Here is a 54,634-nt window from a genome sequence, read left to right as displayed (position 1 = left end):
CCAGTTGCTCTATGCGGTGAGCCACCACGTCCATGGCGTCCTGCACGCCCTGGGAGCTGGCCTTGGTGTCGATGAGCTGGCGCGCTGCGGTCAGCGCCTGGTCCACGTCCTGCACGGCCTGGCGCAGGCGCAGCACGTCGTCTTCCAGGCGGTTGTCGGGGTGGGGCAGGGGCCAGCCCTGCGCTGTCTTGTCGTCGTGCAATGTCATATCACGATGGCTCGCAGGTTGGTGACCTGGGGACGGGCGCCGTGGCTGCCCGTGAGGACCAGGCGGACACGCAGGCGCTCAGCGCTGATGCCGGTGAGGCGGTAGCTCAACTCCAGCACGCCTGCGGTCTGGGGGCTGGTGCTCAGGTAGGGCACGTTGGTCCAGGCGCTGCTGCCTTCGGCCTGCATCTGCACGGCCAGAGCGCTGCCGGCGGGCAGTACGGCCTCGGCCACGACGTTGAGCGTGACGTTGGTGCCGGCGTTGATGGCGGGGCTGATGTAGTCGCCCGTGGCCTGCAGGCTGCCGGCTACCAGCTGCATGCCCGGCAGCAGGTGGGCTGCGTGGTTGGTGTTGCCAGAGAGCTTGGCGCGCACGGCCACGTTGCCGCTGTAGCGGCTGGCCAATTGCACGGGCTGGCCTGCGGCGGCCTCGAGCGTGGTGCCGTCCTCCAACTGCATGGCGAAGACCAGTTGCGCGTCGGCCGCGGGCAGCATGGCGCCGGCCTGGACCATGAGGTCGGTGGCGTCCTGCACGGCGATGCTGCCCAGCTCGATGGTGCGCGTGTTGGCCGTGTGTTCGGTCGCCAGCAGCTCGAATGCCATGTCGCGTGTCTGGTGCGGTGTCCAGGTGCTGGCGTTGCTGCTGGACAGCAGCACGCCCACGCTGTAGGGCTGGCTGGTGACCCACTGGGCACGTGCGGCGTCCCAGCCGCCCAGCTCGGCCACAGCCAGGGCCGTGGTGTTGTCGTTGGTCAGCACGACGATGGCGTATTCGACACCGGACTCCAGCAACGCAGGTGCCCATTGCGCCTGGGTGGGCTTGGCGCCAGCGATGTCGGCCTGGATCTGTGCGGGCTTGAGCACGCATTCCGCCAGGATGCTGCGCGATGGCACACCGCCGGTGACTTCGCGCAGCTGTACCTGCACATCCTTGTCACCCACGGTAGAGAACCACAGGCGCGTGCCGCAGATCTCCCGGGTGGAGCTCAGCGTGAACGTCTGGGCCAGCGGGTCGTAGATCTGGACAGTGATCTTGGACACGCTGCGTTCGAGCAGTTGGCCCTGGCCGGTGAAGACGGCTTCGGCGTGGCTGCCGGCGCGGCCTGTGAAGCGCACGCTCTTGGTGCCCGAGGGCACGCCCGCCGGGATCTTGAACTTGCCCTTCAGGCCCTGGGCCGTGGCCACGAGCGTGCCGCCTGCCAGCGGCTGGGGCGTGACGGCAATACCACCGAAAATCAACTCGGTGAGGGTTTCGCCCAGCGGGAAATCCAGCCAGAACTGCACCTCGATCTGCCGCAGATGCTCCAGTGCCGAAGTGGACTCGGACAGCAGCTTCTGGGTCTCCGTGGGACGCGCCTGGCTGGGTGTGAGCCAGACCAGGATGGGGTTGGCCCACTGGGTCTGCACGTCGGTCCAGTAGTCCACGGCGGGTGTCAGGGTGGCGGCGCTGGGCAGAACGTCGAAGGCGCCGTATGGGTTGACCAGCATGGTGCCGGTGCGCCCCAGCTGGCCCAGCACGGACACGGCCTGGTAGGGCGTGGTCTGGGGCGTGGTGATGTCGGTGCCGATCTGGTACAGCTTGGCGTTCATGGGCAGTTGCAACTGGCCGCCCAGGATATGGGCGCTCTGGCTGCGCCCCGCATCGCGCAGGCCGTTGTCCAGCATCGGATCCGCAAACAACCCCTTCTTGACCCCGCTGTGCCGCCCCGACACGTCCACCGACAGCCGCAGCTCGGCCAGGTCGGCGTAGATGGTCTGGATGTGGTCCTGGTAGGCCTTGAGGGTCTGCATGGGCACGACGCGCACGGCGTCCTGGTCCACGCGGCGGTTGTTGTCCCAGCTTTGGTAGACCGAGGCCAGGGCCAGGGTGCCGCTGGGGGCGGACGGGACCTTGGGCGACCAGGCGGCGGGCACGCCGGGCACCCATTGCAGCTGGCCTTCGCTGTTGAGCACCAGGCGGTCGTAGCGGCGCAGCGCGTAGTGGTAGCTGACCAGCACCAGGGTGTCCTTGAGCGCGCCTTCCACGGTGAAGCCCGTGGAGTCCACGGCCGTGGGCGTGGCGTTGAGCATGTACTGGTAGGTGACCTGGTAGGTGCTGCCGGGCACGGGCTCGGCGCCCGAGGGGCTCCAGTCGATCTGGCCGCCCACCAGCTTCCAGTCAGTGCCCTGCACGTAGGTGGTGCCGGCCTGGACCACGCTGTCCACGGCCAGCACGGCGTTGTCGGGCAGCGGGTCGGCCGCGCCCGTGAAGCCGCCATGCGTGAGCGTGACGGTCTTGCGGGCCTGCACGCGCACCTGGGGCGTGCCGACGGCGGGCTGGCGGTCGAAGCGGATGCGCTGGGCGGCCGTGCCGGCCGAGGTGTGGGGTTCGCTGTCCACGAAGAACAGGTCGGGCTTGGCCTCGTAGACCAGGCGGCGGCTGGCACCCAGTTCCAGCGGATGGCCGTTGACGCGGGCGGCGCCCTCGCGCACGGTGTAGACCTGCTGGCCGGTGGCCAGGTCCTCGCCCATGATCACGTCCAGGCCGCGCACGACGTAGGTGCCGCCCGCGCTGTCGCGGTCATAGCGGGCCAGGGCCTGGGTGACGGCGTCGATGTTGGGCGGCGGCTCCTTGGGCATGACGGAGCCGTCGATGATGGTCCACACGGGATAGAAGGTGCCGGCCGTGCCGTCACCCTGCGCACCCCAGACCAGGGTCACGCGCTCGCGCAGCGCCCCGGGCTCGCCATAGCCGCGCGTGCCGGCGGCGGGGTTGAGCAGTTCGGGGTCCTGCAGCTCGGTGACGGTGTCGGTCTGCAGGTAGGCGCCCACGTAGACCGTGCCCACGGTGGCCACGGTGAGCGTACCCGGCGTGATGCCGCGCACGGCACCGGCCACGTAGAGCGCGCCGGCCTCGATGGTGGTGGCACCCGTGTCGGCGGAGGTGATGCACTGGCAGCCGCGGACGATGTCGCCCTCCTTGAACAGCACATCGGTGATGCCGCGCAGGCGGTGCTGCTGCATGCTCTGCAGCTCGTTGAGTTCGGCCGATTGCAGCACGCGGTCGGCCGCGAACTGCAGCCTGTCGTAGCGCTTGCCGGCGTCGAAGCGGTCGTAGATCTTGGTCTGGCTCATGGGGTGCCGTTCAGAAGGGGAGGATGATTTCTTCGACCTGGCGCACGCTGCCGCTGCGCAGGATCCGGGGGCGGCGCTCCAGCGTGTACAGCTCGCCCTTGCCGGTCAGCTGGCTGGCCAGCACCCAGCGCTGGCCGGGCGGCACGTCGGTGGCGACCTGGGTGCCGAAGAACACGCCCATCTCGCGCACGTCCTCGCCCTTGGCGTCGTCGAAGCCGAAGGCCGCGCGCAGGTAGACGAAGGTGGTGGGTGTGTCGCTGACGCTGTAGCGCGCGCCGCTGGGCAGCTCGATCTCGCCGTTGTCGTCGGGCCGCGCAAAGCGCACCTCGGTGACCAGGCGGCGGCCGATTTCGTCGACCAGGGCGTTGGCGGTGATGGGTTCGGGCTCGGGCGCGGCGTCCCAGGCGGGCAGGCCGCGGCCCCAGGCGATGTGGATGGTCTGGGCGGCGACGGCCTTGGCGAGGGCGATGCGGCCCGCTTGCTGCAGAACTGCCATGTTCAGGGTTCCTCGGGTTCTTCGGTGGTGGTGGTGCGGGTTTCGAAGGATCGGCGCCAGGGCGTGCTGTCCCAGCGTCCGGTCCAGGTACGGGTGTTGTCGTGCGGGCGCTCGGTGCTGGCCCAGGGGTGCAGGCTGGCCAGGGCCAGCGGTGCGGGCGCCGTCCAGGCGCTGTGGGTGGCCATGGCCTGGGCGGGAATGGGCCGCAGCGGCGCGTAGTAGGCGGGCTCGCCCGTGGTGGTGGCGTTGACTTCGGTGATGCCCAGGCTGGCGTCGATCAGGATCTCGCTGTCCAGCGTCCAGGCATCGAGCAGCATGCGGTCGGCATAGGTGGCGATGGTGGTGACGCGGAACAGCTGGGCCGTGAGCACTCCCTCCGAAGGCGGTGCCTCGGTGCCGGTGCGGCGGGGCAGGCCCTGGCTGAGCTTGACGGGTTCGCCATACGGCGACACATCGATCCAGGTGCCGCTGTCGTTGTCCAGCATGCCGGCGTCCAGGCCCGGGCCGTGGTCCAGCCGCAGCGGGCGCAGGTCGTGGCCGTGGAAGACGCGGTAAAAGCGCACGTGCGCCGGCAGGCTGGCGCGCACCACATGGGCCACGCTGGCCAGCTCTGCGTCGCCGATGATGCGGCCCAGGTCCAGGTGCAGCCAGGCACCATCCTCGTCGAGCTGCGCGCCGTCATAGCCCAGCCAGCCCAGCGCACGTTGCATGGACGCGGCCGTGCCGCGCTCGCGCAGCCAGGGCAGGCCGTTGGCGATGAGGGCGGGTACGTCGTCAAAGTAGCGGTCGAACTGGGCGATGCCCCATTCGGCCGCCAGCCAGGGCAGAAAGGCCGCAGGCTCGCCCTGGGCCGGCGCGGGAAAGGCGCCGGCCAGGCCATCCCAATTCGGGACGACCTGGTCCACGGCCTTCTCCAGCGCCGTGGCGTTGGGCGGCAGCACGTGGCGGCGGGGCGCCGTCGGGATGATGGCGGCGGTGCTCATGCCTGCAGGCCCTCGTCCACCAGCTGTACTCGGCCCAGCACCGGGTATTCGTCGGCGGCCAGCGGCGTGAGCTCGGCCGGGGCCTGGGCGTCGGGGTAGGTGACGCGGGCAATGCCGTCCACATGCAGGCGCGTGGTGATCCACGAGCGCGGCACATCGCGGCCCAGCAGCGCGTAGGCGGCGATCTGGGCGGCCAGGCCGGCCTGCAGGCGCGCCACGATGTCCACGGGCGCACCGGGCTCGCGCAGCAGGTGCGCCGTGATGTCGATGGGGTGCGGGCGCGCCAGCGATACCGACACGGGCACGCCCAGCGGCCGCGCGCCTGGCGCATTGAGGGCCGACAGCACGATGGCCAGGGTCTCTTCGGCCTGTGCGGGCTCGACCAGCCACAGCTGCACGCTCACGCGGCCGGGCTGGGGCTGCGTGGCGATGGCGCTGTGCACATTGGCGCTGGCCGTCATGGCCAGGTGCTCGTAGTGCTCTGCCGTGCCGCTGCCGGCCAGCGCGCGCACGCGCAGCAGGATGCGCTGGCGGTAGCGGTCGTCGCTTTCCCCGGGCAGTCGGGCCACGTCATAGAAGGCGCCCTTGTGGTCCAGGTCCGAGCCCTGGGCGAACGCAATCAGGTGCGCACGCGCGGCATCATTGACGCGCGCCCGGTACAGCAGCTCGCGATAGGCGTGCGCCTCCAGCAGCTTGTTGAGCGGCTCGCTCTCCAGCGCCAGGACTTCGGCGGCCTCCGGGTGGCGCGCCAGCAGATCGGCGCGGTGGGCGTCGAGGATGCGCTCGAAATCCAGCGTCTCGACGACGCCGGGCGGCGGCAGGGCGTCCAGTGCAGGGGTCATGTCTTGCTTCATGAAAGGGTGCGGGCGATGGGCATCTGCAGGCTCAGCGGGGCCGGGCGGCGCGTGTTGTTGAAGGTGCCGATCAGCGTCAGGTCGGCGCGCCCGGGTGCGGCCGGATCGCGCTCGATCACGATGCGCGTCAGCCGGATGCGCGGCTCCCAGCGCATCAGCGCGCTGGCCACGGCGGCGCGCAGGCGCGCCTGGGTGGCGTTGTTGTCGGGCTGGTCCAGCAGCGCCGGGACCAGCGATCCATAGTCGCGGCGCATCACGCGTGAGCCGATGGGCGTGGACAGGATGTCGGCCACGCTCTGGCGCAGATGCTCCATGCCCTCGATGCGGCGGCCTGTATGGCGGTTCATAGCGGCCCCTGCGTGACGGCGTCGCCCGCCCTGACGCCACCATGTCGGTGGCGCAGCAGGCTGATGGGGCCGGTGGTCACATCGGGCGCGCCGGCCAGGCCCTGCGCATTGACGGTGGCCGAACCGCCACCGGCCTGCAGGCTGATGCCTTGCTCGTCGATGCTGATCACCGAGTTGCCCACGCGCAGCGTGATGCCATGGGCCACGTTGATGTTGAGACGGCCCGTGGTGCTGTCGTGTTCCATGAAATCGGTGGGGCTCCACTGCGTGTGGCACACCCCTTCGCGGTCGCTGGGCTGGGCTGCGGCGCTGCTGTAGATGCCGGTCAGCGCCACGGCGCCCAGCAGGTCGCCGCCGGGCGACAGCAGCACGCACTGCTCGCCCACCGCAGGCGGCCACCAGACGCTGGCGTTCTCGCCCGCGGCGCGCATGGCCAGCCAGGGAATCCAGTTGGTGGTCAGGTTGCCGGTCTTGACGCGGCAGCGCGCAGGGCGCGCATGGCGGACTGCGGCGATGGTGCCCGTGCGGATCAGCCCCTCCAGGCGGCGGATGATCTCGTACGGGCTCTCGGTTTGTGCGACGGGCGAATCCATGGCGTTCATGGTGCCGGCCAGGCCCTTGCGTGTCGCCGTGTGCCGGGCGTGGCGCACGCTGCCACATGCAGCCCGACATGCAGCCCGACATGCAGCCCGGCATGGAGCAGGGCCACGCCTCAGCGCGGGTCGTAGTTCCACTCGGCCACCTTCTCGCCGAACAGGAACAGCTCCCACAACTGGCGCTGCGCAATGTCGAGCTGGCCCGGCGGCTCGGGCTTGTAGATCAGGTCGAAGGCGCTGGGGCTGCCATCGCGCGGGCGCGCCAGCACGGCCTCCACCAGGTCGATCTCGATGGCGAGCTGCTGCGGCTGCGAGGCGGCTGCAGGGTCCGTGGAAGGAGGTGCAATATCGAAGCGGATCGCCTGCTCGCGCCTTTCTGCATGGTCGAACAGGTCGGGCTGGTGGCGCCGCGCCCAGACCAGCAGCGGCACGGTCACGGCATCGATGCTGCCGGTGAAGTCCGCAATCACCAGGCTCAGCGTATAGCGGTATTCCCAGGAAAGGGACGGCGTGCCCGTGTTGACCACGCGGCCCCTCTGGATGGTGAAACGGATGTTCCCCGGCGACTGTTGCAGCTGGGGCAGGGCAGCGACGAGCGCGTCGCGCAGGCTAGCGGGCTTGAGCATGGCGTGGGTCCTGGGTCATGGTGCTGGTCAGGGCGCTGGTCAGCGCGAGTCCGGCGTCGTAGGCGCGCTCGCAGGCGCTGCCTCGGTGGCGGGCGTCGTCAGCAATGCGCGCCAGCGCTCCCGCTCGCTCGTCAGCGCGGCGCTGCAGCTCGGCGAGCAGATCGAGGGCTGCGGTGTCTGGCGCGCACTGTCCGGCAGCGGCGCGAGCCTGGGCGGCAGCACGGTGGGCGGTGATGTAGTCGGCGAGGTCGCCGCGCAGCCGGCCAGCAGCAGCGCGGGCAGCATCGGCATCCGCCGCAGCGCGCGCCAGGGCCAGGTCCGTGTCGCGTGCAAGAAAGTCGAGGCGTTCACGGTAGGCTCCTTCCCGTTGTCGATAGCGTTCGGATGCGTGCAGGGCGGCGGTGGCAGCGGCCTGGCGGTCGTTCGCCAGATCCGTGCGTGCCTGCGCCGCATCGCGCTCGGCACCCAGCCGCGCCAGCGACTGCCAGACCAGCAGTGCCGCCAGCAGCAGGGCCAGCAGCTGCCAGGCATGGGTTTGCAGGCGGTCCATCAAGGCTGGGCCTCCATGCAGGCCGCGTGGCGTGCCTGCTGGCGTGTCCACACGCCGCGGCATACCTTGTTGCCGGGTGCAGAGCAGTCAAAGCGCCAGCGCGTGGGCCGGCCTGCGCCATCCCATCGATAGGCGCTGAAGCCCTGCAAAGGCTGGCTGCTGGTCATGAATCGCCAGGACAGGTAGGACTGGCAGGCGCCGGCGTAGTCGCCAGCCCGTGTCCTGGCCAGCATCGAGGAGCCGCGCCAGGCCCCGCAGCCGTATTGGCCTGCGAAGTCCACCGCCTGGGCGAACTCGGCCGGGTGCACCCGCGTGTCGCCCAGCGAATCACGCACGCAGGCGCCGTACTGCTGCTCCAGCAGGTTGATGGCCAGCTCGCGCGCCCGTTCGCGGGTGATGGGCGGGTCGGCCAGGGTCACGCGCGTGCCGTCCTCGTAGCGCGTGGTGCCGTGGCCGATGGTGGGTACATCGCCGCGAACCGGGATGATCGGATCTGCGCTGAAGCCTTCTGCGGCAATCCAGGCCGCGAGAATGGCCGCGCCAATGCCCAGGCCTGCCGCTGGCATGCGCGCTGTGCTCATGGCGCCGCTCCGGTGTCTGTGGCGGTCGAAGACGCCTTCCTGCGCGCGGCGTCCTCGGCCTGGCGCGCGCGCCGGTCCTCGCGTTCATTGCGCCAGCGCCACAGCAGATACGCGGCCTGCAGCAGCACGTAGACGATGGTCAGCGCGGTCGCTGTATGGGTCATGGTCCAGCCATTGGCCACGTTAGCGGCCACGACGGTGACGGGAGGCGCGGCCTTGGCGCCTTCCAGGGCGGCGGTCTTGACGATGGTTTCTCGGTCCATGTCAATCCCAGAAACTGATCAGGGGCAGGCTGGGGGCCTGGGCGGGTTCGGTCAGCTCGACGGCCAGGCCGGCGGGCAGGTGGGGACCGTGGGCCGACAGGCCCGGGTTGCGCTCCAGCGTGGCTTCCACCACGCCGCGCGTGGCGCCCAGCTGGCGCATGCACAGCTCGTCCAGCGTTTCGTATTCACGGGCAATGGCCTGCATCAGTCGCGCTCCCTGTATGCAGGGTCGGCGGGAGCAGCGGCACGGGCCGGTGGCGGTATCGCCTGATCCGGCGCGGGAAAGGGAATGGCAAGACTCACTGAAGCTCCTCGTGGGCCGGCCCGCGCGGACCTGTTCCTGGTGCACCTGCCATGCGTGTGGCTGCGGATACCGGGAACGCCTCAGGCCACCGGATCGCGGGGGCACCGGGCAGGCGGTATGCCGGGTCCGGCGCGCGGGCCGGGTATGAATGCCATGTTTGCCCAGGGGCGCCAGCCGGGCAATCGCCGAAGCCTGTGCGCAAACCGGGCACACCATCGGCGTATCCGGTGCAGGAACGACAAGGCCCCGCAGGGCGGGGCCTTGTCGAGGCGAAGGTGGGCTGGGCTAGCTGCGCTTGCTGCCAATTGCCTGGCTGCGATGCAGATGGTCGGACAGGTCGCCCGCCGCCGCGCTGAGCTTGCGTGACACCGGCAGCAGCAATGCGGTAATGGCCGAGGCGTGCACGGCCGTGCCCCGGGCTGCAGCCAGCAGCTCGCAGATGGCGGCCACTTGCTCGCTGGCGCTTTCCACATCGTCCCTGACCGTCTCAATCTGGTGCTGCATCACGTCTTCTTTCTACTGTATGCACATACAGTATAGGTCGAATGGGCAGATGTTTCAATTTGAAGTGACCCTGTTTCATCTGCTGATTGAGGACGGCAAGCGGGGTTTTGATCAGGTCGTGTACATGTCGACCTGGGGTGTGCAGAGTGCACCTCGAGGCTTTTGAACGGCCCGCGCGAATCCCGCGCTGTGAAGGCAAGTGATTGTTTTTGAATGGTTGACGACCCGCCCCCCGCGCACCACGCACCAACGCCGCTCAACTGCGGCGAACACTGCTCAAGCCCGCTTCCTGTAGAGGAGGCGCATTGGCCAGGCGGATTGCGGGATTCCCCTGCAAGAGCGCGCGTCCGGAGGTTAAAACCGCCTCGTTTATAATGTCCGGCTTCGCTTACATCACGGGTTGAGCGAACCATGTGCGGTCCCCAGCGGCCAGGCGCATGTGATGTAAGCCCTTGAAATCTGAGGTGCCGCGCGGCCGACTGGCTTTGGCTCGCGTTGCACCGTGACTTTTGCGCAATACGGTGCGGGCTGTACAGCAGCCGGCACGGTCCAATCCCTCATAGGAACAAACATGGCCGTTACTGTTGAAACCCTTGAAAAGCTCGAGCGCAAGATCACGCTGAGCCTGCCCCTGAACTCCATCCAGAGCGAAGTCGAGAACCGCCTCAAGCAAGTGGCGCGCACCGTGAAGATGGACGGCTTCCGTCCCGGCAAGGTGCCGATGAGCGTGGTGGCCCAGCGTTATGGCTACTCGGTGCAGTACGAAGTGCTCAACGACAAGGTTGGCGAGGCTTTTGCACAGGCCGTCAACGAAGCCAAGCTGCGCGTGGCTGGCCAGCCCCGCATCTCCGAAAAGGAAGGCGCTCCCGAGGGCGAGGCCCAGTTCGAAGCCATCTTCGAAGTGATGCCTGAAGTCAAGATCGGTGACCTGACCTCGGCCGAAGTCGAGAAGCTGACGGCCGAAGTGGACGACGCCGCCATCGACAAGACCGTGGACATCCTGCGCAAGCAGCGCCGCACCTTCGCGCAGCGCGCCCAGGCCGATGTGGCCGTGGACGGCGACCGCGTGACCGTGGACTTCGAAGGCAAGATCGACGGCGAGACCTTCTCCGGTGGCAAGGCCGAAGACTTCCAGTTCCTGGTCGGCGAAGGCCAGATGCTCAAGGAATTCGAAGACGCAGTGCGCGGCATGAAGGCCGGCGAGTCCAAGACCTTCCCCCTGGCTTTCCCCGCCGACTACCACGGCAAGGACGTGGCCGGCAAGACCGCCGACTTCCTGGTGACGGTCAAGAAGATCGAGGCGGCCAACCTGCCCGAAGTGGACGAGGCTTTTGCCAAGGCCCTGGGCGTGGCTGAAGGCACGGTCGAAGGCCTGCGCGCCGACATCAAGAAGAACCTGGAGCGTGAAGTCAAGTTCCGCGTCCAGGGCCGCAACAAGCAGGCCGTGATGGACGCGCTGGTGTCCAAGGCCGAGCTGGAACTGCCCAAGGCCTCGGTGCAGGCTGAAGTCGCCCGTCTGCTGGAAGGCGCTCGCGCCGAGCTGCAGCAGCGCGGCATCAAGGACGCCGACAAGGCCGAGATCCCTGAAGACGTGTTCCTGCCCCAAGCCGAGCGCCGCGTGCGCCTGGGCCTGGTGGTGGCCGAGCTGGTGCGCGCCAACGAGCTGCACGCCACGCCCGAGCAGATCAAGGCCCACGTGGAAGAGCTGGCCGCCAGCTACGAAAAGCCCGAAGACGTGGCACGCTGGTACTTCGGCGACCGCCAACGCCTGGCTGAAGTCGAAGCCGTTGTCATCGAAAACAACGTGACCGAGTTCGTGCTGGGCAAGGCCAAGGTCTCCGACAAGGCCGTGTCCTTCGACGAACTGATGGGCCAGGCCTGAGGGTTTGAGCACCGCCTGCCTGCCGCTTCGTGAGATCGGCGGGCGGGTTGGCATCTGCGGGGCTTGTGCTTTGGCGCACAAGCCCCATTTTCTTTCCGGATACGGCTAAAGTAGCCCCCTAGTACTGGAGAAAACATGAGCGCATTGGAAACTCAGGGTTTGGGCATGATCCCAATGGTCATCGAACAGTCCGGCCGCGGAGAGCGGTCGTACGACATCTACTCGCGCCTGCTCAAGGACCGGGTGATCTTCCTGGTGGGCCCTGTCAATGACCAGACGGCCAACCTCGTCGTGGCCCAGCTGCTGTTCCTTGAAAGCGAAAACCCCGACAAGGACATTTCGTTCTACATCAACAGCCCCGGCGGCTCCGTGAGCGCCGGCCTGGCCATCTTCGACACGATGAACTTCATCAAGCCCGATGTGTCCACGCTGTGCACCGGCATCGCAGCCAGCATGGGCGCCTTCCTGCTGGCCGCTGGCACCAAGGGCAAGCGCTTTGCGCTGCCCAACTCCCAGGTCATGATCCACCAGCCGCTGGGCGGCATGCAGGGCCAGGCCACCGAGATCGAAATCCACGCCCGCGAGATCCTCAAGACCCGCGAGCGCCTGAACAAGATCCTGGCCGAGCGCACGGGCCAGCCGCTGGAAAAGATCCAGCACGACACCGAGCGCGACTACTTCCTGTCCGCCGAGGAAGCCAAGGACTACGGCCTGGTCGATCAGGTGATCAACAAGCGCTCCTGAAGTCCGGAGGCTGCATGAGAATGGGCGGCGTTTTCCCCCTACGGAAAACGCCGCTTTCCATTTGGTTATCATCCTTTTCCATATTTCTGTAACAAGGCACCGACCCCATGGCCGAGAAAAAAGGCTCCTCCAGCGAAAAAAACCTTTATTGCACCTTCTGCGGCAAGAGCCAGCATGAGGTCAAGAAGCTGATCGCGGGTCCGTCAGTCTTTATCTGCGACGAGTGCATCGATCTCTGCAATGAGATCATCCGCGACGAGCAGCCCAGCACCGAGGCCAAGGACGGCCGAGGCGACCTGCCCACGCCCGCCGAAATCAAGGCCAACCTCGACAACTACGTGATCGGCCAGGACCTGCCCAAGCGCACGCTGGCCGTTGCCGTCTACAACCACTACAAGCGCCTGCGCCACAAGGACAAGGCCGGCAAGGACGAGATTGAGCTGGCCAAGAGCAACATCCTGCTCATCGGTCCCACGGGCTCCGGCAAGACGCTGCTGGCGCAGACGCTGGCGCGCATGCTCAACGTTCCCTTCGTCATGGCCGATGCCACCACGCTGACCGAGGCTGGCTACGTGGGCGAGGACGTGGAGAACATCATCCAGAAGCTGCTGCAAAGCTGCGAGTACGACGTCGAGCGTGCGCAGCGCGGCATCGTCTACATCGACGAGATCGACAAGATCTCGCGCAAGTCCGACAACCCCAGCATCACGCGTGACGTGTCGGGCGAGGGCGTGCAGCAGGCCCTGCTCAAGCTCATCGAAGGCACCATGGCCAGCGTGCCCCCGCAAGGCGGCCGCAAGCATCCGAACCAGGACTTCCTGCAGATCGACACGACCAACATCCTGTTCATCTGCGGTGGCGCGTTCGCGGGCCTGGAGAAGGTCATCGAGAACCGTACCGAGGCGTCGGGCATCGGCTTTGGCGCCACGGTCAAGAGCAAGAAGCAGCGCTCCATCTCGGAAGTGTTCCAGGAGATCGAGCCTGAAGACCTGATCAAGTTCGGCATCATCCCCGAGCTGGTCGGCCGCATGCCCGTGGTCACGGCCCTGGCCGAACTGGGTGAAGACGCCCTGGTGCAGATCCTGACCGAGCCCAAGAACGCCCTGGTCAAGCAGTACAGCAAGCTGCTGGCCATGGAAGGCGTGGAGCTGGAGATCCGGCCCGCCGCGCTCAAGGCCATCGCCCGCAAGGCGCTGGCGCGCAAGACGGGTGCGCGTGGCCTGCGCTCCATCCTGGAGCAATCGCTGATCGGCACCATGTACGAGCTGCCCAATGCCGACAATGTCGAGAAGGTGGTGGTGGACGAGTCCACCATCGAAGACGGAAAAGCACCGCTGCTGGTTTACCGCGAGGCGGCCAAGAAAGCCTGATGCGCCGCTGCCTGCAAAGGTCCGGCAGCGCAAGTCCCTGTGGCCCGAAATCCTTTCGGGCTGCGGGGTTGAAATACACCGGTGGGCGGACCATCTTCCGCTGACAAACCGAGGATTCCCATGTCAGGACATACCCCTTTGCCTTCCACCCCCCTAGACCTGGCGCTGCTGCCGCTGCGCGATGTGGTCGTGTTCCCCCACATGGTGATCCCGCTGTTCGTGGGCCGCGCCAAGAGCATCAAGGCGCTGGAGCTGGCCATGGAGGGCGACCGCCGCATCATGCTGGTGGCCCAGAAGACCGCCTCCAAGGACGAACCCACGGCGGCCGACATGTTCGACGTCGGCTGCGTCTCCACCATCTTGCAGATGCTCAAGCTGCCCGACGGCACGGTCAAGGTGCTGGTCGAAGGTCAGCAGCGCGCGCTGGTCAAGCAGGTCATGGATGAAGAGACCCACTTCGTGGGCTCCGTCGTGCCCGTGGCGCCCGAGGCCGAAACCCACAAGCCCAGCGAGATCGAAGCCCTGCGCCGCGCCGTGACGCAGCAGTTCGACCAGTACGTCAAGCTCAACAAGAAGATCCCGCCCGAGATCCTCACCTCCATCGCCAGCATCGACGATGCCGGCCGCCTGGCCGACACCATCGCCGCGCACCTGCCGCTCAAGCTCGAGAACAAGCAGGCCGTGCTCGATCTGGTGGACATCAAGGAGCGCCTGGAAAACCTGTTCGAGCAGTTGGACCGTGAAGTCGACATCCTCAATGTCGACAAGCGCATCCGTGGCCGCGTCAAGCGCCAGATGGAAAAGAACCAGCGCGACTTCTACTTGAACGAGCAGGTCAAGGCCATCCAGAAGGAGCTGGGCGAGGGCGAGGACGGCGCTGACATCGAAGAGATCGAAAAGAAGATCAAGCTCGCTCGCATGCCTGCCGAGGCGCGCAAGAAGGCCGAGGCCGAGCTCAAGAAGCTCAAGCTCATGTCGCCCATGTCGGCCGAAGCCACCGTGGTGCGCAACTACATCGATGTGCTCACGGGCCTGCCCTGGAGCAAGAAGACCAAGATCAAGCACGACCTGGCCAATGCCGAGGAGGTGCTCAATGCCGACCACTTCGGCCTTGAAAAGGTCAAGGACCGCATCCTTGAATATCTTGCCGTGCAGCAGCGCGTGGACAAGGTCAAGGCGCCCATCCTGTGCCTGGTCGGTCCTCCGGGCGTGGGCAAGACCTCGCTGGGTCAGTCCATCGCCAAGGCCACGGGCCGCAAGTACGTCCGCATGGCGCTGGGCGGCATGCGTGACGAGGCGGAAATCCGCGGCCACCGCCGCACCTACATCGGCGCCATGCCGGGCAAGGTGCTGCAAAGCCTGGACAAGGTCGGCACACGCAACCCGCTGTTCCTCCTGGACGAAATCGACAAGCTCGGCATGGACTTCCGTGGCGATCCGTCGAGCGCCCTGCTGGAAGTGCTGGACCCCGAGCAGAACCACACCTTCGGCGATCACTACGTCGAAGTGGACTTCGACCTCAGCGACGTGATGTTCGTGGCGACCTCCAACTCCATGAATATCCCGCCCGCGCTGCTGGACCGCATGGAAGTGATCCGCCTGTCGGGTTACACCGAGGACGAAAAGGTCAACATCGCCATCCGCTACCTGCTGCCCAAGCAGATCACCAACAACGGTGTGAAGGAAGGCGAGATGCGGGTGGAGGAATCCGCCATCCGCGACATCGTGCGCTACTACACGCGAGAGGCCGGCGTGCGTTCGCTGGAGCGCGAGCTGTCCAAGATCTGCCGCAAGGTCGTCAAGGGCCTGCAGCTCAAGAAGCTGGAGCCCACCGTCGTCGTCACTGCCGACAACCTGCCTGACTACCTGGGTGTTCGCAAGTACACCTATGGCCGTGCCGAACTGAACAACCAGATCGGCCAGGTCGTGGGTCTTGCCTGGACCGAGGTCGGCGGCGATCTGCTGACCATCGAGGCCGCCATCATGCCCGGCAAGGGCGTGATCTCGCGCACCGGCTCGCTGGGCGACGTGATGAAGGAATCGGTCGAAGCCGCGCGCACCGTGGTGCGCAGCCGCTCGCGCATGCTGGGCATCAAGGACGAGGCCTTCGAGAAGAAGGACATCCACGTGCACGTGCCCGATGGCGCCACCCCCAAGGACGGCCCCAGCGCGGGTGCGGCCATGACGACGGCCTTCGTCTCTGCGCTGACGGGTATCCCGGTGCGTGCCGATGTCGCCATGACTGGTGAAATCACGCTGCGCGGTGAGGTCACCGCCATCGGCGGCCTCAAGGAAAAGCTGCTGGCGGCCCTGCGTGGCGGCATCAAGACGGTGCTGATCCCCGAAGAGAACGTCAAGGATCTCCAGGAGATCCCCGACAACGTCAAGAGCGGCTTGGAAATCATCCCCGTCAAGTGGATCGACCAGGTCCTCAAGGTGGCGCTGGAACGCGTGCCAGAGCCTCTGTCCGACGAGGAGGCCGCCGCCGTGGCCCCGGCGGAAACCAAGGCTGTGGAGCCTGCAGTCAAGCACTGAAGATGAAAAAATGTAGCGTTTTTCCTGAACCCTCCAAGAACTACGCTACAATTCATCCCATCGCAGCAAACGACGTTGTAGAATGTCAGGCTTCGATAGAAATGCGGGAATAGCTCAGTTGGTAGAGCGCAACCTTGCCAAGGTTGAGGTCGACGGTTCGAACCCGTTTTCCCGCTCCAGATTTTGAACATGCCGTTTCGGGTGTGTTCGGTTCTGGTGGCGGTTGGCTGCCAGAATGGATGATTCAAGCGGGAATAGCTCAGTTGGTAGAGCGCAACCTTGCCAAGGTTGAGGTCGACGGTTCGAACCCGTTTTCCCGCTCCAGTTTTGAATGTGCCTTGTGTACGTTCGATTCAGGTGACGGGTAGTTGCTTGAATGTTTGCGGGAATAGCTCAGTTGGTAGAGCGCAACCTTGCCAAGGTTGAGGTCGACGGTTCGAACCCGTTTTCCCGCTCCAGTTTCTAAAAGCTGCAGCAATGCTGTAGTTGTTTGATAGTGATCTTGGCGCGATAGCAAAGCGGTTATGCCCCGGATTGCAAATCCGGTTAGACCAGTTCGACTCTGGTTCGCGCCTCCAAAAATTCATTGCGAAAACAGTTCAAAAGGCCCTTCGGGGCCTTTTTCTTTTTCTGCGTCAGGATCATTGCTTGTCCTTGCTGTCTGGTTCGAGCCAGCCCCGTGCCCGGTCAAGCTCCATCTCTCCCTCTCTCTAAAGTTTCGGCACTCTGCGAGTGGTTCAGGGCTTGTTCTTCTGTGACATGAAGAGAATTCCATTCTGTAATTCATTGCCAGTTCGGTGAATTATTTTGTTTCCAATTGTTCTGCCTGGATCCTCGCCGCGAGCGTGCTTATTGGAAGTTGATTGGAAAATTGCAAAAAAGTGCAAATGGCTTGCCATTGGCAGTGGATTCAATTGGCCGGTCGTGGATATGATGCGCGCTTCATTCATCGGGAGGGATTATGAAGATCAAGCTATTGACGGCGATTGTTGCCAGCGGCGTGGTGCTGGCGGGTTGTAAAACCATGGAGTCCGCTGATGTGGGCGGGCTGCTGGATTCAGGCTCCACGGCCATGAAGGCCATGACGCTCACGGATGACGATGTGGTCACGCTGTCCAACGACTCCTGCGCGGCCATGGATGCGCAGAACAAGGTGGCCGATGCCAAGAGCAAGTACACGGTGCGGCTGAACAAGGTCATTGCCAGCATGCCGCAGGCCGTCAATGGGAAAAAAGCCGTCTACAAGGTCTATATGACGCAGGACGTGAATGCCTGGGCCATGGCCAATGGCTGCATTCGCGTCTACAGCGGCCTGATGGATCTGATGAACGACGATGAATTGCGTGGCGTGATTGGCCATGAGATCGGGCATGTGGCGCTGGGTCATAGCAAGAAGCGCATGCAAACGGCCTATGCGGCATCGGCTGCGCGCTCGATTGCAGCCAATAGCGGCAATTCGGCGCTGGCCTCGCTGTCGCGCTCGCAGGCCGGAGATCTGGGTGAGAAGTTCATCAACGCCCAGTTCTCCCAGTCCCAGGAGTCGGCGGCTGATGACTATTCCTTTGACCTGCTCACGGAAAAGAAGATGAGTCGTCAGGGCCTGGTCACATCGTTCCAGAAGCTGGCCAAGCTCAGCGGTGGCAGTGGCGGCAGCTCCATCCTGAGCTCTCACCCCCCGTCTGAACAGCGCGCCAAGCGCATGCAGGACCGCATCGACGGCAAGTAAGCGACGGCATGGAGCGGGCTGCTGTGCGGGTGGGCATCGATCCGCTTCGACGTGGATTTTTTCCGGACTTGGTCCGGAGTGCCGGAAATCTGCGCTAGAATTCAAGTCTGCTCTGTGAGGCGCACAGCTTGACAGATATGCGGGAATAGCTCAGTTGGTAGAGCGCAACCTTGCCAAGGTTGAGGTCGACGGTTCGAACCCGTTTTCCCGCTCCAATTCAGAAAAAAGGGAAGCGGTAACGCTTCCCTTTTTCGTTGGTGCTGCAGTTCGCAGGCATGAGCAGCTTGCGTTGGCCTGTGACGCTGCGGCGCAGGGCCCCGATGGTGAAATTGGTAGACACTGCGGACTTAAAATCCGCCGCTTCCGAACAGGGGCGTGCCGGTTCGATCCCGGCTCGGGGCACCATGAGCTATGTGCAGCAGCGTTCTGATGCTGCAATCTTTGTAGCAATTTTGCGTTGAGGCGAATGCTGCGGTTGCGCAATGTTTCGCGGTGCTGCGCAGTGCATGTTGCTGGCTTCGTGCTCTTGCAGCACCGCATTGTGGCCATGCGCCGCCAAGTCCTTGCCGGCTGCATTACGTGCGAGAATCCCTTCATCAGGCCCCGGGCTGCTTGCCTGGATGGCGCGGCTCGGGCAGACAGTGATGGCGATGCCTGCATGCGTTCCGTTGACATTGATCGTGGCACATGGTGCGGCGTGACAGGTGTGGCCAAACTCATCCCAGACGAGAACATGTCGAATTACAACGCTCCATTTGAAATCCACGTGCACGGCCAGGTGCTGCTGCGCCCCGACACGACCTACGAGCAGTTGCAGGAAGCGCTGGGCCCGCTGTGGAAGTATGCGGGTGCCCGCTCCCTGGCCGATGGCGCTGGCAGCGTCTACGAAGAAGAGCCCGGCATCCAGTTCGATACCAAGGAGCGCCTGCTCCAGGTGTGCTGGACGGTGCGCGGTGATGAGGACTTCCGCCAGTCGCTGGACGACATGTGCATGGGCATCAACGAGCTGGCCGAGCAGGGCGCTGCCATCGAGGTGACCTTCTACGACACCGAGTTCGACGAGGAAGAGGAGTCCGAAGAGGCCGAGTCGCGCGACGACTTCGTCATGCTCTTCGTGGGCCCGACGCCCGCGGCCATCATGCAAGTGCAGCGCGACCTGCTGGTGCAGGACGTGGTCAACCTGATGGAGCGCCATTTCGACGGCTCCGAGCTGGGTGGCGTGGTGCAGGAGATCGACAAGCTGTTCTCCCAGCGCTTCGACGCCCTGGTCAGCTCGCTGGAGATCGGCAAGCCGCCGCGCGGCATGGGCGGATCGGGTTCGGGCCACGGCGGCAACCGCCGGCCCCGCCACCTGCATTGAGCGCAAGGCGCTGCCCCGCGCAGCGTACAGCCATGGCGGCACAGGCCAGCACGCCCAAGTATTCCGGAGCAGTCACCGAGACCGTGCGCCGCCAGCGCGAGCAGCGGCGCGAGGTGGCCGGTGGCGCGCTGCCGCTTCCCTACCTGTCCGCCTACCCGGCCGCGCTGCAGTCACAGGTGCGTGGCTGGCTGGCCGATGACAAGGCCGAGGCCTGGCTGCTGCGCAAGCATCCCGAGGCCCATGCCGTGCGCACGGACAAGAGCCTCTATGACTACGTGGATGCCCTCAAGGGCCGGCACCTGCGCAATGCCGGCACGCTGAACAAAGTGGCTTACGACGGCCGCATCCATGTGGTCCACAACGCCCTGGGCCTGCACACGCGCCGCGCCGTGGTGCAGGGAAGTCGCCTCAATGCACGGCATGAGATCCGCATCGGTGCACTGTTCAAGCAAGCGCCCGAGGCTTTTTTGCGCATGATCGTCGTCCACGAGCTGGCCCACCTGCGTGAGCCCGATCACGACAAGGCCTTCTACCAGCTGTGCACCCACATGGAGCCCGAATACCACCAGTTGGAGTTCGAGTTGCGGCTGTACCTGAGCTGGATGGACCACTCGGGCCGGCGCCTGTGGCAGGCGCAGCCGTGATTTAAGCGGCCGTGGGGATGGCGCTGGATTCGCCGACCTGAACGGACGAGCAGCATTGCGCGGGCAGATCCAGCCAGCGCGATGCGGCGGACTGCAGGGCCTGCAGCGATCCCGTGGTCATCAACCGGACCTGGCCCTCCGCCGCGGGCAAGGGTCCTGTTTCGCTGGCCAGGGTGCCCAGGCGGTCCAGCACGCGCCGCGTCTGGCGGGCCACCGGGGCACTGGTGTCGATGAACTGGATGTCCGGCCCCAGCAGCGTGCGCAACTGCTCGCGGGCGAATATGTAGTGGGTGCAGCCCAGCACCAGGGAATCCATCTCGCCCGTCTTCTGTCCGAAGCTGCCCAGGGCATTCACATACCTGGCGCACAGGCGCGCGACCTCGGTGGCCATGGGGTCGGCGGGAACGGGCTGCTCCGTGCTTTCCTCGATGGCCTTGGCCAGTCCGTCGCAGGGCTGGACATGAAATTGCACGCGCTGGCCATGGTCGGCCACCAACCGGGCAAAGCGCGCACTGCTCACCGTGCCGCGCGTGGCCATCACGCCCACGTGGCCGGTCTGGCTCGATAGCGAAGCGGGCTTGATGGCGGGCTCCACACCGATCAGGGGCAGTTCGGGCATTTCAGCGCGCAGCATGTCCACGGCAGCGGCCGTGGCCGTATTGCAGGCGATCACCAGTACCTTGATCTGGTGCTGCTCGCACAGGTGGCGCGCAATGGTGCGCGTGCGCTGCTGCACGAAGGCGTCGCCGCGTGCATCGCCATACGGTGCATAGCCGCTGTCGGCCAGGTATATGAAGCGCTCATGCGGCAGCTCATGGCGCAGCGCCTGCAGCACGCTGAGGCCGCCGATGCCGCTGTCGAAGACGCCGATGGGAGAGGCCGGGGAGGTCATGTGGAGATGCGGATAAAGGCTTTTGGAGGCGGCGCCCAGTATGCCCGCTCGGGCGCGTTCATGCTCGGGCCATGGCTTGCTGCTGCAGCCATTGGGCATGTGTCAGGCGGTACAGGCAATGCCTGCGCAGCGCATGGCCTGCCGGCACCTGCGGATGGTCGAAGTCATGGGCGTCGCGCTCCATGCCCAGGCGCTGCATCACGGCCTGCGAACGCAGGTTGGACAGCGCGGTGAACGAGACGATGGACTCCAGATGCAACGCGCCGAAGCCGTGCGCCAGCGCCGCCCGCGCGCCTTCGCTGGCCAGGCCCTGGCCCCAGAAAGGCCGGGCGAGCCGCCAGCCGATTTCCACGCAGGGCGAGAACGGCAAAGACGCGGCGGGAGTGTGCAGCCCGATGAAGCCCATGAACTCGCCACTGGCAAGGTGCTCTGCCGCCCAGAAGCCCCAGCCGCGTTCCTCGATCAGTGCCTGGATCCTGTCTGCCATGGCATCGCTTTGTTCACGGCTGAGCAGTGCCGGAAAGTGCTCCATGACCTGTGGGTCGGCATTCAGCGCGGCAAAGGGTTGCCGGTCGCCGGCCTGCCACTGGCGCAGTATCAGGCGCGGTGTCCGCAGGGTCGCTACAGGAGAATGTGTGGTGGTCATGGTTGGAGAGGGCGCTGCAGCACCAGCAGATAGGCGGCCGCATGGCCGTGGAAGGAGTGGGGGATGAAGCCTGCCTTGCCTGCCAGCTTTTCCACGCTGGTGCGGCGCTGGAAATGCGGGTCGAAGACCAGCTCGGCCACGGCCAGCAGGCCGCCGGGGCGCAGGCTCTGAAACACGTCGGCCAGCGCGGCCTGGCGGTCCGGAATCTCTCCCAGCACGGCGGCCATCACGGCGCGGTCGTGCTGCTCGGCTGCCAGCTGCCCCTGGCCCAGCGCCGCCGCCTGGGTGCGCACATTCTCCAGCCCCTGCGCGCGCGCCTTGGCCGCCACCTGTTCGAGCATGGCCGGCTGCAGGTCCACGGCCAGCACCTGTCCCTGCGCGCCAACGGCACGCGCCAGTGGCAGGGTGACGCGGCCCGGGCCGCAGCCCGCGTCCAGCACTTTCATGCCTGGCTGGATCTGCAGTTGCCCGACGATGAAGGCGGCCTTGTTGCTGGCCGCGAAGGGATTGTCGAGCTCGACCATCCAGCGCAGCCAGGACGGGCAGGGCAGAACATGGCGGCGGGAGGACAGGCGCCAGGCCAGGCTGGTCACGGCCAGCAGGGCGATGAGGACGAGCGCGATGGTCATGTTGAATGGGCAGTGTTGCAGGCAGCGGGCAGTCTGTCACAAATGCCCGCGCCAATGAAAAGACCGCCCGAAGGCGGCCTCTTTGCGCTTGGTGCCGGCGTCAGGCCGAGGCAATCTCAATGGTCTTGAACTCGCCGGATGCGATGCGCTTTTGCCATTCGGCAGGGCCGGTGATGTGGGCGCTGGTGCCGCCGGCATCCACGGCCACGGTCACGGGCATGTCCACCACGTCGAATTCGTAGATGGCTTCCATGCCCAGGTCCTCGAAGCCCACGACCTTGGCGTTCTTGATGGCCTTGGACACCAGGTAGGCGGCGCCGCCCACGGCCATCAGGTAGGCCGACTTGTGGTTCTTGATGGACTCGATGGCCACCGGGCCGCGCTCGGCCTTGCCGATCATGGCGATCAGGCCAGTCTGCTCCAGCATCATGTCGGTGAACTTGTCCATGCGGGTGGCCGTCGTCGGGCCTGCGGGGCCCACGGCTTCGTCCTTGACCGGGTCCACCGGGCCGACGTAGTAGATCACGCGGTTGGTGAAGTCCACGGGCAGCTTCTCGCCCTTGGCCAGCATGTCCTGGATGCGCTTGTGGGCGGCATCGCGGCCCGTGAGCATCTTGCCGTTGAGCAGCAGGGTGTCGCCGGGCTTCCAGCTGGCCACTTCTTCCTTGGTCAGGGCGTTGAGGTCCACGCGGCGCGACTTGTTGTAGTCGGGCTCCCAGTCGATCTTGGGCCACAGGTCCAGCGAGGGGGCGTCCATGTAGACCGCGCCGGAGCCGTCCATCACGAAGTGCGCGTGGCGCGTGGCCGCGCAGTTGGGGATCATGGCCACGGGCTTGGAGGCCGCATGCGTGGGGTACATCTTGATCTTGATGTCCAGCACGGTGGCCAGGCCGCCCAGGCCTTGCGCGCCAATGCCCAGGGCGTTGACCTTCTCGTACAGCTCCAGGCGCAGTTCCTCGACCTGGTCGAGCTTTTCGCCGCGCGCGGCCTTGGCCTGCAGCTCGTACATGTCCAGGTCTTCCATCAGGCTTTCCTTGGCCAGCAGCACGGCCTTCTCGGCGGTGCCGCCGATGCCGATGCCCAGCATGCCCGGCGGGCACCAGCCCGCGCCCATGGTCGGAACGGTCTTGAGAACCCAGTCCACCAGGTTGTCGCTGGGGTTCATCATGATCATCTTGGACTTGTTCTCCGAGCCGCCGCCCTTGGCGGCCACGGTCACGTCCAGCTTGTCGCCGGGCACGATCTGCACGTTGATGACGGCAGGCGTGTTGTCCTTGGTGTTCTTGCGCGCGAACAGCGGATCGGCCACGACCGAGGCACGCAGCGTGTTGTCGGGGTGGTTGTAGCCGCGGCGCACGCCTTCGTTGATGGCGTCTTCCAGGCCGCCCGTGAAGCCTTCCCAGCGCACGTCCATGCCCACCTTCAGGAACACGTTGACGATGCCGGTGTCCTGGCAGATCGGGCGGTGGCCGGTGGCCGACATCTTGGAGTTGGTCAGGATCTGGGCCATCGCGTCCTTGGCCGCCGGGCTCTGCTCGCGCTCGTAGGCGCGGGCCAGGTGGGCGATGTAGTCGGCGGGGTGGTAGTAGCTGATGTACTGCAGGGCGCCTGCGATCGAATCGATCAGGTCCTGCTGGCGGATCGTGGTGGTCATCGGTGGGGTGTCTTTTTGATCGGGGGAACAGGGGAGGGGAATCCCGGGGGCGATTATCGGCGCTGCGCGGCGGAAAGTGCACGCAAGGGGTGCAGTCTTGTACAAGAGTCGAGGGGTTTGCCTGGACAAGCCCGTCTCGGCGACACCTCAGTGGGGGATGGATGCGAGAGGTTCCCATTTGCGGAGTTACCATGGGCGGGTTTTTGCCATTGCGGCCCCGCCAGCCAGACATCCCCGAGCCACGCAGCGCGCGGCCCGCCGACCTGCCTCCAGCCAACTGCGCCGCGTTGTTTTCACCAAGGAGTCCACACCAATGACCGCGACCCGCCAGGAAAAAGACACTTTCGGACCCATAGCCGTCCCCGCAGACAAGCTTTGGGGCGCGCAGACGCAGCGTTCGCTGCAGAACTTCGACATCAGCGGCGAGCAGCAGCCGCGCGAGATCATCCACGCGCTGGCCCAGGTCAAGAAGGCCTCGGCCACCGTCAACCACAAGCTGGGCCTGCTCGACGAGAAGAAGACCCGGGCCATCCTGGCTGCCGCCGACGAGGTGATCGCCGGCAAGCACCCGGACGAGTTCCCGCTGGTGGTCTGGCAGACGGGCTCGGGCACGCAGACCAACATGAACGTCAACGAGGTGCTGGCCAACCGCGCCAGCGAAATCCTCGGTGGCGAGCGGGGCGAGTCGCGCCTGGTCCACCCCAATGACGACGTGAACAAGAGCCAGTCGAGCAACGACGTGTTCCCGACCGCCATGCACGTGGCTGCCGTCACGGCCATCGAGCAAAAGCTGCTGCCCGCCATTGCCCTGCTGCGCAATACGCTGCAGGCCAAGAGCGAGGCCTATGCCGACATCGTCAAGATCGGCCGCACCCATCTGCAGGACGCCACGCCGCTGACGCTGGGCCAGGAAATCTCGGGCTGGGTGGCCCAGCTGGCCCATGGCGAAAAGCATGTGCGCGCCGCGCTGCCGCACCTGTACGAGCTGGCGCTGGGCGGCACGGCCGTGGGCACGGGCCTGAATGCACCCAAGGGCTATGCCGAGGGCGTGGCGGCCGAGCTGTCCCAGCTCACCGGCTACCCGTTCGTGACGGCGCCCAGCAAGTTCGAGGCCCTGGCCTCGTGCGACGGCCTGGTCCACGCCCACGGCGCGCTCAAGACGCTGGCCGCCAGCATGATGAAGATCGCCAACGACGTGCGCTGGCTGGCCTCCGGCCCGCGCAGCGGCCTGGGCGAGATCTCCATCCCCGAGAACGAGCCCGGCTCGTCCATCATGCCCGGCAAGGTCAACCCCACGCAGAGCGAGGCGGTGACCATGCTGGCGGCCCAGGTCTTCGGCAACGACGTGGCCATCAACTTCGGCGGCGCCTCGGGCAACTTCGAGCTGAACGTGTTCCGCCCCATGGTTTCGCACAACTTCCTGCAGAGCGTGCGCCTGCTGGCCGATGGCATGAAGAGCTTCAACGACCACTGCGCCGTGGGCATCGAGCCCAACCGCGAGCGCATCACCGAGCTGGTGCAGCGCTCGCTGATGCTGGTGACGGCGCTGAATCCGCACATCGGCTACGACAAGGCGGCCTACATCGCCAAGAAGGCGCACAAGGAAGGCTCCAGCCTGCGCGAAGCGGCCGTGGCTTCCGGCCACCTGACTGGCGAACAGTTCGACGCCTGGGTGATCCCTGCCAAGATGGTCGGCAATCTGTAGGACCTGCTGATGCCATCAAAAAGGGGAGCCGGCCGGCTCCCCTTTTTTTGCTTCATGGCCTGGCTCAGTTGTCCGCCTGCGGGCGGCGCACGGTGCGGAACACGTACTTGAGCGCGTCGCCGATGGTGCTTTCCCAGACCGGCCATTCATGCTTGCCGTTGACGATGCGCAGCTCGGCAGGCTGCTTGTTCCTGCGCAGCTGGGCGTAGAGCTGGGCGGCGTCGGACTCGATCATGAATTCATCGTCGTCGCCCGAATTGATGTACATGGGCACGCTGATCTTGCGGGCGAGAAAGCTGTCCCACAGCACAGGGTAGTTGTAGCTCTTCCAGACCGTGGTGCTGTACTGGCCGCCGGTATTGGGTTCGGCAAAGACCTTGACCGAGCGTGCAGAGGAATCGGCGGGCGGCTCGGGGTTGTAGATGGCGGGGCTCAGCAGGGCGGCGGCCTGGAATTTCTCGGGGTACTTGAGCACGTAGCGCAGCGCGCCGTAGCCGCCCATGGACAGGCCGCCGATGACGCGGCCATCGCGGCTGGTGAGGGTGCGGTACTTCTTCTCGACATGGGGGACGAGGTCCTGGAAGAAGGCCGTCTCCATGGGCTCCTTGAGGTCCACGTACCAGGTCGTTCCCGCGTCGGGCATGACGATGATGGCGGGCGGGATCTCCCCGTTCTGGATCAGCTGGTCCACCGTGCGCAGCAGATTGCCCTTGACGGGCCAGTCGTTGCGCTGGCCGTCGTTGCCGTGCAGCAGGTACATGACGGGGTAGCGCAGCCTGGACTGGGCGTCGTAGCCCGTGGGCAGGTAGACGTTGTAGGTCCAGCTGCGCTGCAGCGTGGCGCTCTTGAACTCGGCGGCCTCGATGGAGCCGGCCTGGGCGGCCGGGCCGGCCAGCAGCGCGGCGGCCGCCAGCGTGCCGGAGGCGGCCTGGCGCAGGACGATGGAAAAGGAAAGTTGGCGCATGTTTTTTGTCTCCTGTGGTCCGTGGCAAGGGCCCACGGCTGCGCCAATGTAATCGAGGCCCTGGCCCCGCCTGCGCTCCGCGCGGCCGGGCCGTCGCCTCGGGGACCATGGCCCTCAGCCGGGCGCGCGCTGCGCGTGGCGCAGCGCGCTGCGAAAGCCCAACTGCCCCACCACGCAGGCCACGACCAGGGCCAGCGCGGCCGACAGCGCGGGGTTGCTGCCCAGGCTGGCGCCCAAGGTGCACAGGCCGCCCACGGCCATTTGCGTGCTGCCGTAGACACCGGCGGCTGAGCCCGTGAGGCGCGGATGCACGCTCAGCGCGCTGGCCAGCGCCGCAGGGCTGGTCAGGCCCGAACCCAGCGCGAACAGCACCATCAGCCCCACCACGATGGCCGGCGTGAGCTGGTTGAACAGGGCCAGCAACAGCAGCATGGCCGCGCTGGCCAGGCTCAGCAGATTGCCGTTGAGCATCAGCCGCTCCAGGGGCCAGTGGCGTATCAGCTGGCGGGCCAGCGCATTGCCCACGGCCATGCCGCCCATGAGCAGGCCCAGGTAGATGGCCACCTCATGCTTGGTGGAATGCAGCTGCTCGATGAACACGAAGGGCGCCGCCGCCAGGAAGGCATAGATGGACGTGGTGGCGCAGCCGCCGCCCACGGCAAAGCCTACGAAGGCCGGCGAGCGCAGCAGGCTGCGGTAGTCGTCGCGGATGGTGCCCAGGTGCAGGCGGCCCGTGGGCTGGCCGGTTTCGGGCAGCAGCTTCCAGATGGCGAAGGCCGTCACGCCGCCGACCACGGCCAGCGTGCCGAAGATGGCGCGCCAGCCCAGGGCGTCGTCGATGGCCGAGCCGATGGCCGGCGCGATGCCGGGGCCGATCATCATCATCAGGTTGAGCAGCGCCAGGCTGCCCACGGCGTTCTCGGGCGTGCTCGAATCGCGCGCAATGGCGCGGCCCAGTGCCAGGCCCGCGCAGCCGCCCAGCGCCTGGAGCAGCCGCGCGCCGATCAGCCAGGGGGCGGACGGGGCGAGAAAGGCCGCCAGGCTGGCCAGCGCATAGAGGATGAGTCCGGCCAGCAGCATGGGGCGGCGCCCCAGGCTGTCCGACAGCGGGCCATAGATCAGCTGGCCCACGCCCAGGCCCAGGATGTAGACCGTGATGGTCAGCTGCATCTGGCTGGCGCCGGCCTGGAGCTGGTGTGCCGCATCGGGCAGGGCGGGCAGGAACATGTGCATGGCCAGCGTGCCGACGATGGTCACGACCACCAGCAGCCACAGCGGCGCCTTGCGGCTGGCCGCTGTATGGTCCTGGGCGGGTGGCAGCGAAGAGTGCTCGGCAGCCATCTCAGGCAGCCTGCTCGTCGGGCAGGTCCGTGTCGCAGGCGGGCTCGGCGGCCATGGCCTCCAGCAGGCGCTGCAGCGTGGCGTAGGCCGCGTCCAGTTCCTCGGGCGGCACGGCGCCCAGCACCTGGGCGCGGGCCTGTTGCAGCAGGCCCTGCACGGCTTCGACCTGGGCATGGCCGGCTGGCGTGAGCTGGATTTTCCTGACGCGGCGGTCGCTGTCGTCCACGCGCTCTATCCAGCCCTGGGCGGCCAGGCCGTCCACCAGGCGCACGACCGAGGAGCTGTCCAGCGCCAGGGAATGGGCCAGATCCTTCTGGCGCATGGCTTCAGGCGAACGCGCCAGATGCATCAGCGGCATCCACAGCGCCTGGGTCAGGCCCATGGGCGCCAGCAGCCTGTCCAGCGTGCGGCGCCATTGCTTGTTGACCTGGCCCAGCGTGAACATGAAATGCCGCTGCACGCTGGCGGCATCGGCTTGCGCGGGCGGGGACTGGTCGGGAAGGGGAGACATCGTGGCATTCAAATAGTTGGCATTCCAATTATCTGCATGTCAACGATATCGTTTCCCGGAGCCGCCTGATACATCCGCAGGCGTCAGGGTTTTGGCCCCCGCAGGGGAGGCGGGGCCTACATGCCCAGGGACTTGAGCAGTTCGTCGGTGTCCGTGCTGCCGGCCGGTTCAGGCGCTGCGGCGGGGGCGCTGGCGTTGGCCTGCGCCATGAGGGCGTCCGGGTCGGGACGCTCCTGCGGTTCGAAATCCACCACCTTGATGAACTCCGTGCGGTCCATGGCCAGCTCGAGATAGAAGATGTTGTTGTTGCCCGTGTAGAAGGTCACGCGGCGCGCCTCGGGAGAGTCGAGGTTGGCATCCACGCTGAGGTTGACCTGCTTGTTCAGGCGGATCATCTTGGGCTGGCTTTGCGTGATGTAGGTCTGAAGCTCGCGCTGGACCTTGCTGGTGAAGTCGCCCACCACCTGGTTCATCAGCTCGCCCATGACGTTGCTGACATCGTCGGAGGTGTAGGAGCTGGCAAGGTCCTCTTCACCCATGCCCATGCTCAGCATGTAGCTGCGGTACAGCTCCATGGCGGCGGCGGCCGAGAAGTTGATGATCACCAGGCCCGAAAAGCCGCCGTCCACCAGGACAAAGCAGCCGATGTCGGGCTTGAGGCTGGTCTTGGTGATGCGCTGCACCATGCCCGAATACTGGATCTGGCACTGCGTGGCCACCTGGAGCACGCGCGAGACGGAGTTGCAGAGGCTGATCAGCACGTCTTCCGTGCCATGGACGATGGGATGTTGGGGCTGGTTCATGAGGTCAACGGGACAAAATTGTGAGCGATTATGGGTGCAAGTCCGTTGTTTGCGACTGTTTGTAACATTGAAAGTCCAATGTGCCCCCTCCTGGGGCGGGGCTTGGCAGGCGGCCCCGAAAGCCGCGCTCAGCGAATCGCCTGCGTGGACTCGCGCACAATGCAGCGCCCCTGCATGACCACCTTGCGCACGGGCAGCTCGGGCGCATGCAGCCGCTCCATCAGCAGGCTGAAGGCCGTTCGGCCCATGGCGTCGATCGGCTGCTCGATCACGGTGATGGCGGGGGCCACCAGTTCTGTCCAGCGCTCGTTGTCGAAACCGGCGAGCGCCACATCGGCAGGTATGCGCAGGCCGGCTGCGCGTATCGCGCGCAGGCAGCCTTCCAGCAGCAGGCCGTTGCTGGCCACGAAGGCGTCGGGCCGCTGCGGCTGGCGCAGCCATTGCGTGACTTCGGCCTCGGCGGCATCGCTGGTCGGGGGCAATTGGCGCAAGTCGGGCTCCAGGCCTGCATCGCGCATGGCGGCCAGATAGCCGTCGCAGCGCTCGCGCGCCGTGCTGCTGGTGCTGCCGAAGACGCCTGCAATGCGGCGGCGGCCCTGTTCCAACAGATGCCTGACCAGGGTGGCGCAGGCCTGGGCGTTGTCCAGCACCACGCTGTCATGGAAGGCCGGGGCGCCCGCCCGGTCCACCAGGACAACGGGAAACTCCAGCTGCATGCGCTCGAGCTTGTGCAGGCTGGCCTGGGTGGGCGCAAAGATCAGCCCCGCGATGCGCTCTTCCTGCATGAGCTGCAGGTACATGGCTTCGCGCTGCGGGTCTTCGTCGGTATTGCACAACAGCACGCGCCGGCCCTGGCGATAGGCCTCGGCCTCGACCGCGCGGATCAGGGCCGTGAAAAACGGGTTGCGTATGTCGGCCACCAGCACGCCCATGGGCCCTGCGTCGCGCGCGCGCAGCCGGCGTGCCATCAGATTGGGCCGGTAGCCCGTGGCCTGCACGGCGGCCGCGACCCGCGCCCGGACTTCTTCGCTGACCGAGCCGCCCGCCAGCGCGCGCGACACCGTCGATTTGGAAACCCCGGCCGCACGGGCCACATCGTTGATGCTGATGCTCAATGCAATCGTTCCCGTTGGTTGTGATGTGCCGCAGAGGATAACTCCAAAGAAATGCCGGGGTATGGCCGGATTGTGGCCAGGTTATGTTGCAGTGCAGATTGACTGATGGTTGGGAACGTTCCCACAATCCGCGCCATGAACAATGCCCATTCTTCCCTCCCGGCGGTTGCACCCACCGCTTCTGCGGGCCTGCAGATCGCCGTGCGCCTGGGCGCCAGGGTGCGCGACAAGGCCGACGCCATTGACCAGGCCGCCCGGCTGCTCCAGGACAGCGGCTGCGTGGCCCCTGGCTATGCCGCCGGCATGCAGGCGCGCGAGGCCCAGGCCGAAACCTTTCTGGGCCACGGCGTGGCCATTCCCCACGGCCGCGCCGAAGACCGGGCCCTGGTGCTGCGCGACGCGGTGGCCGTGCTCCAGGTGCGCGAGGGCCTGGATTGGAATGCCGGCCAGAACGTGCACCTGGTCGTGGCGGTGGCGGCACGCTCCGATGCTCACATCACCTTGCTGCGCCGCCTGGCCGGCCTGCTGCAGACACCCCGGCTGCAGGCGCTGTTCACCACCGGCGATGCGCAGCAGGTCATCGATGCACTCCAGGGGCAGGCGGACCCGGCACCGCCTGCCGCCCGCCCGGCGGCAGTGGACCTGGCCGAGGCGTGCGAATGGACCATTGCCTATCCCAACGGCCTGCATGCGCGGCCTGCCACGCGCTGGGCGGAGGCGGCGCGCGGCTTTGCCTCGCGCATGCAGGTGCGCCATGGCGGCGAGGTGGCCGATGCGCGGCAGATGGCCAGCCTGCTGCAGCTGGGACTGCGCGAAGGCGACAAGGTCACCGTCTCGGCAGAGGGGCCCGATGCCAGTGCCGCGGTCCAGCGCCTGTGTGCCGTGGCCCAGGCCCTGGTGGTCCAGGAACGTGCCGATGCCGACGCCGCTGCGCGCAAGGCGGCCGAATCGCCCGCCACGGGCTGGCTGCCGCCGCTGGCGCGGCCTGCCTTTGTGGGCCTGGGCGCCAGCCCGGGGCTGGCCGTGGCCCGCATCCACCAGTGGCGTGTGGAGGCCGCCGAGATCCCCGACCTGCCTGAGCCGCTCAGCGTGGGCGGCGGGCGGCTGCATGCGGCGCTGGCCGAGACACAGGGCCAGCTGCGCGCCCTGCATGACGACACTCGCCGCCGCCTGGGCGAAGGCGATGCGGCCATCTTCAGCGCGCAGGCCGAGTGGCTGGGCGACACCGGTCTCCTCACGCGCGCCTGCCAGTTCATGGTCCAGGGCCACGGCGTGGCCTGGGCCTGGGACCAGGCCGTGGAGGAGGGCGCTGCCCGTCTCCAGGCGCTGGACAACCCCGCGCTGGCCGCGCGTGCCGCCGACCTGCGCGACGTGGGCCGGCGCGTGCTGGTGCAACTGCAGCCCTCGCTGGCAGCGGCGGGGCCGGAGGGCCTGCCGGAAGGCGGCTGCATCCTGGTCGCGGCCGATCTTTCGCCCTCGGAAACCGCCCAGCTGGACACGGCGCGCGTGGCCGCGCTGGTCACGGCGCAGGGCAGTCCCACCTCGCACACGGCCATACTTGCGCGCACGCTGGGGCTGCCGGCCGCCGTGGCGGCAGGCGGCGGCGTGCTGGGCATGGCCGATGGGGCCCTGGCCATCGTCGATGGCGCCAATGGCCGCATCTACCTTGATCCCTCGGAGCAGGACCTGGCTTCGGCGCGTGCCCACATGGCCGAGCAGCAGGCACTGCAGGAACGCGTGTCCGCGCAGCGCAGCCTGCCTGCCATCACCACCGATGGCGTGCGCATCGAAGTCTGCGCCAACGTCAACCTGCCCGGGCAGGTGCCGCTGGCCCTGTCCCAGGGCGCCGAGGGCGTGGGCCTGATGCGCACGGAATTCCTGTTCCTGGAGCGCGGCAGCACGCCCGGCGAGGACGAGCAGTACGAAACCTACCGCGCCATGGCGCAGGCGCTGGAGGGCCGGCCGCTGATCGTTCGCGCGCTGGACATCGGCGGCGACAAGCAGGTCGCCCACCTGGAGTTGCCGCGCGAGGACAACCCCTTCCTGGGCGTGCGCGGCGCGCGGCTGCTGCTGCGCCGCCCCGACCTGCTGGAGCCCCAGATGCGCGCCCTGTACCGGGCGGCCCGCGATGGCGCAAGGCTGTCCGTGATGTTTCCCATGGTCACCAGCGTGCAGGAACTGCTGGCGCTGCGCGCGGCCTGCGAACGGCTGCGCGCCGAACTGGACGCCCCGGTCCTGCCGCTGGGCATCATGATCGAGGTGCCCGCCGCCGCCGTGCAGGCCGACGCACTGGCCCGCCATGCCGATTTCTTCTCCATAGGCACCAACGACCTGACCCAGTACGTGCTGGCCATGGACCGCCAGAACCCGCAACTGGCGGCCGAGGCGGACAGCCTGCATCCGGCCGTGCTGCGGATGGTGCGCGCCACCGTGCAGGGCGCTGCCACCCGCGCGTGCCCCGTGGGCGTCTGCGGCGGACTGGCCGGCGACCCGTTCGGCGCGCTGCTGCTGGCCGGGCTGGGGGTGGGCGAGCTGTCCATGACGCCCAACGACATCGCCGGTGTCAAGGCCGGCCTGCGCGCGGCCAGCCTGCGGCAGCTGCAGGCGCTCGCAGACAGGGCGCTCGGCTGCGAGGATGCCGCGCAGGTGCGGGACCTGGCCAAGGAGGTGATGGCATGAACGCCCCGCAAGCCATCACCGTGACCCTGAACCCGGCCATAGACCAGCTTGTGACCCTGGATGCGCTGCTGCCCGGCCAGGTGCAGCGCGCGCTGGGCAGCGTGCAGGCGCCGGGCGGCAAGGGCATCAATGTTGCCGCCGCCTTGGCGGGCCTGGGCGTTTCCACGGCCGCGCTGGGCGTGCTGGGCCGCGACAACGCCGGCATGTTCGAGGCCTTGTTCGCGCAGCGCGGCATTGCCGACGCCTGCCTGCGCGTGCCGGGCCAGACGCGCACCAACATCAAGCTGGTGGCCGACGGCGGACGCCAGACCACGGACATCAACCTGCCGGGCCTGGTCTTGGCCGAAGCGCATCTGGACGCCGTCATGTCCACGCTGGCCCGGTATCTGCGGCCCGGCCTGGCCGTCGTGCTGTCGGGCAGTCTGCCGGCCGGCCTGCCTGCGGACAGCTGGGCCCGGCTCCAGGCCCAGGCCGTGGCTGCCGGCGCCGACGTGCTGCTGGACACCAGCGAGGGCCCCCTGGCTGCTGCACTGGCGGCACCCCATGCGGCCATGCCCTGGGCCATCAAGCCCAACCGGGAGGAGTTGCAGGCCGCCACCGGCCTGCGCCTGGACGGCCGCGACGCGCTGCTGGCCGCCGCGCGCCGCCTGCTGGACAGGGGGCTGGGACTGGCCGTGGTGTCCATGGGCGAGGAGGGCGCGCTGTTCGCCACCGCGCAAGGCGCGGTGATCGCGCGGCCGCCGCAGCGGGCACGCGGCAGCTCCGTGGGCGCGGGCGATGCCATGGTCGCGGGCATGGTGGGCGCGCGACTGCGCGGACTGGATCTGGCGGACACCGCACGCCTGTCCACGGCCAGCGCGCTGGCCTGGCTGCAGGCCGCGCCCGCGCGCGAAGTCGATGCCAACCGCGTCCAGGCCCTGGCTGCCAGCGTGCTGCTGGAGCCATGCCAGTGGCCGTGATCCCCCATTCTTCAGGAGCTCTCATGAACCCTCTTTTTGTGGTGATCGCAGCCGCCGGGCACGACGCCGAAGCGCTGCTGGCCGCCGAAGCCCTGCGCCATGCGGCCGGACAGCGTCCCTTGGCTGTGGAAGTGCGCGCCAGCGGCGGCGTGATCGGGCCGCATGCGGCCGATGCGGCCGCGCAGGCCGGGCAATTGCTGATCGTGGCGGATGCCGGCACCCATGACGATGCAGATACCGCCGCCGATGCCTCCCGCTTCGTGCACGCCGCCGTCGAGCGCTGCAGCCTGCGCGAGGCGCTCGACGATCCGGCCGGCGTGCTTGCACGCTGCGCTGCCGCCAGTCCCGCTGGCGAGCGCATGGGCGAGAACATGGGCAAGCGCACGGGCAAGCGCATTGTTGCCGTCACCTCCTGCCCCACGGGCATCGCCCATACCTTCATGGCGGCCGAGGGCCTGCAGCGCGGCGCGGCGGCGCTGGGCCACGCCATGCGCGTGGAGACGCAAGGCTCGGTGGGCGCGCTCGATGCGCTGACGCCGCAGGAGATTGCCGAGGCCGACCTGGTCATCATCGCCGCCGACCGGGAGGTGGATCTCTCGCGCTTCGCGGGCAAGCCGCTGCTGCGCAGCGGCACCAAGCCGGCCATACGCGACGGCTCGGGCCTGATCACCCGGGCGCTGGCCGAAGCCGCCGTGCATGGTGTCGCCGTGGGCGCTGCTGCGGCAGGCGGCGCCGCGCCCACGCCGGCCCGGACCCAGGGTGGTGCCTATCGCCACCTGATGACCGGCGTGTCCTTCATGCTGCCCTTCGTCACGGCGGGCGGCATTCTGATCGCCATGGCCTTTGCGCTGGGCGGCATCTATGTCCATGACGATGCCCACCAGGGCACGCTGGGATGGACGCTGTTCCAGATCGGCGCCAAGGGCGGCTTTGCGCTGATGGTGCCGGCGCTGGCCGGCTATATCGCCTATTCCATTGCCGACCGGCCCGGCATTGCGCCGGGCATGATCGGCGGGATGATCGCGTCCAGCATGGGGGCGGGATTCATCGGCGGCATTGCGGCCGGCTTCATTGCAGGCTACGGCGTGGCCTTCATGGCGGCGCACATCCGGCTGCCGCAGGCGCTCAAGGGCCTGCTGCCCATGCTCATCCTGCCCGTGCTGGGCAGCCTGTTCACGGGGCTGCTGATGTTCTATCTGGTCGGTGCGCCCGTGGCCGAGCTGCTGCAGTGGCTGAGCGCCTGGCTGCGCGGAATGCAGGGCGCCAGTGCCTTGCTGCTGGGCCTGTTGCTGGGCGCGATGATGGCCTTTGACATGGGCGGGCCGGTGAACAAGGCCGCCTATGCGTTTTCCACGGGAATGATCGCCAGCCAGGTCTACACGCCCATGGCTGCAGCCATGATCGCCGGCATGACGCCGCCGCTGGGGCTGGCCCTGGCCACGCGCCTGTTTGCCGACCGCTTCACGCGCGAGGAGCGCGGCAGCGCCGCCTCGGCCGGCGTGCTGGGCCTGGCCTTTGTCACCGAGGGGGCCATTCCCTATGCGGCCCGCGATCCGCTGCGCACGATCCCGGCCCTGGTACTGGGCTCGGCCGTGGCCGGTGCCGTGTCCATGCTGGCGGGGGTGGAACTGAAGGTGCCGCATGGCGGCATCTTCGTCGCGCCCATTCCCAATGCCGTGACCCATGTAGCCATGTATGCGGTGGCGCTGGTGGCAGGCGTGGTGGTCACGGCCATCGCCCTGCGCATGTTCAAAAGGCCCGCCGAAGCGGGCCTTTGAAGCAGGAAGCCGGGGGAGCGCCTGGCGCGGCTCCCCCGCAGCGTTCAGCGGGCTGCGGCGCGGGCCTGTTCCAGCCAGCCGTCGAAGGTCTTCTGGTGGGCCTTGATCCAGCCGTCCACATGGCGGTTGATGTCCGAAGGCTTGCTCTGGCCCTGGCTCATCATGTGGTTCTGTGCGCTGATGTCACCCACGGGGACCTGCATCAGCTCGAACAACTTGGCGGCATCGGGATGCTTGTCGGTGAAGGCCTTGTTGGCGATGATCTGCTGCTTGTTCACCACGAAGCCGTAGTTCTTGCCGTTGGGCAGCTTGGTGTCCAGCTTGGCCTGCTCGCCGGGCAGCGAGGAGAACGGCACTTCCAGCCATACCACGTCCTTGCCGGGCTTGAGCACGTTGCTCACCCAGTAGGGCGTCCAGGTGTAGTAGAGGATGGGCTTGCCGGCCTTGTAGCGCGAGATGGTGTCGGCGATCAGCGCCGAGTAGGTGCCCTGCTTGTGGGTCACGGTGTCGCGCAGCTTGTAGGCCGTCAGGTGGTGCTCGATCACGGCCTCGCAGCCCCAGCCCGGCGTGCAGCCGGTGAGGTCGGCCTTGCCGTCGCCGTCCGAGTCGAACAGCTTGGCGATCTTGGGGTCCTTGAGCTGGCCGAGGTTGGTGATCTTGTATTCGTCGGCCGTCTTCTTGTCCATCAGGTAGCCCTGGGCGGCGTTGTCCGAGTACACGCCCTTGCGGAACAGCTTGGCGTCGCCGCCCGCGTTCTTGTAGTAGTCGGCGTGCAGCGGGTTCCAATGCGTGGCCAGGAAAGTGGCATCGCCATTGGCAATCGCCACGTGGGCCGTGGGGTACTCGACCTCCTGGAAGGGCTGCACGTCGTAGCCCAGCTTCTCCAGGGCCTTCATGACGATGAGGGTCTGGAAGCTCTCTTCGGCGATGGAGCTCTTCAGTGGCAACACCTTCACGCCCTTTCCGGGCTGTTCGTCGGCCGACCATGCGCTGGCGCTGGCCAGCGCAATGCCTGTGGCGATGGCGCCGGCGCGCAGCCAGTGGCGCAGTGCGTTGGCCTGCAGTCGGTTGGGGTTCAGGGCTTGGATCATCCTCGGGTTCCTCCGTTGTGTGATGAAAGGGGAGCGGGCGGCCAGCGGGGCTGGCCGTTTTTCGGGAAGGCGGCGCGGCAGAAGGCCCGTCCGCGCCGCAGGCAAGGCGTTCAGCTGGTGCTGCCGCGATGAACTGGCTTGCTGCCGGCGCCCAGCAGGCGGGCAATGCAGCCGGCGGGGCCGCTGTGCCACCAGCGCGCGCCGCCACGGGTGGTCTGTCCCATGGCCTGGGTGATGCGGTCCAGCACGATGGCCAGCAGCACGATGCCCAGGCCGCCCACGGTGGCCAGGCCCATGTCCAGGCGGCCGATGCCGCGCAGCACCATCTGGCCCAGGCCACCCACGGCGATCATGGAGGCGATCACCACCATCGACAGCGACAGCATCAGCGCCTGGTTCACGCCGGCCATGATGGACGGCATGGCCAGCGGCAGCTGCACCTTCCACAGCAGCTGCCAGGGCGAGGCGCCGTACGCGCGGCTGGCCTCGATCAGGTCGGGGCGCACCTGGCGTATGCCCAGGTTGGTCAGGCGGATCAGCGGCGGCAGCGCGAAGATGATGGTCACGATCACGCCGGGCACGTTGCCGATGCCGAACAGCATCACCACGGGCACCAGGTAGACGAAGGCCGGCGTGGTCTGCATGGCGTCGAGCAGCGGCCGCGTCCAGCGCTGGGCACGGTCGCTGGAGGCCAGCAGGATGCCCACGGGCAGCCCGATGACCATGCAGAACACCAGCGAGGTCAGCACCAGCGACAGCGTCACCATGGCCTCGGGCCAGATGCCCAGCATGGCGACGACCACCAGCGAAACGGCGGCGCCAATGGCCATGGCGCGGCCCGCGAACTGCCAGGCCACCAGGGTCAGGATCAGGATCAGCAGCGGCCAGGGCAGGGCCAGCATGGCATCGGTGATGCCCGACAGCGTGCCGTCGATGGGCGTGCGCACGGCCTGGAAGAAGGGGCGGAAATGGTGGACCACCCATTCCAGGCCGCTGTTGATCCAGCCCTGCACGGGCAGGCCGTCCGTGGTCAGTTGGTGCCAGAGGCTGGCCTGTGCGTCGTCGGGAACCCCGGCCGACGCGCCCAGCCAGTCGCCGCCCGGTGCATCGCCGCTGCTGGCAGCGCCCCAGGGATCGGGCGACGCATCGGCGGGCGCCTGCGTGGAGGCGGCTGCCCAGGGATCGGCAGCAGGGGCTGCGTTTGCATTGGCGCCTGCTTCGGCCCAGGGATCGGTGGCGGCAGCGGCGGTGTTCGGGTTCAGGTTGTTGTTGGCATCGCTCATGCGGCATCTCCTTGTCGTTGTTCGATCGGCTCCACGGTCGGCGCGACGGTGGGGGCGACGGTTGGGGCGTTGGAGGCCGGGAAATGCGGGTTGAGCGTGACGGGCGGCACGATCTCCTGCGGCGGCGGCACGGGCGGCGTGTCGCGGTCCAGGAAGCGCAGCATGGTGGTGCGGCTGACCACGCCCATGAACTGGCCGTCGTCGCTGGTCACCGGCAGCGCGCAGGGCGCAGCGGCCACGGGGCCGAACAGCTCGGCCACCGGCGTGCCTGCGGACAGCGGCTCGACGTTGGGCAGGAAGGCGTGGCTCAGGCCCAGCATGCCGGGGCGGCCATGCAGTGCGTCGCGCAGCGACTGCGAGGACACCACGCCCAGGAAGCGGCGGCGCGCGTTGACCACATAGGCGTAGTCGCGGTCGGAGTCTTCCAGCAGGCGCTGGGCGGCACGGCAGCCGCGGTCGCTGTGCTCGGACACCACGGTCAGGGCCTGGCGCGCAATGTCCCCGGCCTTGAAGACCGAGGCCGCGTCCACGCCACGCACGAAGCTGCGCACATAGTCGTCGGCAGGGCTGCGCAGGATCTCGTCGGGCGTGCCGACCTGGATCACCTGGCCGTCCTTCATGATGGCGATGCGGTCGCCGATGCGCATGGCCTCGTCCAGGTCATGCGAGATGAAGACGATGGTGCGGCGCTGGATCTGCTGCAGGCGCAGCAGCTCGGACTGCATCTCCGTGCGGATGATGGGGTCCAGGGCCGAGAAGGCCTCGTCCATCAGCAGGATGGACGGATCGGACGCCAGCGCCCGGGCCAGGCCCACGCGCTGCTGCATGCCGCCCGACAGCTCGTCGGGATAGCTGGCGCCCCAGGCGCCCAGGCCCACCTGCTCCAGCGCGGCCTGGGCCTGCTTCTGGCGCTCGGCCTTGTCGGCGCCGGCCAGCTCCAGGCCGAAGGCCGTGTTGTCCAGCACCGTCATGTGCGGCATCAGCGCAAAGGACTGGAACACCATGGAGATGTCCTTGCGGCGCAGCGCGCGCAGATCGCGCTCGCTCAGGGCATTGATGTCCTGGCCATCGACCACGATGCGCCCGGCCGTGGGCTCGATCAGGCGGTTGAGCATGCGCACCAGGGTGGACTTGCCCGAGCCCGACAGGCCCATGACGACGAAGATCTCGCCGGCCTCGATGGTGAAGTCGGCGTCGAACACGCCGATGGACTGGCCCGTGCGCTCCAGGATCTCCTGTTTGCTCAGGCCTTGTTGGACGAGCTCGAGTGCGGTCCTGGGGTCGTCCCCGAAAACCTTGAACACATGATCGATGATGATCTGCTTGGCCACTGTGGCGTTCTCCTTTTGGGTGAGATGGAACACAGTCCAGCGTCCTCGACGGGCGAAGACGCTGGCGCGCAAGCCAAAAATGAAGCCCTGATGCCGTTCGCTGCAGGGGACGGCCGTCCCCCGTTGCTGGAATTCAAACAGGTGCGAAAGCACCCGAGACGGCTCGGATGGCACGCGAAGCGGTGCGCAAGAGCCAGAGGTCGAGAGCAGCCGGCGGCAAGCGCGCGCGGTGTCTCAGGCGGGCATCGTGGCTGAAGATCAGCCAGCGCGATGCCCCACAACATCAGGACCGAGTTTCGGCCCGGTTGACGGGGCTGTGCCGGGAGCACAACGATCCGCCGGAGGGATCGGCAGGCCGTGAAGACGGTGCCGATGACCTGCTTGGCAGGTTGTAAAGAAGCCGAAATTATATAAAACAGGTTTTACTGCGTCAAAACGCATGAGCCGGAAAAGGCCTGTTTCGGGCTGTTTCAAGCCCTTGAGGGCTGCAATCCGGTCAGTATTTGCTCACTTAATGAGAGCATAGAGATCATGATTCACAAGGCATATGCTGTCATCGATGAATAAAATCGGTCAAGCGTCAGCTTGAGGAAAGCTTCAGGCCCGATCTGCGGCAAAAAGCGTGCCCGGCGCCCGCCCATGAAAAAAGCCCCGCAGCGGCTGGCGCTGCGGGGCTTCGGTGTGGGATGCCGCCGGCTCAGTGGTTGCCGGCCGTGCTGTTGATCAGCTTGTCGGTATAGGCGATGGCCAGGGCGCTGGCCAGGAAGGTGACGTGGATGATGGTCTGCCACATCAGCACCTTGACGTCGTAGCTGCCCGCGTTGATGAAGGTCTTGAGCAGGTGGATGGAGCTGATGCCGATGATGGACAGGGCCAGCTTGACCTTGAGGATGGAGGCGTTCACATGGCCCAGCCACTCGGGCTGGTCCGGGTGGCTGTCCAGGCCCAGGCGGCTGACGAAGGTTTCGTAGCCGCCCACGATGACCATGATCAGCAGGTTGGAGATCATCACCACGTCGATCAGCGCCAGCACCACCAGCATGATGATGGTTTCGTTGAGCGCGCCGATGGGCGCATCGTGCTTGTAGCCGATGCTGGTGATCAGCGCCTGCAGCGCTTCCTGGTTGCCGAAGGCGGCCTCGATCAGGTGCCACAGCTCCAGCAGGAAGTGCCAGACATAGACGCCCTGGGCGGCGATCAGGCCCAGGTACAGCGGCAGCTGCAGCCAGCGGCTGGCGAAGATCAGGGAGGGCAGGGGACGCAGGGGGGAGCCGGGGGCTCGGTTGGAGTTTTGCTGGCGGGCCATGGTGGTCGGTCGCGCTTGTCTTGCGTGGGGGCGTGGATGGGAGGGGACAATGGCCGTGGAAAACGGGCGCGCGATTTTAGCGGCGAAACAGTCCATTGCCGGTGACAGCCAGGAACTGCGGGGAATCCCCAGGTAGACGCGCCCAAGGGTGTTTCAGTCAGTGGCATGTAAGACCGGCCCCCGACAGTCACACCACAATTTTTATTTGGCCAGCCCAGGAGACAAGCAAGCATGAGCACCGCAACAGCATCCCCCATTGAATCGGTACTGGTGGAGAACCGGGTCTTCCCGCCGCCGGCAGACTTTGCCGCCAAGGCCCGCATCTCCGGCATGGAGCAGTACAAGGCGCTGTGCGCCGAGGCAGAGAACGACTACCAGGGCTTCTGGGCCCGCCTGGCGCGCGAGAACGTGGTCTGGTCCAAGCCCTTCACCCAGGTGCTGGACGACAGCAATCCCCCCTTCGTCCGCTGGTTTGCCGATGGCGAACTCAATGCCAGCGCCAACTGCCTGGACAAGCACATGGGCACGGCCGTCGAGCACAAGACGGCCATCATCTTCGAGGCCGATGGCGGCGAGGTCACCAAGGTCAGCTACCGCGAGCTGCTGGAGCGCGTCTCGCAGTTCGCCAACGCGCTCAAGGCCCAGGGCGTGCAAAAGGGTGACCGTGTCCTGATCTACATGCCCATGACCATCGAGGGCGTGGTGGCCATGCAGGCCTGCGCGCGCATCGGCGCCACGCACAGCGTGGTGTTCGGCGGCTTCTCGGCCAAGGCGGTGCAGGAACGCATCGTCGACGTGGGCGCCGTGGCGGTGATCACCGCCAACTACCAGATGCGCGGCGGCAAGGAACTGCCGCTCAAGGCCATCGTGGACGACGCGCTGGCGCTGGGCGGCTGCGAGGCCGTGCGCCATGTCTTCGTCTACGAGCGCACGGCCACGGCCTGTGCCATGACGGCGGGCCGCGACAAGACCTTCGGCGAGATCCTGGCCGGCCAGAGCACGGAGTGCGCGCCCGTGGCCGTGGATTCCGAGCACCCGCTGTTCATCCTCTACACCAGCGGCTCCACCGGCAAGCCCAAGGGCGTGCAGCACTGCACGGGCGGCTACGTGCTGTGGGCCAAGCAGACCATGGAGTGGACCTTCGACCTCAAGCCCAGCGACGTGTTCTGGTGCACGGCCGACATCGGCTGGATCACGGGCCACACCTACGTGGCCTACGGCCCGCTGGCCGCTGGCGCCACGCAGATCGTGTTCGAGGGCGTGCCCACCTTCCCCAATGCGGGCCGCTTCTGGCAGATGATCGAGCGCCACGGCTGCACCATCTTCTACACGGCTCCCACGGCCATCCGCTCGCTGATCAAGGCCGCCGACAGCGATGCCGCCGTGCATCCGAAGAACTGGAACCTGTCCAGCCTGCGCCTGCTGGGCAGCGTGGGCGAGCCCATCAATCCCGAGGCCTGGATGTGGTACCACAAGCATGTGGGCGGCGAGCGCTGCCCCATCGTGGACACCTTCTGGCAGACCGAAAACGGGGGCCACGTGATCGCCCCCATGCCGGGTGCCACGCCGCTGGTGCCGGGTTCGTGCACGCTGCCGCTGCCGGGCATCATGGCCGCCATCGTCGACGAGACCGGCCACGAACTGCCCAACGGCGCAGGCGGCCTGCTGGTGGTCACCAAGCCCTGGCCCAGCATGATCCGCACCATCTGGGGCGACCCCGAGCGCTTCAAGAAGAGCTATTTCCCGGCCGAACTCGGCGGGCAGACCTATCTGGCAGGCGACGGCGCCGTGCGCAGCGAGGACCGGGGCTACTTCCGCATCACCGGCCGCATCGACGACGTGCTCAATGTCTCCGGCCACCGCATGGGCACGATGGAGATCGAATCGGCCCTGGTCGCCAAGACGGATCTGGTGGCCGAGGCCGCCGTCGTGGGCCGCCCCGACGATCTGACCGGCGAGGCCATCTGCGCCTTCGTGGTGCTGAAGCGGGCACGCCCCACGGGCGAGGAAGCCAAGCAGATCGCCAAGGAGCTGCGCGACTGGGTGGCCAAGGAAATCGGCCCCATCGCCAAGCCCAAGGACATCCGCTTCGGCGACAACCTGCCCAAGACGCGCAGCGGCAAGATCATGCGCCGCCTGCTGCGCTCGATTGCCAAGGGCGAGGCCATCACCCAGGACACGAGCACGCTGGAGAACCCGGCCATCCTCGACCAGCTGGCCGAGACGAACTGAGGTCCGACACGACCGCCATGAAGAATCGGAGCCCTGGCTCCGGTTTTTTCTTGGCCGGACTGCGGGCGGCGCCCTGTCTTGCAGTCCTATTTTGTGTGGGCCGACAGCTCAGGCATGATGGTTGCGGTACAACCGAAGCTGTTGCTTTCACCACTGCCGAGGGAGGCCTTTCACCATGAATCTGAGAACCTTGTCGCTGCTGATCACCGTGGCCCTGATCGCGTTGCTGGCGGCTTTCAACTGGAACACGCTGGCCGCGCCATCCGTCGTGTCGCTGGGCGTCACCGATGTCCAGGCGCCGCTGGGCGTGCTGATGCTGGCGCTGACCTGCCTGCTGGGCGTGTTCTTCGTCGCCTATGTGCTGTGGCTGCAGGGCTCGGTGCTGATGGAGGCGCGCCGACACGCCAAGGAAATGCAGGCCCAGCGCGACCTGGCCGACAAGGCCGAGGCCTCGCGCTTCACCGAGCTGCGCACCGTGCTGGAGGACCTGCATGCGCGTGACAAGGAGGTGCTGATGGCGCGGCTGGATGCGCTGGAGGCCCATCTGGTGCAGCGCGCCCAGGAGTCGGACAACAGCACGGCCGCCTATGTGGGGCAGCTGGAGCAGCAGGTACGCCTGCACCAGCAGCCCGGCACGGGCGCTGCGGACTACAGGTAAGGGGGCCGGGCCCGGATTCACCGGCGGACCATGAAAAAACCGCGCGACTTGCGTTGCGCGGTTTTTTTGCGGGCCCTGAGGCGGGGCCCCGAAGGAAAGGCGGAGCCTACTTCAGCGACATCACCCAGGCGGCCAGCTTCTTGGCATCGGCTTCGTTGACCTGGGGGTTGGCGGGCATGGGAACCGGGCCCCAGACGCCGCTGCCGCCCTTCATGATCTTGCCTGCCAGCTTGTCCACGGCGTCCTTCTGGCCGGCGTACTTGGCGGCCACATCCTTGTAGGAGGGGCCCACCAGCTTCTTGTCCACTGCGTGGCATGCCATGCAGTTCTTGGAGGTGGCAAGTGCCTGGTCGGCCATGGCGGGGGCCACGGCGGCGACGGTCAGGGCAAATGCAATCAATGTCTGCTTCATCATGAGTTCCTGGGGTGTTGTCGGGAATAATTATGCGAACCATTGTAGTGGGCGCGCATGCGTGATGCGTTACCTCGTGTGAAGCGCTTTGTGGCGAAGGAGAAGTGATGTATCTGTTGGGAATTGCGGTCCTGCTCACCCTGCTCAAGCTGGCCGATATCGAACCTGTCGCCACCTGGTCGTGGTACGTCATCCTGGGCGCCTATGGCTTGACGGCGGCCTGGTGGGCCTGGGCGGACATGTCGGGCTACACCAAGCGGCGCGCGGCTGACAAGATCGAGCAGCGGCGCCTGAAGCGCATCGAAAAGAACAAGGAAGCCATGGGCACGGGCACGCGTTCGCGCCGCTGATCGGATCTGAATTGCGCAGCAGGCTTCGTCGCAGGCGATGCCTGGGGTCTGCAAAGGGGCGGTCCACGCCGGCCGGGGCATTCCTGCGCCCCAGCGGTGCGGCGGGTGCTGCGCCATAATCTTCGCCCAGACCCTGGCCTTCCCCACAGGACCAGGGACGGACCGAGACGACAGACAACTGGATTGCCCATGCCCGCATACCGTTCCAAGACTTCCACCGGCGGCCGCAACATGGCTGGTGCGCGCGCCCTGTGGCGTGCCACCGGCATGAAGGATGGCGACTTCGACAAGCCCATCATCGCCATCGCCAATTCCTTCACGCAGTTCGTGCCCGGCCACGTCCACCTCAAGGACCTGGGCCAGCTGGTGGCGCGCGAGATCGAGGCCGCAGGCGGCGTGGCCAAGGAATTCAACACCATCGCTGTGGACGACGGCATCGCCATGGGCCACGACGGCATGCTGTATTCGCTGCCCAGCCGCGACATCATCGCGGACTCGGTGGAGTACATGGTCAACGCCCACTGCGCCGACGCGCTGGTGTGCATCTCCAACTGCGACAAGATTACCCCCGGCATGCTGATGGCCGCCATGCGGCTGAACATTCCCGTGATCTTCGTCTCGGGCGGCCCCATGGAAGCGGGCAAGACCAAGCTGGCCAATCCCACCACGCACACGCTGGAGTTCAAGAAGCTGGACCTGGTCGATGCCATGGTGATCGCGGCCGACTCCAACTACACCGACGAGCAGGTCGCCCAGGTCGAGCGCTCGGCCTGCCCCACCTGCGGTTCGTGCTCGGGCATGTTCACCGCCAACTCCATGAACTGCCTGACCGAGGCCCTGGGCCTGTCCCTGCCCGGCAACGGCACGGTGCTGGCCACGCATGCCGACCGCGAGGAACTGTTCAAGCGCGCCGGCCGCCGCATCGTCGAGCTGGCCCGCGAGTACTACGAGCAGGAAGACGCATCCGTGCTGCCGCGCTCGGTGGGCTTCAAGGCCTTCGAGAACGCGATGACGCTGGACATCGCCATGGGCGGCTCCACCAACACCATCCTGCACCTGCTGGCCATTGCCCGTGAAGCCGAGATCGACTTCACCATGGCCGACATCGACCGCCTCTCGCGCCAGGTGCCCCAGCTGTGCAAGGTCGCGCCCAACACGCAGAAGTACCACATCGAGGATGTGCACCGCGCCGGCGGCATCTTCGCCATCCTGGGCGAGCTGGCTCGCGCCGGAAAGCTGCACACCGACGTGCCCACCGTGCACGCCAAGACCCTGGGCGAAGGCCTGGCGCAGTGGGACATCACCACCACCCAGGACGAAGCCGTGCGGCACTTCTACCTGGCAGGCCCGGCCGGCATCCCCACCCAGGTGGCCTTCAGCCAGAACACGCGCTGGCCCAGCCTGGACCTGGACCGTGCAGAAGGCTGCATCCGCTCCTACGAGCATGCCTTCTCCAAGGAGGGCGGCCTGGCCGTGCTGACGGGCAACATCGCCCTGGACGGCTGCGTGGTCAAGTCGGCCGGCGTGGACGAAAGCATCCATGTGTTCGAGGGCACGGCCCACGTGACCGAGTCGCAGGACGAGGCCGTGCAGAACATCCTGGACGACAAGGTCAAGGCCGGTGACATCGTCATCGTGCGCTACGAAGGCCCCAAGGGCGGCCCCGGCATGCAGGAAATGCTGTACCCGACCAGCTACATCAAGTCCAAGGGCCTGGGCAAGGCCTGCGCGCTGCTGACGGACGGGCGCTTCTCGGGCGGCACCTCGGGCCTGTCCATCGGCCACTGCTCTCCCGAAGCTGCCGCTGGCGGCGCCATCGGTCTGGTGAAGAACGGCGACCGCATCCGCATCGACATTCCCAACCGCAGCATCAACGTGCTGGTCTCCGACGAGGAACTGGCCCGCCGCCGCGCCGAGCAGGATGCCAAGGGCTGGAAGCCCGCCCAGCCGCGCCCGCGCAAGGTCTCGGCCGCGCTCAAGGCCTATGCCAAGCTGGTGATGTCGGCCGACAAGGGCGCCGTGCGCGACCTGTCGCTGCTGGACGACTGACACCGGGCTGCACCGCCGCCCGGCGGTGCGCACCCGATGGAAATGAAAAGGGATGGAAGGCCTTGCGGCTTTCCATCCCTTTTTCTTTTCTCTTCTCTCAGGCCCTTGAGGGCTCTTGTTTCATCGTGGGGCGACCGGCTTGCCGTTTCATCGTGGCTGCCGTTTCGGGCTTTCATCGTGGAGCAAACAGCCCACTCTCATTTATGGGAAGTGCCTGAAAAACTGGCGCGGCCAAAACAAGGGACAGCGAGCAAGGGCCGCCCCGCCGCGAGGCTGTCGTCCCCCTCCCGCGAAGCGAGAGAGGGGGAAGGCGCGAAGCGCCTCAGGGGGAGCTTCATTCAGGCCGGTTCGCCCATCTTGCTTTGCAGGTAGTTGGGCAGGCCGATCTTCTCGATCAGGCCCAGTTGCTTCTCCAGCCAGTAGGCGTGGTCTTCCTCGGTGTCGCGCAGCTGGGCCAGCAGCAGGTCGCGGCTGTTGTAGTCGCCGTGGCGCTCGCACAGGGCCATGGCCGAGCGCAGGCTGTCGCGCACGCGGTATTCGGTGGCCAGGTCCTTGCGCAGCATCTCTTCGACGGTCTCGCCGGGCGTGAACTCGTGCGGGCGCATGTCGGGGCGGCCGCCCAGGAACAGGATGCGGCGCAGGATGGCGTCGGCGTGCTGGGTTTCCTCTTCCATCTCATGGCCGATGCGCTCGAACAGGCGCAGCAGGCCCTGGTCCTCGTACTGGCGCGAGTGGATGAAGTACTGGTCGCGTGCGGAAAGTTCGCCGCGCAGCAGCTCTATGAGGCATTCGATGACTTCTGGCTGGCCTTGCATGTTCTTCTTCTCCTGACTGTGTTGAACACCGCAAGTATCGCGTGAACCCCCGGATCGGCCAAAACACCTGCCGCAATTCCCCGCGTGCCGCGCATTGCATGCATGCGCGACGCAGAAGCATTCGCATCGCCACCGGTCTGGGTGGTGACCGGCCTAGGGTAAACGCTGTATTGCTATGTCGAATAATAGTTATTTATCATAACGATTATGGATCCGAAGCATCGGTGTCCAACCTCCCATTTCCCTTTTGCACAAGGAAGCGCAATGAGCACCGAACGTACCGAAGAACAGACCGTGTCCTGCACCGTCGAAGGCCGCGTGGCCTGGGTGAAATTCAACCGCCCCGAAAAGCGCAATGCCATGAGCCCCCAGCTCAACCGCCAGATGATGCGCGTGCTCGACGACCTGGAGTTCCGTGACGACGTGGGCGTGGTCGTTCTGGCCGGTGAGGGCACGGCCTGGACTGCCGGCATGGACCTGAAGGAATACTTCCGCGAGACCGAAGCCACGGGCCTGGCCGGCACCCGCAAGGCCCAGCGCGAGAGCTATGGCTGGTGGCGCCGCCTGCGCTGGTTCCAGAAGCCGACCATCGCCATGGTCAACGGCTGGTGCTTCGGCGGCGGCTACGGCCCGCTGTTCGCCTGCGACCTGGCCTTTGCCTCGGATGACGCCAAGTTCGGCCTGTCCGAAATCAACTGGGGCATCCTGCCCGGCGGCGGCGCCTCCAAGGTGGCGGTGGAGCTGCTGTCCTTTCGCCGCGCCATGTACCACGCCATGCTCGGCGAGAACATCGACGGCCGCACGGCGGCCGAGTGGGGCCTGGTCAACGAATCCCTGCCGGCCGACCGCCTGCAGGCCCGCGTCACCGAAGTGGCCGAGGCCCTGCTGCAGAAGAACCCCATCGCCCTGAAGGCCACCAAGGATGCCATCCGCCGCGTGCGCGACATGAGCTACGACAACGCCGAGGACTATCTGGTGCGTGCCCAGGAAGCCGCCAACAGCTTCGACAACGAAGGCCGCAAAGAAGGCATGCGCCAGTTCCTGGACGACAAGACCTACAAGCCAGGTCTCGGAACCTACGACTTGAGCAAGCAAGTCACCCCCTGAGGCGCTTCGCGCCTTCCCCCTCTCTAACTCGCTTCGCGAGTGAGGGGGACGACACCCTCAGTGCGGGGCGGCGCGGCCGGCTTAGGCCCTTCCTCGGTGTCCCTCGCTTGGGCAGCGTCCACCACGCGCGGTAGGCCTCCCAGCTTTAATCATTGGAGACAAGAATGACAACGACAGAGATGGCGGCCGCCGTGCGGCCCGACATCGGCAGGCTGCTGAGGCCGCGTTCCATCGCCATCGTCGGCGCCTCGGCCACGCCGGGTGCGCTGGGCGCATCGGTGCTGGGCAATCTGGAGCGCAACGGCTTCGCTGGCGACATCCACCTGATCAATCCCAAGCGCAGCGAGATCGCCGGCCGGGCCTGCCTGGCTTCGGTGGACCAGCTGCCCGAGGGCGTTGACGTGGCCGTGCTGGCCATCCCCCAGCCCTTTGTGCTGGACACGGTGCGCGCGCTGGCGGCGCGGCGCGTGGGCGCGGTGGTGATTTTCTCGGCCGGCTTTGCCGAGGCAGGCGAGCGCGGCATGGCCGAGCAGCGCGAGATCGCACGCATCGCCGCCGAGGCCGGCATGGTGGTGGAGGGCCCCAACTGCCTGGGCTGCATCAACTACCTGCAGCGCGTGCCGCTGACCTTTGTCGAGGTGAATATCGACGCGCAGCAGGTCGATGCCGCGCGGCCCGCCATTGGCGTGGTCTCGCAAAGCGGCGCCATGATGACGGTGCTGTGCACCACGCTGGCCAGCCGCGCGCTGCCGCTGTCGCACGCCATCTCCACGGGCAACGAGGCCGCCAGCCATGCCGAGGACTATGTGGACTTCCTGCTGGAGCAGCCTTCCACGCGCGTGGTCGCCATGATCGTCGAGCAGTTCCGCCAGCCCGGGCGCATTCTGGCCGCCGTGGCCCGTGCGCGCAGCCTGGGCAAGTCGGTGGTGCTGCTGCATCCGGGCAAGAGCAGCGCGGCGCGCGCCTCGGCCGCCACGCACACCGGCGCCATGGCCGGCGACTATGCGCTGATGCGCACCAAGCTGGAACGCGCAGGCGCGGTGTTTGCCGAGACGCTGGAGGAGCTGGGCGACATTGCCGAGATCGCCATCCGCTGCCCGGTGCTGCCATCGGCTGGTGCAGCTGGTGCAGCCGGTGCAGCAGCTGCAGCTGGAGTTGCCGTGCTGGGCGAGTCCGGTGCCTTCAAGGCGTTGACGCTGGACTGGGCCGAGGAGCTGGGCCTGGCGCTGCCCGCCATCGGCGACGACGACTCGCCCGCGCTGCGGGCTGCGCTGCCCGAGTTCGTGGGCGTGAGCAACCCGCTGGACCTCACGGCCCAGGGCCTGGTCGAGCCGGACCTGTATTTCCGCACGCTGGATGCGCTGTTTGGCGATGCGCGCTTTTCCACCATCATCGTCGGCCTGATCCAGGGCGACCCGGTGACCTGCGGCATCAAGATGCCGCCCGTGCTGCGCGCCGTGCGCGAGCTGCGGCCGGCCAAGCCCGTCATCGTGGCGGGCTTGGACGAGGGCGCGGCCGTGCCTGCCGAGTTCATCGCCGAGATGCGTGCGCTGGGCGTGCCGTACTTCCCCAGCACCGAGCGTGCCCTGCGCGCCGTGCAGCGCCTGACCGCCTTCAGCCAGCGCAGTTTCGAGCGCACCGATGCCCAGCCCGTCGCCCTGACCCTGCCCGCAGGCCGCACGGTGGTGCCCGAGTACGAATCCAAGGCCGTGCTGGCACAGGCCGGCATACCCTTTGCGAAGGGCCGCCTGGCCACCTCGGCCGAGCAGGCCGTGGCGATTGCGGCGGAGATCGGCTGGCCCGTGGCGCTCAAGGCGCAGTCGGCCGACCTCAGCCACAAGAGCGATGCAGGCGGCGTGATCCTGAACATTGCCGATGCGCAGGCCATGGGCGAGGCCTGGGGCCGGCTGCATGCGAATGTGGCCGCCTATGACAGCGCCATTGCGCTGGACGGCGTGCTGGTCGAGGCCATGGGCCGGCGTGGCCTGGAGATGATCATCGGCGCGCGCAACGATCCGCAGTGGGGTCCCGTGATCCTGGCGGGCCTGGGCGGCGTGACGGCCGAGATCATGCGCGACGCGCGCCTGCTGGACGCCGACCTGTCCACCAGCGAGGTGCTGCGCGAGCTGGACCGGCTGCAGGGCGCGCCGCTGCTGCACGGCTACCGTGGCGCCCCGGCGCTGGACCGCCAGGCGCTGGCCGAACTCATCGTGCGCCTGGGCCAGGTGCTGCGCGGCACGCCGGCCATCCGCGAGATCGACCTCAACCCGGTCATCGTGCTGCCCGAAGGGCAGGGCGTGGTGGCGCTCGATGCGCTGATGCTGGTCGAGCACAGCGCCGGCTGATGCCCGCGCAAGGGCTGGCGCGGCGCGCCGGCCCTTTTCATGCGCAGCCCTGTCTCGCTTTCCCGCTTTCTTTTTTCCGCTTTCCCTTCCTCCACAGGAGGTCTCCATGAGCCTGCCTTACCCGCCGGGCCGCGTGTCCACGCCCGCGCCGGCCGAGTCGAACGGACTCGGCTATGCCTACTACGTCACCATCATCCTGCTGCTGGCCTACACCCTGTCCTTCGTGGACCGCCAGATCCTGGGCCTGCTGGTGCAGCCCATCAAGAAGGATCTGCAGCTGTCGGACTGGGTCTTCAGCATCGTCCACGGCTTTGCCTTCGCCATCTTCTACACCTTCGTCGGCATCTTCCTGGGGCGCCTGGCCGACCGCTGGAACCGCCGCAATCTCATCGTCATCGGCATGGCGATCTGGGTGGTGGCCACGGCGGCGGGCGGCTATGTCACGGGCTTCGTCTCGCTGTTCGTGGCGCGCATGTTCGTGGGCGTGGGCGAGGCGGCACTGTCGCCGGCGGCCTATTCCATGCTGGCCGACTACTTCCCGCCCGAGCGCCGCGCACGCGCCATGAGCATCTACACCTCGGGCGTGTACATCGGCTCGGCCACGGCCTTCATCGTGGGCGGCCTGGTCATCCAGGCCACCAGCCAGGCCGGCGAGGTGGTGTTCCCGCTGCTGGGCAGCTTCAAGCCCTGGCAGGCGGCCTTCATCTTCGTGGCCCTGCCCGGCATTCCGCTGGTGGCGCTGATGTACACCGTGCGCGAGCCGGTGCGCCGGGGCCTGCAGGCCCGGGCCGCATCCGCCAAAGTGGCCGCGCCCGCGGGACCGGCGCCCGACCTGTCCCATGTGTTGCGCAACAAGCGCGCCTTCCTGCCGCTGCTGCTGGCGCCGGGCATCACGGCCATGATCACCTTCGGCGTCACGGCCTGGCTGCCGGCCACCTTCATCCGCCAGTGGGGCTGGACGCCCGGCGAGATCGGCCCGGCCTACGGCGTCATCATCCTGACCTTCGGCATTGGCGGCATGCTGCTCAGCGGCTTCCTGGCCGACTACCTCACGGCGCGCGGCAAGCAGGTGGGGTCGATCGTCATCTCGCTGGTGGCCACCGGCGTGCTCGTCATCACCGGCCTGGTGCTGGCCTTTGCGCCCACGCCCACGGTGGCCCTGGTGGCCGTGGCGGCCACCACCTTCTTCCTGGGCATGCCGGTGGCGCTGGCGCCGCCGATCCTGCAGGCGGTCACGCCCAACCAGCTGCGCGGCCAGGTGACTTCCATCTACCTGCTGCTGATCAACCTGATCGGGCTGGGCCTCGGTCCCTTCCTCGTGGCCTTTTTCACGGACTTCGTCTTCCATGACGAAAAGCTCGTGGGCCTGTCGCTGGGCCTGGTGTCCGCACTGGCCGCGCTGCTGTCCGTGCTGTGCCTGGCCAGCGCCATCGGTCCCTACCGCCGCCTGGTCGCGGCCACGGAGGGCCGGGCATGAGCGCGCAGGCATCACATTGCTCGCACTACCAGCCGCCGCTGCAGGACATCCGCTTCGTCCAGCAGCACTGGCTGGGCGCCGAGGGCGACTGGCGCCGCATGCCGGCCCATGAAGCCCTGGACCAGGAGACGGCCGACATGGTGGTCGAGGCGGCCGGGCGCTTTTGCGCCGACGTGCTGGCCCCGCTCAACGGCCCGGCCGACCTGCAAGGCTGCCGCCTGGAGCAGGGCAGGGTGCGCACGCCCGACGGCTTCCCCGCCGCCTATGCAGCCTTCATGGAGGCAGGCTGGCCCGCACTGGCCTGCGCCCCCGACGCTGGCGGCCAGGGCCTGCCCCAGCTGCTGGATGCCGCGCTGCACGAAATGCTGGCCTCGGCCAACCATGGCTGGACCATGTATCCGGGCATCCTGCACGGCGCCTATGCCTGCCTGCACGCGCATGGCGACGAGCACCTGCGCGCCACCTACCTGCCGCACATCGTCAGCGGCCGCTGGCTGGCCACCATGTGCCTGACCGAGCCCCAGGCCGGCTCCGACCTGGGCCTGCTGCGCAGCCAGGCCAGGCCCCGCGGCGATGGCAGCTACAGCCTGGACGGCAGCAAGATCTTCATCTCGGGCGGCGACCAGGACATGAGCGAGAACATCGTCCACCTGGTGCTGGCGCGCCTGCCCGATGCGCCTGAGGGAACGCGCGGCCTGTCGCTGTTCCTGGCGCCGCGCGGCATTCCCCGGGACGACGGCAGCTTTCTGCCCAACGCCATCCACTGCGACGGCATCGAAAAGAAGATGGGCATCAAGGGCAGCGCCACCTGCGCCATGCGCTTCGAGGGCGCGCAGGCCTGGCTGGTGGGCCAGCCCCACCAGGGCCTGGCTGCCATGTTCGTGATGATGAACTCGGCCCGCCTGCACGTGGGCCTGCAGGGCCTGGGCCATGCCGAGATGGCCTGGCAGCTGGCGCGCGCCTATGCGGCCGAGCGACGCCAGATGCGCGCCCAGCCCCGGCCTGCCGATGCGCAGGGCCCCGCCGACCCCATCGCCCTGCAGCCGGCCGTGCAGCGCATGCTGGCCGACCTGCGCGTCTGGACCGAAGGCATGCGCGCCATTGCAGGCTGGGTGGCGCACCAGCTGGACCTGGCCGAACAGGCGCCGGATGCCGAGGAGCGCGCCCAGGCCCATGCGCTGGCCTCGCTGCTCACGCCCGTGGTCAAGTCCTTTTTCACCGAGCGGGGCTTTGCGCTGGCCAGCGAGGCGCTGCAGGTCTTCGGCGGCTACGGCTATGTGCACGAGTACCGTATCGAGCAGACGCTGCGCGATGCCCGCATCGCCATGATCTACGAAGGCACGAACCAGATCCAGGCGCTGGACCTGCTGCAGCGCAAGGTGGCCTCCAGCGGCGGTGCCGCGCTGGCGCCGCTGCTGAAGGTGCTGCGTGAAGAGGCCGATGCCTGCGACGCCGCGGGCATGGAGACCGGCTTTGCAGGCGCGCTGCGCAGCTGGGCCGAGCGCATGCAAGCGCTGACGGGCGAGCTGTGTACCGGCGCTGCCGGCGACAGGCAATTGCTGGCGCGTTGTGCCGAGGACTACTTGCGACTGGTCGGCACGCTGTGCATGGCCTTTGCCTGGGCACGCGCGGCGCGCGTCAGCCTGCCGCTGGCCGATCCGGCGCTGCGCCGCTCCAAGGCGGACAGCGCGGCCTGGTTCCTTGCGCATGGCCTGCTGGATGCGGAGCACTGGCTGCGCCGCACCGAGGCCGCTGCCCGTACGCCGCTGCCAGCCGCCGTGGCTTGAGCGGGCTGCCGGGGCTTTTATGATGGAACGCCGCACCGGCCCTGCAGAACCGCAGGCGCCGGTGCGGCCTTGCTTCGTTGCGCCTTCTTCCTCTTCCGGATCCGTGTCCATGGACAGCTCCTTCGAACCCGCCGTCGACCAGTCGCGCCTGCAGCGCTTTCTGGGCTACCGCCTCACGCGCGCGGAAATCCACATCCACAAGCTGTTTGCGCGGCGCGTGGCCGAACTGGACCTCAAGCCCAGCGAGTTCTCCATCCTGGTGCTCATCCACGCCAACCCGGGCATCTACCTGCGCCAGCTGGGCGAGGCGCTGGACATCTCGCCCTCCAACCTGGTGCCCGTGGTCGAGCGCCTGGTGCAGCGCGGCCTCATCGGGCGCCAGCCCGATCCGCGCGACCGCCGGCTGCAGCAGCTGCACCTGACGGACGACGGCAGCGCACTGCAGGCGCGGGCCGAAGGCGTGGTGGTGCAGCTGGAAGACGAACTGGAGCAATTGCTCACCGCCACCGAGCAGCGCCATCTGCTGTCTGCCCTGGACAAGCTCACGGCCATCCAGGAAGGCCCGCAAGGCTGAGCGGGCGGGACGCCATCTTTCCAACCCCTGGCCGGCGCCGGCCATGCGGCGCTGCGGCACAATGCCGACCATGCTGATGTACCCGCAGATCGATCCCGTGGCCCTGCAGATCGGGCCCCTCGCCGTGCACTGGTACGGCCTGACCTATCTGGCCGCCTTCGGCCTCTTCCTCTGGCTGGGCACGCGCAGGCTGCGCCACCCGCCCTTCGTGCGCATGCAGGGCGACCGCGCCTGGACGCGCAAGGACGTGGAAGACATTCTTTTCCTGGGCGTGCTCGGCGTGGTCGTCGGCGGGCGGCTCGGCTACTGCCTGTTCTACAAGCCCGGCTACTACCTCAGCCATCCGCTGGAGATCTTCTACGTCTGGCAGGGCGGCATGAGCTTTCATGGCGGGCTGATCGGCGTCATCGGCTCCATGGTCTGGTTCGCGCGCTCGCGCGCACGCTCGTGGCTGG

The 54,634-nt window shown here is 67.2% G+C and carries 49 protein-coding genes and 6 tRNA genes (2 of these 55 only partly in view); 27 read left to right on the top strand and 28 right to left on the bottom strand.

Translation table 11 applies throughout. The features are described 5' to 3' along the window. The 13 genes from HFGMBDPB_RS19520 to HFGMBDPB_RS19460 all read right to left on the bottom strand — a co-directional run. Positions 1 to 208, bottom strand: partial view of a hypothetical protein gene (locus tag HFGMBDPB_RS19520; protein WP_074923274.1) — the 5' end (the start) only. The gene continues 332 nt to the left of window position 1, outside the view; 208 of the gene's 540 nt are visible here — the first part of the coding sequence; it begins with the start codon at positions 206 to 208; the stop codon falls past the left edge of the window. Beyond that, complete coding sequence (locus HFGMBDPB_RS19515) at positions 205 to 3,321, bottom strand: DUF4815 domain-containing protein (protein ID WP_212646042.1); 3,117 nt, start codon at positions 3,319 to 3,321, stop codon at positions 205 to 207. Before HFGMBDPB_RS19515 ends, HFGMBDPB_RS19520 begins: the two co-directional genes overlap by 4 nt. Before the next feature lie 10 nt (positions 3,322 to 3,331). Continuing rightward, positions 3,332 to 3,817 (bottom strand): BW3TFN family phage tail fiber component, encoded by a 486-nt coding sequence (locus tag HFGMBDPB_RS19510; protein WP_012204516.1) that lies wholly within the window; start codon positions 3,815 to 3,817, stop codon positions 3,332 to 3,334. A gap of 2 nt (positions 3,818 to 3,819) precedes the next feature. Then, on the bottom strand, positions 3,820 to 4,800 hold the full coding sequence (locus HFGMBDPB_RS19505) for a phage tail protein (protein WP_212646041.1): 981 nt from the start codon (positions 4,798 to 4,800) through the stop codon (positions 3,820 to 3,822). Continuing rightward, a complete protein-coding gene (locus tag HFGMBDPB_RS19500) occupies positions 4,797 to 5,642 on the bottom strand; it encodes a baseplate assembly protein (protein ID WP_236884674.1) in 846 nt (281 codons plus the stop codon). Before HFGMBDPB_RS19500 ends, HFGMBDPB_RS19505 begins: the two co-directional genes overlap by 4 nt. Positions 5,643 to 5,650: 8 nt before the next feature. Then, positions 5,651 to 6,001 carry a GPW/gp25 family protein gene (locus HFGMBDPB_RS19495; RefSeq protein ID WP_016445079.1) on the bottom strand — a complete coding sequence of 117 codons (351 nt, stop codon included), beginning with the start codon at positions 5,999 to 6,001 and terminating at the stop codon, positions 5,651 to 5,653. Beyond that, a complete protein-coding gene (locus tag HFGMBDPB_RS19490; RefSeq protein ID WP_349305385.1) occupies positions 5,998 to 6,651 on the bottom strand; it encodes a phage baseplate assembly protein V in 654 nt (217 codons plus the stop codon). Before HFGMBDPB_RS19490 ends, HFGMBDPB_RS19495 begins: the two co-directional genes overlap by 4 nt. 62 nt (positions 6,652 to 6,713) lie before the next feature. Beyond that, positions 6,714 to 7,223, bottom strand: a complete 510-nt coding sequence (locus HFGMBDPB_RS19485; protein ID WP_212646040.1) for a phage tail protein — start codon at positions 7,221 to 7,223, stop codon at positions 6,714 to 6,716. Then, a complete protein-coding gene (locus tag HFGMBDPB_RS19480) occupies positions 7,207 to 7,773 on the bottom strand; it encodes a DUF2514 family protein (RefSeq protein WP_212646039.1) in 567 nt (188 codons plus the stop codon). Before HFGMBDPB_RS19480 ends, HFGMBDPB_RS19485 begins: the two co-directional genes overlap by 17 nt. Continuing rightward, positions 7,773 to 8,354: a glycoside hydrolase family protein gene (locus HFGMBDPB_RS19475; RefSeq protein WP_074923279.1), complete on the bottom strand. Its 582-nt coding sequence runs from the start codon at positions 8,352 to 8,354 to the stop codon at positions 7,773 to 7,775. The genes HFGMBDPB_RS19480 and HFGMBDPB_RS19475 overlap by 1 nt, the downstream gene beginning before the upstream one ends. After that, entirely contained in the window at positions 8,351 to 8,617 is a 267-nt protein-coding gene (locus HFGMBDPB_RS19470; protein WP_074923280.1) for a hypothetical protein, read from the bottom strand. Before HFGMBDPB_RS19470 ends, HFGMBDPB_RS19475 begins: the two co-directional genes overlap by 4 nt. Before the next feature lies 1 nt (position 8,618). Further along, a complete protein-coding gene (locus tag HFGMBDPB_RS19465; RefSeq protein ID WP_016445085.1) occupies positions 8,619 to 8,822 on the bottom strand; it encodes a tail protein X in 204 nt (67 codons plus the stop codon). Positions 8,823 to 9,206: 384 nt separating this feature from the next. Further along, the gene (locus tag HFGMBDPB_RS19460) at positions 9,207 to 9,425 is read right to left on the bottom strand and encodes a hypothetical protein (RefSeq protein WP_016445086.1); all 219 of its coding nucleotides are present in this window, start codon (positions 9,423 to 9,425) and stop codon (positions 9,207 to 9,209) included. 571 nt (positions 9,426 to 9,996) lie between these two features. Between HFGMBDPB_RS19460 and tig the strand changes: the two genes are divergently transcribed. From tig to HFGMBDPB_RS19395, 13 genes are all read left to right on the top strand, one after another. Continuing rightward, on the top strand, positions 9,997 to 11,307 hold the full coding sequence (gene tig / locus HFGMBDPB_RS19455) for a trigger factor (RefSeq protein ID WP_016445087.1): 1,311 nt from the start codon (positions 9,997 to 9,999) through the stop codon (positions 11,305 to 11,307). Positions 11,308 to 11,442: 135 nt separating this feature from the next. After that, positions 11,443 to 12,051: an ATP-dependent Clp endopeptidase proteolytic subunit ClpP gene (gene clpP / locus HFGMBDPB_RS19450; RefSeq protein ID WP_012204529.1), complete on the top strand. Its 609-nt coding sequence runs from the start codon at positions 11,443 to 11,445 to the stop codon at positions 12,049 to 12,051. A gap of 107 nt (positions 12,052 to 12,158) precedes the next feature. After that, on the top strand, positions 12,159 to 13,421 hold the full coding sequence (gene clpX, locus HFGMBDPB_RS19445; protein ID WP_012204530.1) for an ATP-dependent Clp protease ATP-binding subunit ClpX: 1,263 nt from the start codon (positions 12,159 to 12,161) through the stop codon (positions 13,419 to 13,421). 120 nt (positions 13,422 to 13,541) lie between these two features. Beyond that, positions 13,542 to 15,956, top strand: coding sequence for an endopeptidase La (gene lon / locus HFGMBDPB_RS19440; RefSeq protein ID WP_016445089.1), 2,415 nt, complete (start codon positions 13,542 to 13,544; stop codon positions 15,954 to 15,956). A 103-nt stretch (positions 15,957 to 16,059) separates the two neighbouring features. After that, positions 16,060 to 16,135, top strand: a tRNA-Gly gene (locus HFGMBDPB_RS19435). A 69-nt stretch (positions 16,136 to 16,204) separates the two neighbouring features. Further along, positions 16,205 to 16,280, top strand: a tRNA-Gly gene (locus HFGMBDPB_RS19430). A 58-nt stretch (positions 16,281 to 16,338) separates the two neighbouring features. Next, positions 16,339 to 16,414: transfer RNA gene (locus HFGMBDPB_RS19425), tRNA-Gly, on the top strand. A gap of 46 nt (positions 16,415 to 16,460) precedes the next feature. Continuing rightward, positions 16,461 to 16,534: transfer RNA gene (locus HFGMBDPB_RS19420), tRNA-Cys, on the top strand. 383 nt (positions 16,535 to 16,917) lie between these two features. Further along, positions 16,918 to 17,682, top strand: coding sequence for a metalloprotease LoiP (loiP, locus tag HFGMBDPB_RS19415; RefSeq protein WP_016445158.1), 765 nt, complete (start codon positions 16,918 to 16,920; stop codon positions 17,680 to 17,682). A 139-nt stretch (positions 17,683 to 17,821) separates the two neighbouring features. Further along, a tRNA-Gly gene (locus HFGMBDPB_RS19410) sits at positions 17,822 to 17,897 on the top strand. 99 nt (positions 17,898 to 17,996) lie between these two features. Then, positions 17,997 to 18,087 (top strand) — tRNA-Leu (locus HFGMBDPB_RS19405). A gap of 328 nt (positions 18,088 to 18,415) precedes the next feature. Next, entirely contained in the window at positions 18,416 to 19,042 is a 627-nt protein-coding gene (locus tag HFGMBDPB_RS19400; RefSeq protein ID WP_013803265.1) for a DUF6806 family protein, read from the top strand. A 32-nt stretch (positions 19,043 to 19,074) separates the two neighbouring features. Further along, on the top strand, positions 19,075 to 19,686 hold the full coding sequence (locus tag HFGMBDPB_RS19395; RefSeq protein ID WP_016445160.1) for a M48 metallopeptidase family protein: 612 nt from the start codon (positions 19,075 to 19,077) through the stop codon (positions 19,684 to 19,686). 1 nt (position 19,687) lies between these two features. Here the strand turns inward: HFGMBDPB_RS19395 and murI are convergent, their stop codons facing one another. From murI to HFGMBDPB_RS19375, 4 genes are all read right to left on the bottom strand, one after another. Beyond that, a complete protein-coding gene (gene murI / locus HFGMBDPB_RS19390; protein WP_212646038.1) occupies positions 19,688 to 20,578 on the bottom strand; it encodes a glutamate racemase in 891 nt (296 codons plus the stop codon). A 58-nt stretch (positions 20,579 to 20,636) separates the two neighbouring features. Continuing rightward, positions 20,637 to 21,224: a GNAT family N-acetyltransferase gene (locus HFGMBDPB_RS19385; RefSeq protein WP_212646037.1), complete on the bottom strand. Its 588-nt coding sequence runs from the start codon at positions 21,222 to 21,224 to the stop codon at positions 20,637 to 20,639. Beyond that, positions 21,221 to 21,853: a class I SAM-dependent methyltransferase gene (locus HFGMBDPB_RS19380; protein WP_017407256.1), complete on the bottom strand. Its 633-nt coding sequence runs from the start codon at positions 21,851 to 21,853 to the stop codon at positions 21,221 to 21,223. Before HFGMBDPB_RS19380 ends, HFGMBDPB_RS19385 begins: the two co-directional genes overlap by 4 nt. 100 nt (positions 21,854 to 21,953) lie before the next feature. After that, the gene (locus HFGMBDPB_RS19375; RefSeq protein WP_013803260.1) at positions 21,954 to 23,507 is read right to left on the bottom strand and encodes a fumarate hydratase; all 1,554 of its coding nucleotides are present in this window, start codon (positions 23,505 to 23,507) and stop codon (positions 21,954 to 21,956) included. Positions 23,508 to 23,820: 313 nt separating this feature from the next. Here HFGMBDPB_RS19375 and fumC point away from each other — a divergent pair, with 313 nt between their 5' ends. Further along, a complete protein-coding gene (gene fumC / locus HFGMBDPB_RS19370) occupies positions 23,821 to 25,212 on the top strand; it encodes a class II fumarate hydratase (protein ID WP_016445164.1) in 1,392 nt (463 codons plus the stop codon). 64 nt (positions 25,213 to 25,276) lie between these two features. Here the strand turns inward: fumC and HFGMBDPB_RS19365 are convergent, their stop codons facing one another. The 5 genes from HFGMBDPB_RS19365 to HFGMBDPB_RS19345 all read right to left on the bottom strand — a co-directional run bounded on the left by HFGMBDPB_RS19365 (position 25,277) and on the right by HFGMBDPB_RS19345 (position 29,946). Then, positions 25,277 to 26,176 (bottom strand): alpha/beta hydrolase, encoded by a 900-nt coding sequence (locus tag HFGMBDPB_RS19365; RefSeq protein ID WP_016453096.1) that lies wholly within the window; start codon positions 26,174 to 26,176, stop codon positions 25,277 to 25,279. Positions 26,177 to 26,290: 114 nt separating this feature from the next. Further along, entirely contained in the window at positions 26,291 to 27,517 is a 1,227-nt protein-coding gene (locus HFGMBDPB_RS19360) for a multidrug effflux MFS transporter (RefSeq protein ID WP_047471439.1), read from the bottom strand. Position 27,518: 1 nt separating this feature from the next. Continuing rightward, on the bottom strand, positions 27,519 to 28,028 hold the full coding sequence (locus HFGMBDPB_RS19355) for a MarR family winged helix-turn-helix transcriptional regulator (RefSeq protein WP_046241710.1): 510 nt from the start codon (positions 28,026 to 28,028) through the stop codon (positions 27,519 to 27,521). A gap of 116 nt (positions 28,029 to 28,144) precedes the next feature. Continuing rightward, positions 28,145 to 28,831 (bottom strand): DUF3334 family protein, encoded by a 687-nt coding sequence (locus tag HFGMBDPB_RS19350; RefSeq protein WP_016445168.1) that lies wholly within the window; start codon positions 28,829 to 28,831, stop codon positions 28,145 to 28,147. Between the two features lie 128 nt (positions 28,832 to 28,959). After that, positions 28,960 to 29,946 carry a LacI family DNA-binding transcriptional regulator gene (locus HFGMBDPB_RS19345; RefSeq protein ID WP_212646036.1) on the bottom strand — a complete coding sequence of 329 codons (987 nt, stop codon included), beginning with the start codon at positions 29,944 to 29,946 and terminating at the stop codon, positions 28,960 to 28,962. A 135-nt stretch (positions 29,947 to 30,081) separates the two neighbouring features. Between HFGMBDPB_RS19345 and ptsP the strand changes: the two genes are divergently transcribed. From ptsP to HFGMBDPB_RS19330, 3 genes are read left to right on the top strand one after another with little or no spacing between them, the layout of a single operon-like run. After that, positions 30,082 to 32,625, top strand: a complete 2,544-nt coding sequence (gene ptsP / locus HFGMBDPB_RS19340) for a phosphoenolpyruvate--protein phosphotransferase (protein WP_212646035.1) — start codon at positions 30,082 to 30,084, stop codon at positions 32,623 to 32,625. Further along, complete coding sequence (locus tag HFGMBDPB_RS19335; RefSeq protein ID WP_212646034.1) at positions 32,622 to 33,584, top strand: 1-phosphofructokinase family hexose kinase; 963 nt, start codon at positions 32,622 to 32,624, stop codon at positions 33,582 to 33,584. The genes ptsP and HFGMBDPB_RS19335 overlap by 4 nt, the downstream gene beginning before the upstream one ends. A gap of 23 nt (positions 33,585 to 33,607) precedes the next feature. After that, complete coding sequence (locus HFGMBDPB_RS19330) at positions 33,608 to 35,362, top strand: PTS fructose transporter subunit IIC (RefSeq protein WP_212646033.1); 1,755 nt, start codon at positions 33,608 to 33,610, stop codon at positions 35,360 to 35,362. A gap of 44 nt (positions 35,363 to 35,406) precedes the next feature. Here HFGMBDPB_RS19330 and proX read toward each other — a convergent pair whose 3' ends face one another. The 4 genes from proX to HFGMBDPB_RS19310 form a co-directional block, all read right to left on the bottom strand. Continuing rightward, positions 35,407 to 36,453: a glycine betaine/L-proline ABC transporter substrate-binding protein ProX gene (gene proX, locus HFGMBDPB_RS19325; protein WP_046985394.1), complete on the bottom strand. Its 1,047-nt coding sequence runs from the start codon at positions 36,451 to 36,453 to the stop codon at positions 35,407 to 35,409. Between the two features lie 110 nt (positions 36,454 to 36,563). Continuing rightward, positions 36,564 to 37,736 carry a glycine betaine/L-proline ABC transporter permease ProW gene (proW, locus tag HFGMBDPB_RS19320; protein ID WP_016445174.1) on the bottom strand — a complete coding sequence of 391 codons (1,173 nt, stop codon included), beginning with the start codon at positions 37,734 to 37,736 and terminating at the stop codon, positions 36,564 to 36,566. Further along, positions 37,733 to 39,067, bottom strand: a complete 1,335-nt coding sequence (gene proV / locus HFGMBDPB_RS19315; protein WP_016453088.1) for a glycine betaine/L-proline ABC transporter ATP-binding protein ProV — start codon at positions 39,065 to 39,067, stop codon at positions 37,733 to 37,735. Before proV ends, proW begins: the two co-directional genes overlap by 4 nt. A 697-nt stretch (positions 39,068 to 39,764) precedes the next feature. Continuing rightward, the gene (locus tag HFGMBDPB_RS19310; RefSeq protein ID WP_016445176.1) at positions 39,765 to 40,373 is read right to left on the bottom strand and encodes a TIGR00645 family protein; all 609 of its coding nucleotides are present in this window, start codon (positions 40,371 to 40,373) and stop codon (positions 39,765 to 39,767) included. Positions 40,374 to 40,604: 231 nt separating this feature from the next. On the opposite strand from HFGMBDPB_RS19310, the gene acs reads away from it, so the two are divergent. Both acs and HFGMBDPB_RS19300 read left to right on the top strand, forming a co-directional pair. After that, a complete protein-coding gene (acs, locus tag HFGMBDPB_RS19305) occupies positions 40,605 to 42,605 on the top strand; it encodes an acetate--CoA ligase (RefSeq protein ID WP_212646032.1) in 2,001 nt (666 codons plus the stop codon). Between the two features lie 175 nt (positions 42,606 to 42,780). Further along, a complete protein-coding gene (locus tag HFGMBDPB_RS19300) occupies positions 42,781 to 43,263 on the top strand; it encodes a hypothetical protein (protein ID WP_016445178.1) in 483 nt (160 codons plus the stop codon). 106 nt (positions 43,264 to 43,369) lie between these two features. Here the strand turns inward: HFGMBDPB_RS19300 and HFGMBDPB_RS19295 are convergent, their stop codons facing one another. Next, entirely contained in the window at positions 43,370 to 43,675 is a 306-nt protein-coding gene (locus tag HFGMBDPB_RS19295) for a c-type cytochrome (protein WP_016445179.1), read from the bottom strand. 107 nt (positions 43,676 to 43,782) lie between these two features. Here HFGMBDPB_RS19295 and HFGMBDPB_RS19290 point away from each other — a divergent pair, with 107 nt between their 5' ends. After that, positions 43,783 to 44,025 carry a TIGR04438 family Trp-rich protein gene (locus HFGMBDPB_RS19290; protein ID WP_016445180.1) on the top strand — a complete coding sequence of 81 codons (243 nt, stop codon included), beginning with the start codon at positions 43,783 to 43,785 and terminating at the stop codon, positions 44,023 to 44,025. A gap of 189 nt (positions 44,026 to 44,214) precedes the next feature. Further along, complete coding sequence (gene ilvD, locus HFGMBDPB_RS19285) at positions 44,215 to 46,074, top strand: dihydroxy-acid dehydratase (protein WP_016445181.1); 1,860 nt, start codon at positions 44,215 to 44,217, stop codon at positions 46,072 to 46,074. A 338-nt stretch (positions 46,075 to 46,412) separates the two neighbouring features. On the opposite strand, the gene bfr is transcribed toward ilvD, so the two are convergent. Beyond that, positions 46,413 to 46,889 carry a bacterioferritin gene (bfr, locus tag HFGMBDPB_RS19280; RefSeq protein ID WP_016445182.1) on the bottom strand — a complete coding sequence of 159 codons (477 nt, stop codon included), beginning with the start codon at positions 46,887 to 46,889 and terminating at the stop codon, positions 46,413 to 46,415. A gap of 264 nt (positions 46,890 to 47,153) precedes the next feature. On the opposite strand from bfr, the gene HFGMBDPB_RS19275 reads away from it, so the two are divergent. From HFGMBDPB_RS19275 to lgt, 6 genes are all read left to right on the top strand, one after another. Further along, positions 47,154 to 47,996, top strand: coding sequence for a p-hydroxycinnamoyl CoA hydratase/lyase (locus tag HFGMBDPB_RS19275; RefSeq protein ID WP_016445183.1), 843 nt, complete (start codon positions 47,154 to 47,156; stop codon positions 47,994 to 47,996). 164 nt (positions 47,997 to 48,160) lie between these two features. Beyond that, positions 48,161 to 50,341: an acetate--CoA ligase family protein gene (locus HFGMBDPB_RS19270; RefSeq protein WP_212646031.1), complete on the top strand. Its 2,181-nt coding sequence runs from the start codon at positions 48,161 to 48,163 to the stop codon at positions 50,339 to 50,341. 106 nt (positions 50,342 to 50,447) lie between these two features. Next, on the top strand, positions 50,448 to 51,818 hold the full coding sequence (locus HFGMBDPB_RS19265) for a spinster family MFS transporter (RefSeq protein ID WP_016453086.1): 1,371 nt from the start codon (positions 50,448 to 50,450) through the stop codon (positions 51,816 to 51,818). Beyond that, positions 51,815 to 53,605, top strand: a complete 1,791-nt coding sequence (locus HFGMBDPB_RS19260) for an acyl-CoA dehydrogenase (RefSeq protein ID WP_212646030.1) — start codon at positions 51,815 to 51,817, stop codon at positions 53,603 to 53,605. Before HFGMBDPB_RS19265 ends, HFGMBDPB_RS19260 begins: the two co-directional genes overlap by 4 nt. Positions 53,606 to 53,714: 109 nt before the next feature. Then, a complete protein-coding gene (locus HFGMBDPB_RS19255; RefSeq protein ID WP_016445187.1) occupies positions 53,715 to 54,179 on the top strand; it encodes a MarR family winged helix-turn-helix transcriptional regulator in 465 nt (154 codons plus the stop codon). Between the two features lie 61 nt (positions 54,180 to 54,240). Continuing rightward, positions 54,241 to 54,634 carry the 5' portion of a prolipoprotein diacylglyceryl transferase gene (lgt, locus tag HFGMBDPB_RS19250; RefSeq protein ID WP_223275185.1) on the top strand. The gene runs 452 nt beyond the window's last position, so the window shows 394 of its 846 coding nt (coding positions 1–394); it begins with the start codon at positions 54,241 to 54,243; the stop codon falls past the right edge of the window.

The sequence above is a fragment of the Delftia sp. PE138 genome, assembly GCF_018320755.1.
Taxonomy (GTDB): Bacteria; Pseudomonadota; Gammaproteobacteria; order Burkholderiales; family Burkholderiaceae_C; genus Comamonas; species Comamonas tsuruhatensis.
Note: the sequence above shows the minus strand (reverse complement) of the source record. Positions and strands in the feature narration are given on the sequence as shown.

Excerpts from the sequence above, each read along its gene's own strand:
- HFGMBDPB_RS19515 (WP_212646042.1), bottom strand. The coding sequence starts at position 3,321 with ATGAGCCAGACCAAGATCTACGACCGCTTCGACGCCGGCAAGCGCTAC.
- HFGMBDPB_RS19510 (WP_012204516.1), bottom strand. The coding sequence starts at position 3,817 with ATGGCAGTTCTGCAGCAAGCGGGCCGCATCGCCCTCGCCAAGGCCGTC.
- HFGMBDPB_RS19505 (WP_212646041.1), bottom strand. The coding sequence starts at position 4,800 with ATGAGCACCGCCGCCATCATCCCGACGGCGCCCCGCCGCCACGTGCTG.
- HFGMBDPB_RS19500 (WP_236884674.1), bottom strand. The coding sequence starts at position 5,642 with ATGACCCCTGCACTGGACGCCCTGCCGCCGCCCGGCGTCGTCGAGACG.
- HFGMBDPB_RS19495 (WP_016445079.1), bottom strand. The coding sequence starts at position 6,001 with ATGAACCGCCATACAGGCCGCCGCATCGAGGGCATGGAGCATCTGCGC.
- HFGMBDPB_RS19485 (WP_212646040.1), bottom strand. The coding sequence starts at position 7,223 with ATGCTCAAGCCCGCTAGCCTGCGCGACGCGCTCGTCGCTGCCCTGCCC.
- HFGMBDPB_RS19480 (WP_212646039.1), bottom strand. The coding sequence starts at position 7,773 with ATGGACCGCCTGCAAACCCATGCCTGGCAGCTGCTGGCCCTGCTGCTG.
- HFGMBDPB_RS19475 (WP_074923279.1), bottom strand. The coding sequence starts at position 8,354 with ATGAGCACAGCGCGCATGCCAGCGGCAGGCCTGGGCATTGGCGCGGCC.
- HFGMBDPB_RS19470 (WP_074923280.1), bottom strand. The coding sequence starts at position 8,617 with ATGGACCGAGAAACCATCGTCAAGACCGCCGCCCTGGAAGGCGCCAAG.
- HFGMBDPB_RS19465 (WP_016445085.1), bottom strand. The coding sequence starts at position 8,822 with ATGCAGGCCATTGCCCGTGAATACGAAACGCTGGACGAGCTGTGCATG.
- HFGMBDPB_RS19460 (WP_016445086.1), bottom strand. The coding sequence starts at position 9,425 with ATGCAGCACCAGATTGAGACGGTCAGGGACGATGTGGAAAGCGCCAGC.
- tig (WP_016445087.1), top strand. The coding sequence starts at position 9,997 with ATGGCCGTTACTGTTGAAACCCTTGAAAAGCTCGAGCGCAAGATCACG.
- clpP (WP_012204529.1), top strand. The coding sequence starts at position 11,443 with ATGAGCGCATTGGAAACTCAGGGTTTGGGCATGATCCCAATGGTCATC.
- clpX (WP_012204530.1), top strand. The coding sequence starts at position 12,159 with ATGGCCGAGAAAAAAGGCTCCTCCAGCGAAAAAAACCTTTATTGCACC.
- lon (WP_016445089.1), top strand. The coding sequence starts at position 13,542 with ATGTCAGGACATACCCCTTTGCCTTCCACCCCCCTAGACCTGGCGCTG.
- loiP (WP_016445158.1), top strand. The coding sequence starts at position 16,918 with ATGAAGATCAAGCTATTGACGGCGATTGTTGCCAGCGGCGTGGTGCTG.
- HFGMBDPB_RS19400 (WP_013803265.1), top strand. The coding sequence starts at position 18,416 with ATGTCGAATTACAACGCTCCATTTGAAATCCACGTGCACGGCCAGGTG.
- HFGMBDPB_RS19395 (WP_016445160.1), top strand. The coding sequence starts at position 19,075 with ATGGCGGCACAGGCCAGCACGCCCAAGTATTCCGGAGCAGTCACCGAG.
- murI (WP_212646038.1), bottom strand. The coding sequence starts at position 20,578 with ATGACCTCCCCGGCCTCTCCCATCGGCGTCTTCGACAGCGGCATCGGC.
- HFGMBDPB_RS19385 (WP_212646037.1), bottom strand. The coding sequence starts at position 21,224 with ATGACCACCACACATTCTCCTGTAGCGACCCTGCGGACACCGCGCCTG.
- HFGMBDPB_RS19380 (WP_017407256.1), bottom strand. The coding sequence starts at position 21,853 with ATGACCATCGCGCTCGTCCTCATCGCCCTGCTGGCCGTGACCAGCCTG.
- HFGMBDPB_RS19375 (WP_013803260.1), bottom strand. The coding sequence starts at position 23,507 with ATGACCACCACGATCCGCCAGCAGGACCTGATCGATTCGATCGCAGGC.
- fumC (WP_016445164.1), top strand. The coding sequence starts at position 23,821 with ATGACCGCGACCCGCCAGGAAAAAGACACTTTCGGACCCATAGCCGTC.
- HFGMBDPB_RS19365 (WP_016453096.1), bottom strand. The coding sequence starts at position 26,176 with ATGCGCCAACTTTCCTTTTCCATCGTCCTGCGCCAGGCCGCCTCCGGC.
- HFGMBDPB_RS19360 (WP_047471439.1), bottom strand. The coding sequence starts at position 27,517 with ATGGCTGCCGAGCACTCTTCGCTGCCACCCGCCCAGGACCATACAGCG.
- HFGMBDPB_RS19355 (WP_046241710.1), bottom strand. The coding sequence starts at position 28,028 with ATGTCTCCCCTTCCCGACCAGTCCCCGCCCGCGCAAGCCGATGCCGCC.
- HFGMBDPB_RS19350 (WP_016445168.1), bottom strand. The coding sequence starts at position 28,831 with ATGAACCAGCCCCAACATCCCATCGTCCATGGCACGGAAGACGTGCTG.
- ptsP (WP_212646035.1), top strand. The coding sequence starts at position 30,082 with ATGAACAATGCCCATTCTTCCCTCCCGGCGGTTGCACCCACCGCTTCT.
- HFGMBDPB_RS19335 (WP_212646034.1), top strand. The coding sequence starts at position 32,622 with ATGAACGCCCCGCAAGCCATCACCGTGACCCTGAACCCGGCCATAGAC.
- HFGMBDPB_RS19330 (WP_212646033.1), top strand. The coding sequence starts at position 33,608 with ATGAACCCTCTTTTTGTGGTGATCGCAGCCGCCGGGCACGACGCCGAA.
- proX (WP_046985394.1), bottom strand. The coding sequence starts at position 36,453 with ATGATCCAAGCCCTGAACCCCAACCGACTGCAGGCCAACGCACTGCGC.
- proW (WP_016445174.1), bottom strand. The coding sequence starts at position 37,736 with ATGAGCGATGCCAACAACAACCTGAACCCGAACACCGCCGCTGCCGCC.
- HFGMBDPB_RS19310 (WP_016445176.1), bottom strand. The coding sequence starts at position 40,373 with ATGGCCCGCCAGCAAAACTCCAACCGAGCCCCCGGCTCCCCCCTGCGT.
- acs (WP_212646032.1), top strand. The coding sequence starts at position 40,605 with ATGAGCACCGCAACAGCATCCCCCATTGAATCGGTACTGGTGGAGAAC.
- HFGMBDPB_RS19300 (WP_016445178.1), top strand. The coding sequence starts at position 42,781 with ATGAATCTGAGAACCTTGTCGCTGCTGATCACCGTGGCCCTGATCGCG.
- HFGMBDPB_RS19295 (WP_016445179.1), bottom strand. The coding sequence starts at position 43,675 with ATGAAGCAGACATTGATTGCATTTGCCCTGACCGTCGCCGCCGTGGCC.
- HFGMBDPB_RS19290 (WP_016445180.1), top strand. The coding sequence starts at position 43,783 with ATGTATCTGTTGGGAATTGCGGTCCTGCTCACCCTGCTCAAGCTGGCC.
- ilvD (WP_016445181.1), top strand. The coding sequence starts at position 44,215 with ATGCCCGCATACCGTTCCAAGACTTCCACCGGCGGCCGCAACATGGCT.
- bfr (WP_016445182.1), bottom strand. The coding sequence starts at position 46,889 with ATGCAAGGCCAGCCAGAAGTCATCGAATGCCTCATAGAGCTGCTGCGC.
- HFGMBDPB_RS19275 (WP_016445183.1), top strand. The coding sequence starts at position 47,154 with ATGAGCACCGAACGTACCGAAGAACAGACCGTGTCCTGCACCGTCGAA.
- HFGMBDPB_RS19270 (WP_212646031.1), top strand. The coding sequence starts at position 48,161 with ATGACAACGACAGAGATGGCGGCCGCCGTGCGGCCCGACATCGGCAGG.
- HFGMBDPB_RS19265 (WP_016453086.1), top strand. The coding sequence starts at position 50,448 with ATGAGCCTGCCTTACCCGCCGGGCCGCGTGTCCACGCCCGCGCCGGCC.
- HFGMBDPB_RS19260 (WP_212646030.1), top strand. The coding sequence starts at position 51,815 with ATGAGCGCGCAGGCATCACATTGCTCGCACTACCAGCCGCCGCTGCAG.
- HFGMBDPB_RS19255 (WP_016445187.1), top strand. The coding sequence starts at position 53,715 with ATGGACAGCTCCTTCGAACCCGCCGTCGACCAGTCGCGCCTGCAGCGC.